This window comes from Chryseobacterium elymi (genome assembly GCF_003385495.1).
Lineage (GTDB): Bacteria > Bacteroidota > Bacteroidia > Flavobacteriales > Weeksellaceae > Chryseobacterium > Chryseobacterium elymi.
The window spans coordinates 1-51,139 of sequence record NZ_QNUH01000024.1; the positions used below are offsets into that span (position 1 = coordinate 1).

A 51,139-nucleotide genomic window follows, 5' to 3' on the forward strand; every position below is an offset into this window, starting at 1 on the left:
TTCCCATTCCGAACACAGAAGTTAAGCCCACCAGCGCCGATGGTACTGCGAAAGCGGGAGAGTAGGCCGCCGCCAGTTTTTATTAAAAAGTCTCATACAACACAGTTTGTATGAGACTTTTTTTGTTTTTATACCTATCCACCAAAAAATATCAATTATCTTTAAATAAGTAATAAATTCTATCTACAACCTCTGTAGAAATTTGTATAATCTGTGGTTTACCTTATTTATCCCCATTTATTCTAAATATTAATCAAGATTATTTTTATTCATAAAGATTAAAATAGATTAAATCTCTTAAAGGCCTTTTATTTATGTTGTAACTTTATTTCATGAAAGAGCATATCGTGAGAGGGTTCAGATTTGAAACTTACAAGGCACCAGAATTATCTGTATTTGATCGGCTGCTGGAAATTTTTACAGATTTGTTAACCCATACCTCGGGAGATTTTGATGAAGCGATTGACTGGCTTCGAATGTTGGATGAAGAATACCAACTTACTACTCCGGAATATACTATTGACGATTTTATTGAAGATCTTAAAAAGAAAGGATATATCCGTGAAGAAGTTGATCCTAATGGTGGAAATGGAATTCGCCTGAGCGCAAAAATGGAACAAAATATTCGTAAACAAGCGCTTAATCAAATATTCGGGAACCTTGGAAAAAGTGGCAATGGAAATCATAAAACCAATAAAAGCGGAACGGGGGAAGATACAACAGGGGAATTTCGTAATTATAACTTTGGAGATCCGGTAGAGAAAATTTCTATTACCGAAAGTCTTAAGAATGCCCAGATCAATAACGGAATCGGAGATTTTCATCTTACTGAAGATGATTTAATTGTTGAAGACAGTATTCACCAATCTCAGATGAGTACGGTTTTGATGATCGATATCAGCCACAGTATGATTTTATATGGGGAAGATCGCATCACTCCAGCCAAAAAGGTAGCCATGGCGCTTGCAGAACTTATTACAACACGTTATCCGAAAGATACTTTGGATATTATCGTTTTTGGAGACGATGCATGGCCTGTTAAAATTCAGGAGTTGCCTTATTTGCAGGTTGGGCCTTACCATACAAATACGGTTGCAGGACTCCAACTGGCGATGGACATTTTACGCAGAAAAAGAAATACCAATAAGCAGATTTTCATGATTACCGACGGGAAACCAAGTTGCGTTCGTCAGCCGGATGGTACATACTACATGAATTCTTATGGTTTAGATGAATATGTTGTTCAGAAATGTTATAATATGGCGTCTCAGGCCAGAAGACTGCATATTCCGATTACTACTTTCATGATTGCGCAGGATCCCTATTTACAGCAATTTGTGAGTGAATTTACAGAAGCCAATCAAGGGAAAGCTTTTTATACAGGACTTAATGGATTAGGTCACATGATTTTTGAAGATTATGAAACGAACCGTAAGAAAAGAATCCGCTAAAATTCATTATTCATAAAAATATATTTCAAGAAGTTAATAAATCAGATTTTAAATAAAATGACTGAAAAGCCAACTATAAAAACATTAGGCTCACTAAGAGCATCAGGATACATATCAAAAAACATTAAAGACGAATTACGAGATAATTTAAAAAATAAAATTCGCAATAAAGAATCTGTATTTGAAGGAATTTTCGGATACGAAAATACGGTTATTCCTCAATTGGAGCATGCTATTCTAAGCCGGCATAATATTAATTTATTAGGATTAAGAGGTCAGGCAAAGACCAGGCTGGCAAGAATGATGACTTCATTGTTGGACGAATGGATTCCTTTTGTTGCAGGAAGCGAAATTAATGATGATCCATTCAACCCAATTTCTCGTTTCGCAAAAGAATTAATTGAAGCAGAAGGCGATAATGCCCCGATAGAATGGCTTCACCGTGATGAAAGATTTTTCGAAAAACTGGCAACTCCGGATGTGACTGTTGCCGACCTGATCGGTGATGTTGATCCTATTAAAGCTGCCAATCTGAAACTTTCTTATGCAGATGACCGTGTGATTCATTTTGGAATGATTCCGCGTGCAAACCGTTGTATTTTTGTCATCAATGAATTACCGGATCTTCAGGCGAGGATACAGGTTTCCTTGTTTAATATTTTGCAGGAAGGGGACGTACAGATTCGTGGATTTAAGGTGAGAATGCCTTTGGATATCCAATTTGTTTTTACGGCGAATCCTGAAGATTATACCAACAGAGGAAGTATTGTGACTCCGCTGAAAGACCGTATCGGATCGCAGATTTTGACACATTATCCTGAAAACATCAATATTGCAAGGGAAATTACCAGGTATGAATCCAGCTTAGACGGACGTCAGAAAAATGGAGTATATGTTCCTTCTTTGGCGAAAGATCTTTTGGAGCAGATTGGTTTTGAAGCTCGTGACAGCGAATATGTAGATTCAAAAAGCGGAGTGAGCGCACGTATGAGCATCACTGCCTTTGAAAATCTATTGAGTACTGCGGAACGCAGATCTTTATTAACGGGTGATGAAACAACGTCTGTAAGATTAAGTGATTTTGTAGGTATAATTCCTGCGATTACAGGGAAAGTGGAGTTGGTATATGAAGGCGAACAGGAAGGTGCGGAAGTGGTTGCCCAGTTATTAATTGATAATGCGATCAGAACTTTATTTGCATTTTATTTTCCGAAAGTGGAAAAGCTGGAGAAAAAGAGTATTGATGGACCGTTTAGTCAGATTACGGATTGGTTTTTGGAAGACGACGGCTCTTTGGAAATTACTGATGAATCTTCGGATGAAGTCTATGCAAAATCTCTTAACAGAATTGCTCCTCTTGACCAGATCATTGAAAAATATCAACCGGATACGTTACCAGAAGATATTTTATTCTTAAAAGAATTTATTCTTTGGGGGCTGGCAGTTAATAAAAAACTGAATAAAGAGAGATTCAGAACGGGAGTGTTCTTTTCTTAGAATTCAAAAATTTCAACAGGATAAAAACAAAAGATGTGGAAAATCAATTCCACATCTTTTTTTATTTTTACGAAAACCAATATGATCAAACCTGAATAACTCCCAGATTGAATTTTTCAGTAATAGGAGAATGATTGGCAGCTTCAATCCCCATAGAAATCCATTTTCTTGTATCTGTAGGATTGATGATTGCATCTGTCCAAAGTCTGGCAGCAGCATAAGTAGCTTCTGTCTGCTTTTGATATCTTTTTGTAATAGTATTTAAAATCTCATTATGCTCTTCTTCGGTAATCTCTTTACCTTGCTTCTTTAAAGTAGATTCCTGGATTTGCACTAAAACTTTTGCGGCCTGAGACCCACCCATTACAGCAAGATCTGCCCAAGGCCAAGCTACTATTAATCTGGGATCATAGGCTTTACCACACATTGCATAGTTTCCTGCACCATAAGAATTTCCTGTAATGATCGTAAATTTCGGCACCACTGAATTCGAAACGGCATTGACCATTTTAGCACCATCTTTAATAATACCTCCATGTTCAGACTTTGAACCCACCATAAATCCTGTTACATCCTGAAGAAAAACTAAAGGAATCTTTCTCTGGTTGCAGTTGGCAATAAACCTTGTTGATTTATCGGCAGAATCCGAATAAATAACACCACCGAACTGCATTTCACCTTTACCGCTTTTTACAAGCTTTCTCTGGTTGGCTACAATTCCTACAGACCAGCCATCAATCCTGGCTGTAGCACAAATGATGCTTTTTCCATAATCAGGTTTATATTCATCATATTCTGAATTGTCAACCAAACATTTAATGATTTCGTATGTATCATACTGCTCCGTTCTTGAAACAGGAACAATTCCAAAAATATTATCAGGATTTTCCTTTGGAGGGAAACTTTCTATTCTATCAAATCCTGCTTTTTCATAAGTTCCAATAGATTTCATGATCGTTTTAATCCTGTCTAAGGCATCTTTATCATCTTTAGCCTTATAATCTGTAACGCCTGAAATTGAACAGTGTGTAGTAGCTCCACCAAGGGTTTCATTATCAATGCTTTCCCCGATAGCAGCTTTTACCAGATAACTTCCGGCAAGGAATATAGAGCCTGTTTTATCAACAATCATCGCTTCATCGCTCATAATAGGAAGATAGGCACCTCCAGCCACACAGCTACCCATAACAGCCGATATCTGGATAATTCCCATAGCGCTCATTTTAGCATTATTTCTGAAAATTCTTCCGAAGTGTTCTTTATCAGGAAAAATCTCATCCTGCATAGGAAGGTACACACCTGCTGAATCTACAAGATAAATGATAGGAAGCTTGTTTTCCATCGCAATTTCCTGGGCTCTTAGATTCTTTTTCCCGGTGATAGGAAACCATGCACCGGCTTTTACAGAAGCATCGTTAGCAACAACAAGACATTGTCTGCCGGAGACATAACCCATTACGACTACAACTCCGCCACCAGGACATCCTCCATGCTCTTCATACATTTCGTAGCCGGCAAATGCACCTATTTCTATGGAATCTGAACCTTTGTCGAGAAGATATTCAATTCTTTCTCTTGCTGTCATTTTTCCCTCATCCCGAAGCTTTTGAAGCCTCTTTTCACCGCCTCCTTTTTTTATTTCAGCGAGCAATTGATTGATATCAGATAATTTTAATCTATTTTGATCTTCCCGTTTATTAAATTCAAGGTCCATAAAATTTTAATTTTTTACGGCTAAAGATACTATTTTTATAATGAATGGCGTTTGAAGTAAAACAGGTGTTTAATATATTGGTTCTCAGAAAATTGTGAAATTTTTAACAAAAAAATATTTTTAAATTACTGATATTTTTTTTAACTTTACTTCAGAGTAAAAGGAATGATATTCCTTGTTAATTACTCTAAGTTCCTAGTTTATTTTTTTAATAGTTTATTATTTGAAGGCCCTGAACGTTGAACAAATTTTCAGGGTTTTTTATGCCATATTATGTGCAGATGAATTCAATTTTACATTTTCTGAATTTTCTTTGACTTAATTTATCTTTTTATCAGTATTTCTAAAAGCTATTTGTAAATTTGCCTGTTAAAAATTTACACAATTTAGAATATGCAAAAATTAGCACTTTTCAGGCTGCATTTAATTGTTTTTTTATGGGGGTTCACCGCAATTTTAGGAAAACTGATTCATGCTAATGCGCAGATCCTTGTATTTTACAGAATGTTGTTTGCAGCTGTGTTTTTATTTGTCTTTATCAGGGTTTATAAAAAGGAAAGTATTAAGGTATCCAGGAAAATATTTTTACAGCTTGCCGGAATAGGTTGTGCCATGGCACTTCACTGGTATTGTTTTTTTTATTCCATTAAAGTATCCAATGTTTCTATAGCATTAAGTTGCCTGTCTCTTTCTACCTTATTTGCTTCCATATTGGAGCCAGTTATTTTTAAAAGAAAGATCGATATATCAGAAGTTGTAATGGGCGTAGTAATAGTTGCCTGTATATTATTAATTTTTAAAACTGAGTTTCATTTTAAAGAAGGCATCATCTATGGGATTCTCTGTGCAGTATTCGGTACCATTTTCTCTGTTTTTAACGGTAAAATGTTTGGAAAAACAAGTTCAGGAAATATTATATTCTACGAGATTTTTTGTGGATGGTTTGTTCTGGCTGTATTTTATATGTTTACAGGACAGATTTTTCAGATGAATGAAATAAACTACAGAGATCTGGCGTTAATATGCTTATTGGCAAGTGTTTTTACAGCTTTTCCAATGCTGGAATCGGTGAAGCTGATGAAGTATATTTCGCCTTTTACTCTAATTTTAACAGTTAATTTAGAACCTGTCTACGGAATTATACTAGCTTTTTTTATCTTTGGAGAATCAGAAGAAATGAGTCCTATTTTTTATGTAGCTTCAGGTGTTATGATATTGGCTATCATTGTAAATGGATTAATAAAAGCCAGAAAACAAAAAAACTTTAACTAAGCATCAAATTTTATATGATGAAAAAATACTTTTTACTTGCATTTTCACTACTGTTTGGGCTGTCCCAGTCTCAGATTATAAGAAAGTACTCCAATGAATTTTTGAATATCGGAGCCGGAGCAAGAGGACTTGCCATGGGTGGAGCTGTAATTTCCAACCAGGATGATGTATATTCACCGATGTGGAACCCGGCTGGTTTAATGGCTATTGAACGGGACTGGCAGGGTGCAGCAATGCACGCAGAATATTTTGAATCTATTGCAAAGTATGACTATCTGGCGTACGCAAAAGTCCTGGAAGAAGGAGTATTTGGAGTATCAATAGTACGATTGGGAGTAGACAATATCCTGAACACAACTCAAATGATCGATGCCGAAGGTAATATCGACTATGATAAAATCACCAAATTTTCACAGTCTGATTATGCGGCTATTCTTTCTTATGCTTTCAATCCAGCAGGCAATCCTAAACTGGATGTGGGGGTAAATGCTAAAATTGTTTACAGGAATGTAGGTAAATTTGCAAGCGGTTATGGTTTTGGCTTTGATATCGGGGCTATTTATAAGGCTGACAACGGATGGAAATTCGGAGGAATGCTGCGTGATGCAACGACTACGGTAAACTTCTGGAGTGTTAATCAGGGAGAACTTTCAACGGTAGTAAACGGGGAAGAGTTCAACCCGGCACCCAAAGATAAAATGGAACTTACGATGCCTAAGTTGAACGTTGGGGCAAGTAAAATATTCAATATCAACAGCAGCGTGTATGTATTGCCGGAAGCTGGAATCAATGTTGATTTTGCTAAAACAGCAGCTTTGATATCAACAGATTTTGCAAGCATAACGCCTTATGCCGGGGCTGAGCTTGGATATCAGAAAATGATCTTTGTAAGGCTTGGAATTAACAGATTTCAGTCTATTACAGATATTGAAGACCTGAAAAGAAAAGTTTCCTTCCAGCCGAGTGCTGGACTTGGAATAAGATACAGAGGACTTACACTGGATTATGCGATCACCAATTCAGGGATTGGAGGATCTAACTTCTATTCTAATTTTTTCTCCCTTAAATTAGATATGGGAGCATTCAGAAATGATTAACTTTGAATTAATTTAAAAGCAATGAAAAAGATTTCGGTATTCACGTTTATGTTAGCAGTAACTGCTGTTTTCGGGCAAAAAGTTTCTGATTATAAATATATTTCTATTCCTCAGACTTTTAAAGATTTCGAGAAAGAATCCTATGGTCTTGATGATTCTTTAGCTAAAGCTTTAAAATCCAAAGGATACGTAGTTGTCCAGGAAGGTAAAGATCAGTGGCCTTCAGAAATAGAGAAAAACTCTTGCAGTTTTGCCGTAGGCAACATACTTAATAAAAGCAGTTTTCTAAGAAATAAAGTAGAGCTTGAGTTTAAAGACTGTAAAGGGAATGTAGTATTTTCATCAAAAGGAAGTTCGAACATTAAAGAATATAAAGAAGGCTATCAGGACGCTCTTAAACAGTCTCTTATTTCACTTCCAGCTTCAAATCCGATGGCAAATCTTCAGGTTATAAAGGAAAGCCCAAAAGAAAATGTTGTTACAAAAAGTGAAGAGAGTTCATCTGCACCTGTTACAGAAAATACATCCGGGAAATATACCAACGGTAAGGTGAACCTTCAGAAAATCCAGGTAGATACCAATCAGTTTATTCTGGCAGACGGAGGAAGTTCTGTACCATTCGCCATTTTTAAAACTTCTTCAAAAAAAGATGTCTTTAGAGTAAAACTTTCAGACGGAAGCTATACTATTGGATATTATGAGAACGGAAATATTGTGATCGATATGCCACAGTCTAATGGTGAGTTTACTAAAGAAGTTTTTTCAGCAAAATAATTACAGATTATAAAATAAAAATATAAGATCTCCTTAATTCAAACAGAATTGAGGATTTTTTATTTCCTAATGGCTGTTGAAAAACTCCCAGATCACCTTCGCTTTACTTTTTCCTAGGATCTCTTCCAAAGTTTCCAAACTCGATTCCTTGATCCTTTTAACAGATTTCAGTTTAGAAAGCAAAAGCTCAATTGTTTTTTTTCCGACACCCGGAATTTCTTCCAGTTCAGACTTAATGGTAGAGTTTTTTCTTCTCGTCCTGTGGTGTTTTACTCCAAAACGGTGGGCTTCATCACGTACTCTCTGCAAAATTTTTAACGTTTCAGATTTCTTATCAAGATATAAGGGAATAGAATCTTCAGGAAAGAAAATCTCTTCGAGTCTTTTCGCGATCCCTACAATCGTGATCTTGCCATAAAGACCTAATAATTTTAAACTTTTTACTGAAGAAGAAAGCTGACCTTTTCCTCCATCTATCAGAATCAGTTGTGGAAGATCTTCCCCTTCATCCAGCATTCTTTTATAACGGCGGTAGATCACTTCTTCCATCGTGGCAAAATCATTGGCACCTTCTACTGTTTTCGGGTGGAAAATTCTGTAATCGGCTTTGCTTGGTTTTCCGTCTTTAAAAACCACACATGCTGAAACAGGGTTTGTTCCCTGGATATTCGAATTGTCAAAACCTTCAATATGTCTCGGTTCCACAGGCATTCTTAACAGTTTCTGCATTTCGGACATGATTCTGTTTGTATGTCTTTCCGGATCTACAATCTGTACCTGCTTTAACTTTTCTAAACGGTATTCCTTCGCGTTTTTCTCGGAAAGCTCCACAATCCTTTTTTTATCACCGACTTTTGGAACAATTAGCTTTACATTCGGGATTTCTACAGAAAGATGGAAGGGTAGCAATACTTCTTTAGAATCAGAACTAAACTTCTGGCGGATCTCGATCAAAGCTTCTTCCAAGATATCTTCGTCTGTTTCCTCAAGGATCTTTTTGATCTCCGTGGTAAAACTCTGAATGATATTTCCGTTTCTGATCTTGAAGAAATTCACATAAGCGGCCGCTTCATCACTGGTCATTCCAAAAACATCTACATCGTCAATATTTGGATTCACGACCGTATTTTTGGCCTGATAATCTTCCAGGATATCCAGTCTTTCCTTAATGATCTGTGCTTCTTCAAACTTAAGATTGGAAGCCATTTTCATCATCTGATTCACCAGATACTCTTTTGCTTTCCGGAAATCCCCTTTGATAATTCCTCGGATGGCATCGATCTTTTCATCATAATCCTCCTTGCTTTCCAGATCTTCACAGGGACCTTCACAGTTTTTAATATGATATTCCAGGCACACCTTGTATTTTCCCTCCGCAATTTTAGCAGGTGAAAGATTAAGGTTACAGGTTCTCAGCTTGTAAATATGTTTAATGGTATCCAGTAAAATCTTTGCAGGACGTACTTTGGCATAAGGCCCATAATATTCAGATCCGTCTTTGATTACATTTCTTGTGAGGAATATTCTTGGGAAACTTTCATTTTTAATACAGATCCACGGATACGTTTTATCATCCTTCAATAATACATTATAAAAAGGACGGTGTTCCTTGATCAGATTGTTCTCAAGTAAAAGGGCATCATATTCACTGTTGACGATGGTTGTTTCAAGACGCACGATCTTTCCTACCATTATTTTGATACGGTAGCCGGGAAGATTTTTATTGAAGTAGGAGAGAACCCTTTTCTTTAAATTTTTGGCCTTTCCTACATACAGTAATTGGTCGTTTTTATCATAATAACGATAAACGCCTGGTTCTGATGGTAAAGTTTTAAGCTGTAATTCTAAAGAAGGATTCATATAACAAAATTACGGAATCCATCCGGGATTTAAAAGAACAAAACTGCAGAGTTTTTCTGCAGTTTTAATGATAATGATTTACTATTTTATCCGTTCTTCATCGAAGTGTATTCACTTACAAGAAAGCTGAAATAGTCCCATTCAACTGAGTTTTTAGGATATTTTTTCATAAATTCTGTATTGTCGCCAAACAGGAATTCATAGTTATCTTCAAAATCATCCTTGTGAAGCCACATTATCTTATCGCCTTTCTTTACATAATAAGATTTAATAACGCCGCCGCCAAGCTGAGGAGAACCCATCATAGAAAAACCATTAGTTTCTTTAGCTCTCGGATCATGATATACAGAAATAATATCACTGAATTCAGGATTGATCAGCTGCATCAGGAATTCCTTATCATCTTTTTTATTTTTCAGGGAAACAGTCTGGTTAACAAAATGGATTCTGCCACCGTCTGTATTCTTGGTAAGCTTTTTAGTACCGAAGTTTCTGATGTTGCCCATATATTTTCCAACTTTTGCAATTTTTTCCGCATTGGTAGGGTATACATACATTTCGTTGATCTGTTCAGCATTGAATATTTCATTTTTTTTAGTGATGCTGTCTTTCAAAGCAACTTCATAGATTTGGCCTTTTTTAGTGTCAATCTTGCCGCAGAAACCTTTATGAGTTGTTCCGTCTTTTAAAATAATAGTTGATGTCTTTTTGGGAGACGGAGAATTAAAGCCCTCATTGAAGAGGTATGTTTCCATTTTTTTAATCTCTTCTTTGGAATATTTTACCTTCTGGGCAAAAGTTACAGTGCCTGCAAGACATAATGTAAGCAGTAAAGTTTTAAGTTTGATAAGTTATTGTTTTTGATTTCGGCAGTAAAAATAGCAAAATAATCTACCTATAATCAGAAAAATATGAGAAGGTAAAATTTAGCTTTTCCAATTATGGTTAAATGCGTAATTTTAAGGAAATTTTTAGAAATGATATACGGTGTAGATGTTTTTACTTTCCATGATGTTCTGGAAATCTGTAAAAAACCAAATAAAGCTAAACTTAATAAAGCAGCCAAAGAACAGATCCTGAAATCCCAGAAAAACGTTCAGAAAATAGTAGAATCCGATAGATGTGTTTATGGGATCAATACAGGTTTTGGACCGCTTTGCGATACTAAGATATCAGCTGACGAAACTGCTCAGTTGCAGTATAACCTTATCATTTCTCACGCGGTAGGGGTAGGAAAGCCTATCGACAAGGAATTTTCCAAAATCATGATCATTGCTAAGGTGCATGCATTGTCCAAAGGATTTTCAGGGGTTTCTATGGAAGTGATTGAAAGACTGATCCTGATGCTTGAAAAAGATATCATTCCTGTGGTGCCGGAACAGGGATCTGTAGGGGCTTCGGGAGATTTGGCTCCTCTTGCGCATCTTGTACTTCCGTTACTTGGATTGGGACAGGTTTGGGAAGGAGATCAGATTTTCGAAACTATGGAAGTTTTGGAAAGACATGGCCTTGAACCATTAGCCTTAGGCCCGAAGGAAGGCTTGGGACTGATCAACGGGACTCAGTTTATTTTGGCCCACGCTATTAAAGGGTTAGAAAAATTTGAATACTTGTTAAACTTAGCTGATATGACTGCCGCAATGAGTATTGAGGCTTACAGAGGTTCTGAAAGTCCGTTCAAAAAAGAACTTCACGACATCAGACCTTTTGAAGGCAGTAAAAAAGTGGCGGCCAGAATGGTTAAATTTTTAAAAGGCTCTGAAAATATGAAAGAGCATGAAGACTGTGAAAGAGTTCAGGATCCTTATTCTATGAGATGTGTACCGCAGGTGCACGGTGCCAGCAGAAATGCTTTTGAACACCTTAAGCTAATGGCTGAAACAGAACTGAATTCTGTGACAGACAACCCAATTGTCTTAAGTGCTGAAGAATCTATTTCCGGTGGAAACTTCCATGGACAGCTGATGGCGCTTCCTCTCGATTATGCTACATTGGCAGCGGCCGAATTAGGGAATATTTCAGATAGAAGAAGTTATTTATTATTAGAGGGAAAATACGGATTACCACGATTACTGACGGAAAGCTCAGGCCTGAATTCAGGATTTATGATTCCTCAATATACTTCAGCGGCTTTGGTTACGGAAAATAAAACGTTATGTTTCCCGGCATCGGCAGACTCTATCCCGACAAGTTTAGGACAGGAAGACCACGTTTCTATGGGAAGTATTTCCGGTAGAAAATTCAATCAGGTTTTGGGAAATCTGGTTAATATTTTATCTGTGGAATTAATGTTTGCTGCGCAAGGATTAGAATTCAGAAGACCTGCCAAATGTTCGAAAATTATTGAAGAAAACTATGCAGTGATCCGTTCTAAAGTTAAAAAACTGGAAGACGACAGATTGATAGGAAAAGACATGCTGGCGATTGCAGAGCTGATCAATAACAGAGAATTTAAAGTAGATTAATTTCAATTAAGAAAATATAAGGCTTCCAGAAATGGGAGCTTTTTTTTGTTCAATAAAGTGCATAAACCGCTTTTTTGCAGATTAGATCAATTAAAATACAGCAGGAAACAGATTTTTTGTATTAAGTCAACGAAATACCTTTGCCTGTAAAAATAAGATTATGCATAAATATGTACACCTTCTATCTTGTACTTTGGTACCCCGGTAATACTTATTTCAACATTAAATGAGAATAGCAGTTTCAATGCTGCTCCTATTTCATCCATCTTTTGGTTAGGCTGGCGTTGTGTAATCGGTATCTCTGCAGTGTCTAAAACCTGTGAAAATTTATTAAGAACCGGTGAGTGTGTAATTAATCTTCCTTCAGCAGATCAGGTGGGAATGGTTAATAAGCTGGCTCTTACAACAGGTTCAAATCCTGTTCCTCAGGGAAAGCAAAGCAAAGGATATCGTCACGAATCCCAAAAATTTGAAATTGCCGGAATGACGCCTGTTGAATCTACATTGATTAATTCCCCCAGAATATCAGAATGTCCGGTACAAATGGAAGCCCGTCTTGTTAAGATAAATCTATTGGCGGAGGATAATGAGATCCAGCGCGGAAATATTATCTATGCTGAACTTAAAATAGTAAGGGTGCATATGGAAGAAGCAATACTGATGGATGGCTTTCCTAACCGGGTTGATCCGGACAAATGGCGCCCGCTTATCATGAGCTTTCAACAATTTTATGGACTTGGTATGAAGCTTCATGAGTCTACATTAGCCCAGGTCCCGGAAGAACTTTATCGTACCGCTGAATTTGATCCTATTCTACAAAGTAAATAAAAGTGGAGATAGTTTTTAATAAGGTAATCGTTTATTAAATTTGCTGTGTCTGTAAAAGTTAAAAAAATAACAGAAACAATAATTTCAAAATATTTATTTAATTCGTAAAACAAAAAGATGATTACCAAAAGAATCGATTCTTCCAATATAGATTTCCAGAATTTAGTCAAACTCCTGGATGCCGATCTTGCTGTACGGGATGGAGATGATCATGAATTTTATCACCAGTTCAATTCAATTGATATGCTGAAAAACTGCGTGATAGCTTACTCTGATGATATGGCGGTGGGCTGCGGTGCTTTCAAGCCTTTTTCTAAAGATACTGTAGAAATAAAAAGAATGTATACCGATCCTGAAAAAAGAGGAAAGGGATTCGCTTCTAAAATATTAAATGAGCTTGAAATCTGGGCCAAAGAAGAAGGATACAACAGATGCGTTCTGGAAACAGGAATCAAACAACCCGAAGCTATTGCATTGTATGAAAAATGTGGTTACATAAGAATTCCCAATTATGGTCAGTATATTGGGATTGACAATAGTGTTTGCTATGAGAAAATATTGTAAACTTTTCAAAAATTAAAGATAACTATTAATATTCAGGTAATACTAAATTCATTTTTTCTAAGCTTTTAAATCACGCCAAAGTGTTATATTGTGGTTTCAAACCATACAAATTAAAACTATGAAAAAAAGAGTATTTTACCTCTTGGCATTGATTTTTGTTTTGAATTCATGTACCAGAGATGAACTGCAGAACGAAAACCCTGTCATTGAAGCTGTTCAGAAAGATCCTTTGACGGGAAAGCAGATCAATGCAGAAATTAATAACACGATCAAGAACACCGGATCTTTTAACTGGAAAAATGCTTCAGATCATCTGCTTTGGAGTGCGATTTTCAGAGGAAACAGAATGGTGTCCATCGGATTTGGTTCTTCAAAGAATGATTTTGACAGAAGTCTTTCTCTTGACAACAAAGCAATGGAAACCGAAATTTTAGGACTAATCCAGCAATATGAAGGCATTGAACAGACGAGATTTCTGGTTTCTTCCGATCAGTATCTTAATCAGATGGATGTCATCATAGACAAAGAAGAAACCATTACAGCGTTAAGAAAGATGAAAAACATCCGGTATGTGGAGCCGGGGGATTATCATTATTTTGAAATAGAGAAAAGTCTTAATCCCAATGAAAAGTCCAGCAGTGGTTCATCAGGATGCGGATTTGGATCTACAGCTTTAAATGCTGCAGATTATACCACCACTACACCCAATGCTAAGGTGCCATGGGCATTTACGAAACATAATATTCCAAATGCATGGAGCTACAGCAGCGGAGCAGGAGTTACCATAGGACTTATTGATACCGGAGTCTCACCCGAGCAGACATTGCTGGGAAGCAGTTTTAATACGGGAGCATCTTCCGGAAGAACAATCAGCAAATTTGGATCATATGTCAACGGATCCACTACAGACGGTCCAGCTGACCAATGCGGACACGGTACAAAAATGGCTTCCGTGATGGCAGCCCCGAAAAATAATGCAGGACTTCCTGTAGGAGTTGCCTACAACGCAAATCTCATCACTTACCGCGCAGCCTCTAATGTAGTGTTGGAAACTTCCAGCGAGCAGAACGGAGTAAAAACAGCATTTACGGATCTGGCTAATAATGCCAGTGTAAAGATCATTTCCATGTCGATGGGGCATATTTTCTCGGTAGGAAAGATTGAAGATGGTGTGAAATATGCTTATTCCAAAGGAAAGCTGATCTTTTGTGCTGGAGGAACTTCTACCAGTTTTACCAATTTTGTAGGCGTTATTTTTCCGGCAAGCATGTCCGAAACCCAGGCTGTGACCGGAGTAAAAGAAGGAACTTCCAACCAGAAATGTGATGTCTGCCATTCCGGAAGTCAGATCGATTTTACCTTCCAGATGGAAAGAGCCAACGGAAATACAGTTCCTGTTTTAAGTTATTACAACAATCAGGCAGATTATGTAGGTGGTTCATCGGTGGCAACGGCTGCTACAGCTGGAATTGCTGCTCTTGTCTGGGCTAAAAATCCTTCATGGACAAGAGATCAGGTACTCAATAAAATGAGACAGTCTGCTACCTATTATCCTACGGTAAATTCAAGCTACGGCTATGGCAATATTAATGTTCTGGCAGCTGTACAATAAATTATTTTAAGTAAAAATACCAGGGAATATCTCAGTCTCCCGGCTGATCATCAAGCGGAATTATATTTTAATTCTTTGAAGATCATCGTTCTTGATCAGCTGGTACAGATTGGTGATATTCCCTTCTTCTGAAACCTTCAATACTTTGGTCAGACGCGAAAAACTTAGTAGAAGGAAGTTCTTAGTGATAAAAATAACCGCGAAATACAGCTTATCCTATCCTTACGCTGGTCATGCTTAATGATCCACCAATCAGTTCATCATTAAATAAAGACAGATTTTCAGCCTGATCTTTTAAGCCTAATGTGTAGATCAATGGAAGATAATGATCTGGCGTAGGAATGGCATATTGCAGAGCTGTTCCCTGGTTATGATAGTCTATGATGTTCTGGAAATTTCCGTTCAGGAGCCAGTTATTCGTCTTTTCTCTGGCTTCCACAGCCCAATCCCATCCGGCGCCTACCGTATCAATATTTTTCCAGTCGATCAGGCGGAGGTTATGCACAATATTCCCGCTTCCGATGATCAGGATTCCCTTTTCACGAAGCTTATTCAGTCTTTTGCCCAGATCAAAATGGTATTGTGGTGGCTTGGTATAGTCTATGCTCAGCTGGATCACGGGAATATCAGCTTCCGGATACATATGTTTGATTACCGACCATGCGCCGTGATCAAGTCCCCAATTATGATCTTCCTTTACCAAAACAGGTGATAAAAGCTCAGCTGTTTCTTTCGCCAGTTCCGGATTCCCCGGAGCGGAATACTCTACATCAAACAAGGCTTTCGGAAAACCTCCGAAATCATGGATCGTTCTCGGCATATCCATCGCAGTGACATAAGTGCCCTGTGTATACCAGTGTGCGGAAATACACAGTATGGCATTAGGCTTAGAAATCTCCTGTGCCGCTTTTCTGAATCCCTCTACAAATTGGTTTTCTTCAATAGCGTTCATCGGTGAGCCATGCCCAAGGAATAAAACGGGCATTCTTTGAGTATTTCCAAAATTGTTGCTGATATTTTGCAGATCGTTAAGATTCATAAATAGGAAGTATTAAAAAAGGTCCAAGGCTTGTAGAAAATCCCTGAACCTTTCATGTTTTGATTGGATAGATATTTTAGGGAGAATATCCCAAAATTCAATTTTGTATTATGCCTGCTTTACAAACTGTAATTCTCCGGCTATTTTTACCTCATCGCTTACCATTACACCTCCAGCTTCAAGAGCTGCATTCCAGTTCAGACCGAAATCTTTTCTGTTGATCTTTCCTTCAAAAGAAAAGCCTGCTTTCGTATTTCCCCACGGATCCACATTGATTCCTCCAAAGTCTACATCTAAAGTAATAGGTTTTGTAATACCGTTTACTGTAAGATTTCCTGTTACTTTATCATTTAAAGCCTGAGATTCAAATGTAATGGAAGGATATTCTTCTGCGTTGAAAAACTCTCCGGATTTTAAATGATTGTCTCTGTCTGTGTTATTAGTAAATACAGAATCAGTCTGGATGGTCGCTGTAGTTTTAGCATTCGCAAAGCTATCGTCTTCCGCTTCAATTTCAGCGTTGAAAATTCTGAAGCTTCCTTTCACATTAGAGATCATCATGTGCTTTACTTTAAAAGTAATTTCACTATGTGTTGGGTCTAGATTCCATTTTGTTGCCATTGTATTGTAATTTTTTTGTTTGTTATTGATACTGCAAATGTAGGGCGGAGGTCACATACAAATCATTGACTTAGGTTAAGAAATGAAATAACTCTAAAAGTCAATTTTGCTTCGCAAGTGAATTGTCAATTGCTTACGCTATACAATTCACAACTGAACACTTCACCATTCACCCTAATTTTAAATGTGAACCGTCAATTTTGCTTCGCGAGTAAATTGTCAATTGTTTACAGTTATAAAATTCACGATTGACCATTCACCATCACCTAATTCCCTCTCATTCTTCCTACCATTAAGTTAAGAATTATTTTTTATCAATGCATTAATCCTATTTTATGAATGTTTTATTTAACATTTATTAACGGATGATTTTTATTTCTTATTTTTGAAGGATTCAATTTTATACAATGAAATTACATAGATTTTCTTTATTGATGCTGGTTTTGGGAGCTTCTGCAATCGCGCAGACCCAAAAATTTACTATGGCGGAGGCTGTAAATGGACTGAGAACGAATCTTGCCGTGAAAAATATATCCCAGTTCTCATGGACTGCAGATGGTAAATCCTATATTCAGGCTGTAAAAGGCGGTTATCTGATCACTGACCTTAAGACCAGTAAACAGGATACCCTGGTGTCTTTAACTCAACTGAACAGATCATTTTCGGATGCTAAACTCAAAGCAGTTCCTCAAATAAGATTTATCGACGGGTCAAGTGGTTATTTCAATGTTAACGACAAAATGTTCTGGATTGAAAAAACAGGAAACAACTGGAAAGTAAAGACGGCTGCAACATTGAATGAGGAAGCTTCCAATGTGAAAATGTTCGGCGATAACCAGACATTTGCCTTTACGGTAAAGAATAATTTATATGTCAGTAAAAATGGGAAAGCAATAGCTGTAACCAATGATTCTGATGAAAATATCATCAACGGAGCAGCAGTTCACAGAAACGAATTCGGAATTGATACAGGGATTTTTCCCGCACCAGATTCAGAAGCTGTAGCGTTTTACAGAATGGACCAGACTATGGTGGCTGATTATCCTGTTATTGACTGGTCTGTAACGCCTGCCGTAAATCATAACATCAAATATCCGATGGCCGGGCAGAAATCCCACGAAGTCACTTTGGGAATTTATAATATTAAAAACCAGTCAACCACTTTCCTTAAAATTGAAGGTGAAAAAGATCAGTATTTAACAGCCATTACCTGGAGCCCGGATTCAAAATATATTTTTGTAGGTGTTCTGAACCGCGGGCAGAATCATTTAAAAATGAATCAGTACGATGCTGTTACAGGAAATCTGGTAAAAACTTTATTTGAAGAAACCAGTGATAAATATGTGGAGCCTCAGCATCCGCTCATCTTCTTCCCGAATTCCGATACAGATTTTATCTGGCAGAGCCAGAGAACCGGATACAACCACCTGTTTCATTACAGTCTTGAAAAAGGATTGATTGCCCAAATCACCAAAGGAGATTGGCTGGTAACGGATATTTTAGGTTTTAATGAAAAGAAAAAGGAGATCTATTTTACTTCTACCAAAGAAACACCTCTTGAAAAGCATTTATATAAGATCAACTGGACAAACTTTAAAATGCAGCGAATGGATGATGCTTCAGGTGTACACACAGGAATCTTGAGCAGTGATGGTAATTATCTTTATGATACTTACAGCAATGCAGACACACCAAGATCTGTGAATATTATCAATACCAACACGGCAAAGTCTACAAATATCCTTACTGCAGAAAATACATTGAAAAATTATCAGAGACCTGAAATTAAAAATGTAGAGTTAAAAGCTGATGATGGAACACCGCTTTACGGAAAGATCATTCTTCCTACAGATTTTGATGCGAACAAAAAATATCCGGTTATCGTTTATCTGTATAACGGGCCACACCTTCAATTGGTGACCAATACTTTCCCTGCATCAGGAAACCTTTGGTACGAATACATGGCTCAAAACGGATACATCATTTTCACCATGGACGGAAGAGGTTCTGCCAACCGTGGAATGAAGTTTGAGCAGGCTGTTTTCAGAAACCTGGGAACCACGGAAATGAATGACCAGATGAAAGGAGTAGATTACTTAAAATCTCTTCCTTATGTGGATGCTGAAAGAATGGGAATCCACGGATGGAGCTTTGGAGGCTTTATGACAACAAGCTTTATGCTTCGTAAGCCAGATGTGTTTAAAGTTGGAGTAGCTGGAGGCCCAGTAATCGACTGGAAAATGTATGAAATCATGTATGGTGAAAGATATATGGATACACCGCAGGAAAATCCTCAGGGATACGCAACAGCCAATCTTCTGGATAAAGTTCAGAACTTAAAAGGAAAATTACTGATGATCCACGGTGCACAGGATGATGTGGTAGTATGGCAGCATTCCATCAAATTCATTAAATCTGCGGTAGATAATGGAGTTCAGATGGATTACTTTGCCTATCCTGGACATCCGCACAATGTGATCGGAAAAGACAGGGTTCACCTGATGCAGAAAGTGACGGATTACTTTGATCAGTATCTGAAGAAATAATAGCAAAAACCAGCAGAAAGGCTGGTTTTTTTATTGGCAACAGTATTCTTTAATAGCAAACACATTCTTACCAAACATCAATGTTTTTGAGCTTTTTCATCCGTAATTTTGTTCATCTAAAATCTAAAAATATGGAATTAGGAATAGGAATGTTTGGTGATCTGGCTTTTGACAAGGTTACCGGAAAATATAGAGATGCAGGAGTGAAGATTCGTGAAATACTGGATCAGGTAAAATTAATGGATGAGGTGGGAATTGATGTTTTTGCGATGGGAGAGCATCACCGTCCGGATTATGCGGTTTCGTCACCTGAAATGGTGCTTGCCGCAGCGGCAAGTATCACTAAAAATATAAAGCTGGCAAGTGGTGTTACTGTTTTAAGTTCTTCAGAACCGGTAAAAGTATACGAAGATTTTTCAACCTTAGATCTTATATCAGACGGAAGGGCTGAAATATTTGTCGGAAGAGGAAGTTTTATTGAATCATTTCCGCTTTACGGTTATTCATTAAACGATTACGAAGAGCTTTTTGACGAAAAACTGGAATTGCTGCTAAAGATTAACTCAGAAGAAAACGTTACCTGGTCAGGAAAGTTGCGTGCACCAATGCAGAATCAGACCGTTTATCCGAGAGCTAAAAACAACGGAAAACTGTCGATCTGGAGAGCGGTAGGCGGAACTCCGCAATCTGTTTTAAGCGCAGCAAAATTAGGAATGCCTTTGGTGGTCGCTATTATTGGGGGGATGCCGGTACAGTTTAAAAATCTGGTTGAATTTTACAAGCAGGAATATCAGAAAGCAGGGCATGACGTATCCAAAATGCAGATCGCGATTCATTCACACACGTTTGTAAGTAATGATCAGGCTGTAGTGGACGGATATTTCAATAATTATAAATCCCAAATGGACAGAATTGGGGCAGCCAGGGGCTGGGCTCCTTATACGAAAATGCAGTATGACGGCGGAAGAGCTAGAGAAGGCGCCCTGTTCATCGGAAGTCCTGCAGAAGTAGCTGATAAAATCACCTACATGAAGGAGATTTTTGGCATCACCAGATTCATCGGACATATGGATATCGGTGATCCTGCTCACGACATCATGATGAAATCCATTGAACTGTTCGGGGATGAAGTAAAACCGGCTATTCAGGATCTATAAAATGAAACCTCTGCTGAAAAATAGCAGAGGTTTTTTTATTGTCGTTTAAATTTATACAATTTCAATCAGGCTTCCTCTTTCCTCATCTTTCACAATGTTGAGAGCTGTCGGAATTTTTTCTTTAAGCTCTTCGACATGGGAGATAATCCCTACGATTCTGTTTTCTTTCATCAGATTCGTCAGAGTTTCAAAAACAATATTGACTGATTCCGTGTCCTGCGTCCCAAAACCTTCATCTATAAAAAAGAAATTTTTATCAGCCTTCGCATTGGACTGAACACTTTCAGCCAAAGCAAGGGCCAGACTCAGTGAAACCTGAAATGCCTGCCCTCCGGAAAGAGTCTTTACACTTCTGCTTCTGCCTTCATTCAGATAATCGATGATCTCAAAATCATTGCTTTCATTCAATTGAAGACTCAGCTGATTTCTTGTCATTCTGTGGAAACGTACATTCGCATGATCACACAACTGTCTTAAATAAATAGAGGAAACATATTGTACAAAGCCGGCTCCTTTAAACAGATTCATCATCAGTTTTAAATTCTCAGACCGCTTTTGAAGGTCGGCAAGATTCTTCAGCAGATCTTCTTTCTTCCGGAATTCCTTTTCCAGTCTTTCAATCTCGGACCTGATTTTTACAACAGCATCATTCATCTGTTTCAAATCAGCCTGTGCTTCAGTGAACTGTTTTTCAGCCAGAGAAAATTGTGCATCATCGAATGAAAGGCCTTTCAGCTTTAATTCCAGACCTTCAATGACTTTCTTTAAAGTTTCATAATCGATTTTAAATTTTTGAATCTCAGCTCTGGCTTCCTGTACATTGATCTCCAGGCTTAAAATATGTTCTGCTTCTTTAAAATCTGCAAAATTCTGTTCAGTGAGCGCTAAAGTGATCACTTCTTTATTTTTCGATGTTTCTTTTTCAATCTCCGCAATCTGTTTTTCAGATTGAGTGACAAGTGTTCTTTGTTCTGCCAGTTTAGGAGCAAGTATTTTTTCCTGTTGTGAGGCTTTTTGGTAATTCTGTTCCGTTTCCGTATTGAACTGTAATAGCTTGTGGTAAGCATCTTCAACCTCTGCTACGGTTTTTTGCTCATAGCTGCTCCATTCCAGCGTCTTCAGATTGGAACGGCTGATATTGATCTGCTCCTGTTTCGCAGCTTCTTCCAGCCTGAAAGTTTCCAGGGCGCTTCTGTATTTATCTAAGGTTTTACTTTCTCTTTCCAGATTTTCCCTTTCCAAAGTAATATGCCGGCTGTTTTCCTCGATCTTCTTTTCGATGGCAAAAGAATCCGAGCGTTTTTTCTCAAATTCATCTTCATGATCCGGGCTGAATGATTTCCAGACAAAATGCTGAATGTGGTGGTCAATATCTTTCTGAATCTCAAGCAATGCTTTCTCCTCGTTGGTCAGCTGCTCTTCGAATATTTTTTTTCGGGCTAAGATTTTTTCAATTTCAGTTTCCTGTATCTGATTTCTTAAGATCTCCTGTTCAGTAGAATGAATATTCTCCTGGATTTCCTGGATTTCCGCATGTACATCCTGAATTTCCACGATATGCGGATGTTCCGAAGAGCCACAAAGCGGGCAGGCTTCACCGTCATGAAGTTCACTGGCAAAACGCGATAATTCCTTTTGGATTTTTAGATGATCCTGTTTTTGTGAAAGCTCCTTTTTCTTTTTTTCCAGCGCTTCCTTTTTACTTCTGAAATCTTCCTTAAAATTTTCATGAAAAGAAAAATGTTTCAGCTCCTCGGAAATTACTCGGATCTGTTTCTGTTGGTTTTCGATCTTATTGATCTGCTCCAGCTGTAATTTTTTGAGGTTTTTCTGCTGAATAAACCAGTTTCCAACAGCTGAAAGTAAGGCTGAATCCAGTTTCTGTTTCTTCAGAATATCAGCATCCTTGGAAAGGGTATCAATCTTTTTCTGAATACTGTTTCTGTTTTCTTCTACTTCTTTTACTTTTTCCGAACCTTTTTGTGTTCTGTCTTTCAGTGCTTTGATTTCATTGGAAAAGGTCAGGATTTTTACGATCAGATTGAGGTCGCTTTCCTGAGCTCTTGACTGTTCCAACGCTTTAAACTGCGGTTCAAGCACACTGAGTTGTTCCGTAATTGCTCTAAAATCTTTTTCAGTTTCCTGTAAAGTTTTAATCTGGTGCTCCTTTTCAATCTGTTTGGCTTCCATTTCCTTGGAAAGCTTATTTTTTTCAGCAATTAAAGGACTGAATACCCGAAATACTCTGTCATAAAGCTCTGTCTGTAGCTCCAAAGCATCAATTCGGGGTTTATGTTCAGCTAGATTATTAAAATTCTCTCTGTTTTGTTTTAAACCTTCAAAATCTGTTTTTAAATTTTTCAACTGTTGATAAGCGGTTGAAATTTTTTCAAACTTTTGATTGGATTCTTCGAACTTTTTCTGTCCCTCCACCAGATAATTTTTCTGAAGCTGAATGTTTTCTTCATTGATTTCTTCAAAACCTTTCAGTTGACCTTCAAGCTGATCCAGTTCAGATCTGTTTTTCCCGTACAGAGCAGAAGCATTATTCTGAAGATCATAGCGCTGAAGATTAAAAATATCCTTCATCATATTTGTTCGTTCTGCAGCGCCCAATTCCAGAAATTCTTTAAACTGGCCCTGCGGAATAATGATGGTCCGTTTGAAATAGGAGTAACTAAGCCCAATAATAGCCTCCGCATTGGAATGATCCAGTGGAATCCATTTGCCACCAATATGCTCATAAAATGTAACCGAATAAGGTTTTACATCTTCAAATTTTTTCGAATTTCGTCTGAAATCTCTGGTTGCCCGGAACAGTTTATTTTCATAATTGATAAAATCAAACTCGATATAAGAACTGCTTGACTTTAAATTCATCATGTTGTAAGCCCTTTTATCACGCATATTCAGACGTTCCGTCTCACCATACAGGGCAAACGAAATAGCTTCAAGTATTGATGACTTTCCGGAACCTACAGCACCGAAAATACCGAATAATCCCGCATCGGTAAGGTGTTTAAAATCTATGGTCTGGCGCTCCTGATAGGAATATAAACCTTCGATCGTTAATTGAACAGGTATCATGGCTTAGGCATTTAAAATTTCGTTAAACAAATTCATCAGTTCTTCATTGGCTTCCTGGCCGCCATTTTTAGATTTAAAATAATCTCTGAACAGAGGCTCTATATCCTGATTCAGATTAATTTCCAGGCTTTCCTGTTCCGTAAGTCCCTTGCTTTTAACTTTAGGAATCAGATGAACAATGCCATTGTGGGATTGGTAGATCATCCTCCGTTCATCAGAGGTTAAAAAGGTTTCACTTTCCAGGGTCAGCTCAATGAATGTATAAGGATTTTCAGTCAGCCACTGAACGCTATCCTCAACGGAAGTAAAGGTCTTCCTTACCAATTTCCTCCCACTTTTAAGAGGTTTCTTGATGAATGATACAGGTTGGCCCGGTTCCGCTTCAACGATTGAAACATATTTGGTCTGTCCGGCTTCACTAAAACTGTAGCATAGTGGCGAAGAGGAATAAACAACAGGTTTTTCCTGTGTTCCGATATTCTGAAAGGCGTGTAAATGTCCCAATGCCGTATACTGAATCTGGTTAGGAATACTATCCGAAAAGATGAGGTCTGCATTTCCAATCTTAATGGGTTTCTCACCTTCCGGTTCTTCTAAAATTTCAGCTCCTCTTTTGTTCATGTACAAATGAGCAGTCAGAAGGTTGACTCCGGAAGTGTCACAAAACTGATCTGCAAGTTCTTTCCAGGTTTTAGAAAGGATTTTATTGATCTCTTCTTCTTTATTCTCACCGAAATATTCTTTCAGACGGACTTCATTGGCATAAGGTGTATGTAAAATCCGAACCGGAAAATCTATGTTTACAAGGGCAACCTCTATAAAACCCTCTTTTGAATTGGTAATTTTAAAATGCTCGGTTTCGAAAGGAAGAATTTCTGCTTTCGGATGACCAATTAAAATAATTCCGCATTCCCGTGCCAGAGGATCCGGCGCATTGATCAGATTCGGAGAATCATGATTCCCGGAAATAGCGATAACAGGACGCTTCCCATTTTGAGATAAGCGTTTCAGGGTTTTATAAAACAGTTCAGCAGCCTCTACACCAGGCGTAAAATTGTCAAAGAGATCACCGGCAACGAGAATCAGATCAACGTTCTCTTCATCAGCAATACTGATGATCTCTTCCATTGCTGAAATCTGTTCTTCCAGACGGGAAAACCGGTCCAGTCGTTTTCCCAGATGCCAATCGGCGGTGTGGAGGATTTTCATGAAAATTTTATTATTGTTTTAAAGTAAATATGAAATGTAATTTTAAAGATAGGGATTACCTGATCTACCAAAACAGGCTTTGTTGGTAACTCACAACCAATTACATTTGGGAAAAATAGCCTTGTCTGTAGCAAAAGACAATTGCAGTTTCTAACCTAATGGGGTTTCAAAATCAACCAGGTTCTAAAATATGAATGATTATTAAAGTTTGCTATCGGCCTCTCTTGCTTTAAAATCTTCTCGAATTTGTTTTAAACGTGCTTTTCTTTCTACTTCTGCATTTTGTATTTTACGTTTTTTCTGATCAATTTTCTTTTTATGTTTTTTCCGGTTTGCCTCGTTATTTTTGCTCATATTTATTTTCGGAATGAATAGTTTTTAGGTAAAATATACTCATCAAAAATACTAAAGATTGCGAGTTTAAACAATTTTAGTCGCTAAGTCTGATAAAATATTTTAATTTTACTGCGTTATGGAAGAAAAATCAAAAGATCCTCTGCACGGAAAAAGACTCGATGCCATTCTTGAAGAACTGGTAGAATACTATGAAGGTTTCGAGAAGCTTGGAGAGCAGATCAATATCAAATGTTTTACAGATAATCCAAGTATTAATTCCTCACTGAAATTTTTAAGAAAAACAGATTGGGCCAGAGCCAAGGTAGAAAGCCTGTATCTCTATGTATTGAGACAGAAGAAACGAAACGAAACAAAGAACGGGAAGTGATAAGCGATCCTATCTTGAGATTTTTGTTTTAACATCTTTTCCACAACCAATCATTTCAAAAATAGTATATTTGTGCTGTTAATCGTGAAAAAACATCACGAAAAAAAGAAAAAATATGACAATTGAAAACAACCATGTTGTAGCAGTAAGTTACATACTTCACACGATCGAAGAAGATGGAAGTAAGATTCTTGTAGAAGAAACAACAGCAGAAAATCCTCTTACATTTTTATATGGTGTAGGAAGAATGATTCCAAAGTTTGAGCAAAATATCCTGGGTCTGAAATCCGGTGATAAAGCTGCTTTTGTTATTCAGCCAGAAGAAGCTTACGGAGAAAAAGATCCGAATTCAATCGTGCAGTTGCCTATCGATATGTTTCAGGAATCAGGAACTCCGCCTTTAGGCGCTATTTTGCCTTTATCAGATGGTCAGGGAAATAATTTCCAGGCCTTTGTATTAGAGGTAACACCTGAAGCGGTAGTGGCAGATCTTAATCATCCAATGGCTGGGAAAGTTTTAGATTTCCAGGTAGAAATTATAAATACACGTCCTGCGACAGAAGAGGAACTGGCACATGGTCACGCTCATGGAGCTGACGGAACAGAGACTCACTAAACTATAATAAATGTCCGGATTTTTTCCGGACATTTTTTTCTTTAATGTAAAAATTCTCCACTCACATAAAACCACCGGTTTTGAATCATTTTGAATTTTGATAATTCATGATGGATTTGCTTGTGACCTTCTTCATCAGTATAAAATGCTTTAAACTCCACTTTGCCAACAGAAGGTTTATCTATAATTTCCAGTTTTGTCCATTCATTAATTTCTCCCCATGCCTGCAGATCTTCTGTATTGTGGTACTTCCTTTTTGCCGGATAGGTAGTTTCCATCAGGTATTTTCCGTTCGGAATCGCAAATGCAGAAAAACGGGAACGCATCAGGGCTTCCGCAGTAGGCGCATGCTTTTCTCCCGTGTGGTACGGCTTGCAGCATTCTTCATAAGATTTTCCTGAACAGCAGGGACAATTCATGTTATACATTTTAAAGCACAAATTTACGTGATTATTTATTTCATTAAAACACTAAAACTATTACTTTTTACTTGTTTCACACAGATTTTGCAGATCACACAGATTTAAAACAACAAAAAAAATTATAACGCAAACATCTGTATGATCTGCAAAATTTGCGTGAGAATAATAGTGTTATTAGTGAAAATATTCGTGTGATTTGTGGTTAAATAAAAAAAGCATCCGAAAACGAATGCTTTTAAGAATTTATTTTATAAAACCTCTGTTTCTCAATAAAGGTTTGATATCCGGATCATGTCCCGTAAAATCTCTGAACGCCTGGTTAAGGTCTACAGAGTTTCCTACAGAGAGAATGTATTTTCTGAAACGGTCACCATTTTCTCTTGTCAGGCCTCCGTTGTTTTTAATCCATTCCCATGCATCATTATCAAGGGTTTCAGACCACAGGTAAGCATAATATCCTGCTGAGTATCCTCCGCCCCAGATATGAGCAAAATAAGGAGTATGATATCTCGGTGGTACTGTAGCTAAAGAGAACCCATGACTGGCTAACGACTGTTTTTCAAAATCAAGAACCGGAATTAACTGGCTTTCATTGGTGACTGTATGCCAGTCCATATCCAGCACTGCTGCAGAAACGAGTTCTGTCGTCATATATCCCTGATTGAAAGTAGCCGCCTTTTTAATTTTTTCAACTAAAGTCTGAGGAATCGGCTGTTTTGTTTCGTAATGAATTGCATAATTTTTAAGAACCACAGGATCTAAAGCCCAGTGCTCATTGATCTGCGATGGGAACTCCACAAAATCTCTCGGAACACTTGTTCCTGAAAGCGATGGATATTTCTGGCTTGCAAACATTCCGTGGATAGAGTGTCCAAATTCATGGAACATCGTAGAAACATCATCATAGCTGATCAGAGAAGGTTTTCCCGGAGCCGGTTTCTGATAATTATAACAGTTGACAATTACAGGTTTTGTTCCTAAAAGATAAGATTGTTCAACGAAATTACTCATCCATGCACCGCCATTCTTAGAATCTCTGGTATAGAAATCAAGGTAATAGATCGCGATAGATTTTCCGTCGTGGTCAAAAACTTCGTACGTTACTACATCAGGGTGGTAAACCGGAAGATCGGTTCTCTTTTTAAAGGTAAGTCCGTAGAACTTTTCAGCGGCATAGAAAACACCTTTCTCCAGAACAGTAGTCACTTCAAAATACGGTTTGATCTGGTTTTCATCAAGATCATATTTTGCTTTTCTTACCTGCTCTGCGTAGAAATTCCAGTCCCATGGTTCTACTTTGAAACCGCCTTTCTGCTGATCAATAAGGTCCTGAATATCTTTTGCTTCACGTTTTGCCGTTTCCACAGCAGGAGTTGCGATCTGGTTCATTAACTTGGTAGCTGCCTCAGGTGTTTTAGCCATCTGGTCCTGAAGTTTCCATTCAGCGAAGCTTTTCTTTCCAAGGATCTGAGCTTTTTTAAGTCTTAACTTGGCCAGCTTTTCAATGGTTTCACGGGTGTCGTTTCCGTCGCCTTTTTCAGCTCTTAACCATGATGCTTTGAATAATTTTTCTCTTGTAGCTCTGTTTTTCAGATTCTGAAGAAGTGGTTGTTGTGTTGTGTTTTGAAGCGTAAGAAGATATTTTCCCGGCTGTCCTGCAGTTTTAGCATCAGTTGCTGCTGCTTCGATTTCGTCTGCTGAAAGTCCGTCAAGTTCTTTTGCATCAGAGAAAAACACACCGCCCTGTCTTCTGGCTTCCAATAATTTATTGGCGTATTGTGTAGAAAGTGAGGCCAGTTCCTGATTGATCTGCTTTAATTTTTCTTTATCAGCAGCAGAAAGATTCGCCCCTGCAATCTCAAAATTTTGTTTGTAAAACCGGACAAGTCTTTTTCCTTCGGCATCTAAACCGTCTTCTTTAATGGACTTGATTCTTTTATATAAATTTTCATTCAGGTACATTTTATCGGAATGCGCTGCAAAAATAGGAGCAAATTCTTCATCTAAAGCCTGAAGGGTAGGGTTCGTATTCGCGCTTGTAAGATTGGAAAATACAATAGTGGCTCTTTTTAAAACTTCGCCACTCTTTTCAAGGGCTACAATAGTGTTTTCAAAAGTAGGGGCTTCCGGATTATTGGCGATTTTCAGAATTTCAGCATCGTGCTGTTTTAGTCCAAAATCGAAAGCAGGTTTGAAATGTTCATTGTTAATTTTATCGAATTCCGGAGCTTCATACTGAAGCTTGCTTTTCTTCATAAAAGGATTTGAAGATAAGGATGGATCGGTAACAGGAATCTCCTGTTGAATATCGGTTTTTTTCATTGTAGTACAAGATTGGTTAAGTGCCAGCGCAGAAATTAACAATACCGATGAAATATTTTTCATAAATTAGTTGTTATTAAAGTATAAAGATATTAAAAACTTAATTTATAAAAGCAGTAAACATGAAATCGACAAGTCTTTTTATATGGTCAGCCTTCGCGCTGATAACCTCATGCAATGAAAAACATGATAGAAGAAACAATAAAAATAATGACCGTAATAATGGTAACGGCTGGGTAGACAAAGTAATTGACAAAGACAGTGGTCCTGTCAAAGAGAAAGTATTTAACGGAGATTTTGACGAAATAGAAGTTTCCCAGGCTATCGATGCTGAGGTAATCAAATCCGAAACCGAAAAAGTTGTTATTTCTGCACCGGAAAATATCCTCAATGAAATTCTTGTGGAGAACAGTGGCGGAAAACTTCATATCCATTATAAGCGTGGTATCAGAGTTATGAACGGCCACAATGTTAAGGCTAAGATCTATACCAAAGATTTTTCTAAGCTCGTTGCCAATTCTGCAGCAAGCGTTACTATAAAAGATAAATTCACACAGGAAAAAATGGATGTTGAAATATCCAGTGCAGCAAGCGTTTCCGGAGACCTGGAAGCTAATGATTTGGATATTTCGGCAGACAGCAGCAGCAGTTTCAGCGGAAAAATATGGGCAGTAGACCTTGATGTTGATGCTTCATCAGCAGCAAGCATTGATATTTCAGGAAAAAGTAAAAATGCAGATATTACGTCCTCATCCGGCAGCAGCATTTCAGGAAAAGGAGTCGTTGCCGATCATGTGAAAGCTGAAGCATCCAGTGGGGCAAGTGTTGAGATCAGCGCTGTTTCATCACTGCATGCAGAAGCTTCTTCAGGCGGAAGTGTAAATGTTTCTAAAAGAGGTGAACTTAAAAAAGTAACTAAGGAGGAAAGTAGTGGCGGAAGCGTCAATATTCAATAAATCAATTAGGAGTTTCCTCGTCATTATCATCATCAACTGACGAGGAATCTTCCCAGTTTCTATCATCAAAATTAAGATTGTCAAAAGCCAATAGTTCCTCTTCACGCTGGAGAAATTCTTTTGTAGTAAACTGCAAAATCTCATCATCATCCTTTGCTTTGGCCAGCCTTCGGATAGAAGCTTTATCTATGGCCATAAATCTCTGTCCGAGACGTCTTGCTGCGTATTTTCTCATTCCGGTTTCATGGAGAACATCTACAGCCATATCTACAGCCGTTCCTAATGTTTCACGGTAAATGTTTTCAATACCGTTGTTGAGGTAGTCATAGGCATCAATTCTATTTTTAGCCCGTACAAAAATTCTCACCTTCGGATAATTTTCTCTTACAAGATCTGTAATGAATTTATTGTCATTCCTGTCATCAAGGCATAAAACCAAAATTTCAGCATCTTCAATTCCGGCAGCCCTTAAAGTGGGAATTCTTGTTGCGTCTCCGTAATAAACTTTAAAACCGTGGCTTCTCAACAGTTTCACACGGTCAGAGTCTCTGTCCAGAATGGTTGCTGATATTTTATTCGCTTTCAAAAGGCGTCCTACCGTACTTCCAAAATGTCCGAAACCAACGATTATGATCTTCTTCTGGGCTATATTATTGTCAAGAATGTTAAAATCATTCTCTTCATCAGGAATTTCTTTAATGAATTTAGGAGTAATGAACCTGTCGTTAATGATAAGGAGTATAGGAGTAATGCACATTGTGATCGCAGTAACCGCCATCATTTGTGCATTGAGTTCCGGACTTAACAGATAAAGATCCGAAGCATAATTGATCAGGACAAAAGCAAATTCTCCTACCTGGGAAAGAGCAAACGCATAAAATAAACTCTGTGGAGTATCGATCTTGAAAAACTTTCCGATAGCATATAGAACCACTAATTTGACGATCAGTACTGCAAAAACAGTAGAAAAAATAAAAAGAGGATCCTGCTGGATGATGTTAAAATTGATGGTGGAGCCTACACTTACAAAGAATACGGCCAAAAGCAGCCCTTTAAAAGGATTAATTTGTGCTTCCAGCTCATTTCTGAATTCACTGTTGGCAAGCATTACTCCGGCAAGGAAAGCTCCTAACGCTGGTGACAATCCTATGGCAGCCATAAGCTCTGAAACCCCGATCACGAGGAATAGAGAGGAAGCGGTGAGTAATTCCGTCATTCCTGACTTTGAAACATATCTTAAAAAGGGAACAAATACATATCTCCCTAACAAAATCAAAATAGCAACCCCTAAAATTACGGTTCCGGCCTGCAGCCATTCCGGAAGCTTCTGGATGATAATTTGGATTTCATTATCATGATGACTTGATTTATAGTTGGCGATGATTGGCAGGATGGCCAGAATAGGAATCACGGCAATATCCTGAAACAGAAGGGTAGAGAAAGAAGCTTCTCCGGCCATAGTTTTAAAATTATTTTTTTCCTGAAGTGTTTGCAGCACAATTGCTGTAGAAGAAAGTGCAAAACACATTGCAATGGCAATGGCCTTGTCTATCCTCCATCCGGCACTGATGAAAACCAGAAAAAGAAGGGAGATGGAAAGCAGCATCTGTGTAAGGCCAAGTCCCATGATTTTTTTTCGCATTTCCCAGAATTTCCGGGGTTCCAATTCCAGTCCCACTAAAAAAAGAAGCATGATCACTCCAAACTCACTGGCGTGCATAATGTCGTTAACATCTTTTCCGGTAAGCCTTAGAACATATGGGCCAATGATGATACCTCCTAAAATATATCCGATTACAGAACTCAGCCCGAATTTTCTCGCCAGTGGAACCATAATAATGGCTACACCTAAGAAAAGTAATGTGTTCATCGCTAAGCTGGTCTCCATGTGCTATTGGTTAAGTAATTCTGTAAACTCTTTTTTATGTAAAATAATGTCTTTTTTGCTCAGTTTATTGGCCTCATAAACAATCTTGATATGTTTGATGTCGGCTTTAAAAACCTTTAAGGATACAATTAGCCCGCTGACCAGTTCTTCCACAGTGTACTGATACGTTCCGTTTTTGCTGAATGATCTTTCCTTTCCTCCTGTCGTTACCAAAATATAAATCTCTTTGTTTTCCAGTGGATTGGTTTCGCCTTTTCTGAGCCAGTCCCTGTCAAACACTTCATCGATCCATAATCTTAATAAAGGGGGCATTCCGAACCATATCAGCGGGAATTGGAAAATAAAGCGGTCATAATTTCTTAGTCTTTTCCTTTCCCTGAATGCTGCAATATGAAAATCCGGATATTCTTCGTAAAGGTCTCTAAGGGTAAAATGCTGGTGGCGGACATAGAAATTAATAAGCTCCACATTTGAATTGGAGTGCTCTAAATAGGGATGTGCAAAAACTACCAGCGTCTTTTTCATAAACCTGTTTTCAGTAAATATAATGAAAAAATATTGAATAAAAAGTGAGTTTTGTGTGGTTTTGTTATTTTTTTAATACGAAAATTTGATTCTGGCATTGTAATAAAACAAAGAAATGACTTGATTTTGAACTATTAAATAAAAAATAGAGTAATCAGCCTGATTATATTGAATTTAGTCTAATTATTTTTAATTACCATCCGCCCGAAGCACCTCCGCCGCCGAAGCTTCCTCCACCGCCAAAGCCGCCAAATCCACCTCCGCCTCCGGAACTTCCACCTCCAAAACTGCCAGGGAATGGAAAGAACCCGCCAGGGTAATTTCTGCGTCCTCTTCTGGTGATGATCACATCGTCGTCGTCATTATTGCCGCCACGTCCGCCGCCTCTGCCTCCGAAGATAAAGGCGAGAATGATAAAGATAACAAATGCGATAATAAGGATCTTGAAAGCACTTCCATTACCTGAAGGTGCTGAGGTTTCCATAGGTTTGAATTTCCCCTGAACAGCCTCCATGATCGCTGAGGTGCCACGGTTGATACCATCATACCATTGCCCCTGCCTGAAATTGGGAGTGACAATATAATCAAGAATCTGTCCTGCGACAGAAGCAGTAAGATACTGTTCTACGGCTCTTCCCTGTTGGATAGACATGGTTCTGTCTTCTGTCGCAATCAGGAAAACAACGCCGTTATCCACGCCTTTTTTTCCGATTCCCCATTTTTCTCCGAACATGGTTGCCAGGAAATTCACATCTTCTCCTTTGGTAGAAGGGATAATAACCACTTCAATTTCCGTGGAAGTAGAATCTGCAAATTTGATCAGCTTATTGTTCAGTTCATCTTTTTGCTGCTGCGTGAGCAGGCCTGCTTCATCAAACACAGGATACAGAACCGCGGGTTTGGGTGGAATCGTGTATTGTGCTGATACAAAATTGTAAAAGCAGAAGAGTATTAATGAAAATACCAATTTAAGAGAACGTAATTTCATTAGACAGCTGATTGGGATTTTTTCCTTCTACAGGAAAATGTTTTTTTAATTCAAGACCAGTTTCAAGGATGCCGCTTTTTAAAGCTTTATAATAATTTCCTTTGGCAAATTCAGCAGTGATATAGTCATGCAGGTGATCCCAATACGACTGGTGTACTTTAGCATGGATTCCGATGTCACCAATGATGGTCAGATATTTCTGTTCGAAATTGACATGAAAAAGCACAGCGTTTCTGTCGGCAGTTTTATTCATACAGAGTTTTTTGAAAACCTCAAATGCGGTCTGTGCATTTTCAGTTTCTGTGTTCGAGTCAATGTGTACCCTGATCTCGCCTGTAGAATGTTCTTCTGCCGACTGTATTGCTTCCACAAGGGAAGTGATTTGCTGATTTGTCAGAAAATGGCTCATTATTTAAATACTTCTGGTGCTTTTTCTGCACCGGCTTCAGCCTTGAAGAAAGGTTTCTCTTTAAAGTTTGTAAAATTCGCCAGGATATTATTAGGGAATGTTTTGATCGTTGTGTTGTAATCTTTGGCCGCATCATTATAATAAACCGTTTCGGTTCTGATGCTGTTTTCTATCGCCGTAAATTCTCTCTGGAAATTGATGTACTGCTGGTCCGCTTTTAAATTCGGATAAGATTCCACTACAGCCATTAATCTGCTTAACGCTCCGGATAGTTCTCCTTGTGCAGCCTGGAATTTCGCCATATCAGCTTCCGTCATATTTGTAGGATCAATATTGATGGAAGTTGCTTTGGAACGTGCTTCAACCACTTTGGTCAATGTTTCCTGCTCAAATTTCGAATACGATTTAACAGTTCTTTCCAGATTGGGAATAAGATTGGCTCTTTTTTGATAGACAGTTTCTATATTTGACCACTTGGAGTTCACGTTCTGTTCTTTCGAAACAAAATTATTATACCCGTTTTTTCCCCAGAAGAATATTACACCTACAATGATAAGCAGTGCAATACCGATAGTTCCTGCGCTAAGGCAGCCTTTATTTTTCATAGTTTATTTTTTTTTAATTTTTTGTGCTAATCAAATATACAAATTATGTGCTAATTTTGTAAAAAATTATTAGAATGACAACAATAGTGGTGGCTATGGGAGAGAAGAACGAGATCGGTTTTGAAAATAAACTGCTGTGGCATCTTCCTAAAGACCTGAAACACTTTAAAGATATAACTTCCGGACATCCTGTTATTATGGGCAGAAAAACCTTTGAAAGTATAGGAAGGCCGCTGCCTAACCGTACGAATATTGTAATCTCGAGAAAGAAAAACTGGTTTGAAGAAGGAATCCTGATCGTAGGGAGTATTAAGGAAGCGGTAAAATTTGCCAAAAAGATTGATGAAGAGATATTCATTATCGGTGGCGGAAATATCTATGAGCAGACTGTTGAAATTGTTGACAGACTGGAGGTTACCTTGGTGAAGGCTGATCTTGAAGCGGATACATTCTTTCCAAAGATCAATCCAAAAATCTGGAAAAAAACTGAAGAGATCTGTCATGAAAAAGATGAAAAGAATCAATATGATTTTTGTTTTCAGACCTTTGAACGGATCAAGAGCGAATAGTTGTGAAAATTCTAAGTTCTTACCTCTAGCTTCTAACCTGTAAATTTTCTATCTTTGCACTTTCTAAAACTGAACAATGAATAAGTACATAAAAATTGTAATTGCAGCAGTTCTTATCCTTTTAGGACTTTATATGATGATTTTCACAAGAAGTCTGGGCTGGGGGATCGTAGTATTCCTTCTTGCAGCACTGCCTATTATACTTTTCATCAAGAACGAATATATTCTCCTTGCTTTCTGGCAGCTGAGAAAACAGAATATGGAAAAAGCTGCCCAATGGTTAAACAAGATCACCAATTACCAGGCGCAGCTTCATAAATCCCAATATGGATATTTTCACTATTTACAGGGTCTTACCCAGGCTCAGGAGCATCCCGCGAAAGTGGAACCGCTGATGAAAAAAGCTTTGGAATATGGCCTGAATATGAAGCACGACAGAGCAATGGCAACATTGAATCTTGCAGCAGCAGCCATTTCTAAAGGAAGAAAACAGGAAGGGCAGAAACTTCTGGATGAGGCTAAAAGATTAGACACAGCAGGAATGATGACGGATCAGATCAAAATGATGAAAGATCAGCTTAAAATGCCTTCTATGCAGAAGCATATGCACAACCCGAATATGAGACAGAGAGGGAAATTCTTCTAAGAACAACATACGAAACTAAAAAAGCACCTGTATTCGGGTGCTTTTTTAATGGTATTTTATTAAAAAAACATCACATCTCAGAATTCTGATCATAGCCATAAAACTTAGGTATTTGCCAATGATATTTTACAGCGAGAGTTCGGATGGCGACAATGAGGATAATAGTGAATATCTGTATAAATGTATAGGAAAGCGGGATAAACTTAGTCATCAGAAGAAATGCAGAGCCTCCGACAATACATGCTGTAGCATAGATCTCTTTCCTGAAGATCAGCGGAATTCTGTTGAGAAGAATATCCCGGATGATCCCTCCGAAACAGCCGGTTATGGTTCCCAGTGCAATGCATATAAGAGGATGAATATTAGCATTGAGCCCTTTTTGAACCCCGATAATGGTAAATAACCCAAGCCCGAAACTGTCAAAAATAAATAAAGTTACCTTGAAGTTTTTTTCAATAGATTTGAAGACCATAGCAAAAATACCTGTACCCAAAATCAGTGCGCACGTTAAAAGATCATGCATCCAGAAAACCGGAATATCCAGCAGGAGATCCCTTACAGTTCCTCCGCCCACAGAAGTGACGAAAGCAATAATCAGTACCCCGAACGGATCAAGGCGTTTCTGCATTGCTGCAAAACTCCCCGACATCGCAAAGGAAATGGTTCCGAGTACCTCTATGGCAAAATTGAACTGTTCGTGCATAATTTATGAGTAATAGGTAATGGGCAATGAGTAATAAAAATTATGCCATTTAAAGCTGGGATAATCTAAATTTATACTTAGTCATAACCTTTACAAAGTTCTTAACATTCTGATTTTAAATGAATCATTTTTTCAGGACTTAGATATTCCAATTCTTCAATGATCTCAAGCCAAAGTTGAATCTCATCAATTTCTTCTACAACAATGCAGAGCTTAGCAAATTTTTCCTTTTCAGATTTTGCTCTTGAAACAGCTCTGTAATTTGCTGCCACTGAAGTAGAAGATCTTATGATTTGCTTTCTTATGACTGAAACATCATCTGAATAAGGTAATAATGAAAGAGATTTGATCACAAGGATAGAAAAATTTTTAGTTCTTTCCCGAAAAACTTGATTGTAATCCATATTTCCTAATTAATTATTATCTGTTACTCATTACTTATCGTTGTACCCTGACGGCTTCCGGAACCAGTAATTCATATTCTCCGTTGTGGTTGATGATCTCCCTTACAATGCTGCTGCTGATGAAAGACTTTCCTGATGAAGTTAATAAAAATACGGTTTCTAGTTTTTTGTGGGCCAAGGTTCTGTTCGTATGAGCAATGGCTTTTTCAAATTCAAAATCGGCAGGATTTCTTAATCCTCTGAGAATGTATTGTGCATCTTTTTCAAAACAGTAATCTACAGTTAGTCCTTCAAAAAAGTCAACTTCCACGTTGGGGAATTCAGCGACGGAATTTTGAATAAATTCCATTCTTTTTTCCAGGGGAAACATATATTTTTTTTGGGAGTTCTGTCCGATCGCAATAATCAGTTTGTCAAAAAGCGGAGCCGCTCTTTCAATAATATCATAATGTCCCAGAGTAATAGGATCAAAGGATCCGGGGAAAACAGCAATTTTCATGTTTTACGTGTTATGATGAGTTATGGGTTACGAGGTCTGTGTTTCGGGTTTCGGTTGCGAGATTTAGGTTGCCGGGGTGAACTATTCACCGGGTTTTCTTCCATCTTCAAACTTCCATTCATTAACAACTAACTTCTAACCTCTAGATTCTAACTTCTATTATTATTTATTCAGTGCTTTTTCTACTTCGTTTCCGCAAAGATCTGTGATAGATATTCCGTAAATTTTTGCCTGTTGCGGAAGAATGCTGGCAGGGGAGAATCCCGGATTGGTATTCATTTCAAGCATATAAGGAATACCGTCCATAAGAATAAACTCACTTCTTGAAAAACCGCTCATACCAAGGGAGTTGTAAGCTCTTTTTGAAATTTCCTCTACTCTGATTCTGGTTGCATCATCAATTCTTGCAGGAGTAATTTCTTCTGAAGCTCCTTCATATTTAGCCTCATAATCGAAGAATTCATTGCTTGGTACAATTTCGGTAATCCCTAAAACGATGGTTTCACCTTTGAAATCTATAACGCCTACAGAAACTTCTATTCCGTCCAGGAAGCTCTCGATTAGGATTTCATCATCTTCTTTGAGCGCAATTTCAATCGCAGCAATTAATTCTGATTTTTCCTTTACTTTTGAAATGCCCAGAGATGAACCGGATTGGTTAGGTTTAACGAAAACCGGAAGGCCAAGACTTTCAACGATTTCATCTGTATTGATCTCTTCTCCTTTTCTTAGATAAATGCTTTTAGCGGAAGGAATTCCGTATTTTGACAAGACCGCTAACGTATCTTTTTTATTGAAGGTCAAAGCGCTTTGATAGAAATCACAACCGGTATATTTCTGCCCGATGGCATCCCAATAAGCCTGAAGAATCCCGTTTTCACCTGGAGTTCCGTGGATAATGTTAAAACAGACATCGAATTTCAGCTTTTCATTATTATTCAATGTTACGGAAAAATCTCCGCGGTTGATTTCATATTTTTGATCGTTTTCTCCTAAAAAATACCATTCATCTTTAAGGATGATCACTTTATATACATCATATAGATTTCTGTCCAGAGAATCGTAGATCAACTGACCGCTTTTTAAGGAAACCACAAATTCATCCGAATAGCCTCCCATGACAACGGCAACACTTTTTTTGCTCATAACCATTATAGTATCAATTAAGGCAAATTTAATCATTTTATGCAATGCAATAAGGGAAATTCATAAATTTTAAAATTGAAATGAATTGTGTTAAATAAAAGCACATTTAAAATTATTAGCTATATTTGCCGTTATAATTAAAGTATTTTTAAGTATGCTTAAATCACTTTTCAATTGGAAAGTTTTACTGAATTTAGCAGTAGCCATCGGTATTTTTGTGGGGTTAGTGTGGCTTACTTTCCGCTGGCTGGAATACCATACCAATCACGGTCAGGAAATTCCTGTGCCCAATGTCATTAATAAATCGGTTTATGATGCCGTAAAAATATTAGAGGATACAGGACTGGAGTATGAAGTAGACAGTGCTGAGTACAATCCTAAATATAAGCCTTTTCAGGTTTTAAAGATGTATCCTATGTCTAGCTCCCGTGTAAAACCGGGATCGCTGGTAAGAATTGTAGTTAATCCCAGATCATGGGCTCCTATTACGGTTCCGGATGTGATTAATAAATATTCAGGGCTGGCTTTCCAGAGATTGGATCAGGTTGGTCTTAAGATCGGCGATACCATCTATGAACCGAGTATTCAGAAAGACGCTCTTTTAAGAATATTATATAAAGGTAATGCAGTCAATCCGGGATCACGTCTTCCAAGATTCTCCGTGATTGATGTTGTCGTAGGTTCGGGTCCTATGAGAAATATCTCAATTCCTAGTGTAGTGGGACTTTCTGTAAAAGAAGCAAGAGCGGTTATTGCAAAAAGTTTATTTGAAGTAGGTCTGATAGAGTATGAGGATGGAAGCAAGGATGAATCTGACATTATCTATTATCAGGACCCGGCTTCAGGAGATATAAGGGATCAGGGAATGCAGATTGACCTTTGGGCAAGTAAGAGAACGCCTGCCGAACTTAGAGCTAAAGTAGAACAGCTAAACTCTATTTACCGAATGAAAGTAGATACTTCACTGCCTCCGGTATATTATGACGAAGTTCCTAGCTATCCGGAGCCAAGTTATGACCCACCTGCAGCAGTGCCTGTACCAAAAAAAGAGATTCCTAAATCTGAACCTGCTAAAACAGAGCCTGCAAAAACGAACAGTGCAGCAACTGGTGCCAAACCTGGGGGAACCGGAGCAGAAAAACCTAAGTCCACTGCACCAGGCAGCCAGGGTTCGGGAAGTAAGCCGGCAACAACGACAGGAAATGCAACACAGCAGCCGGTACAAAAGCCAAAGGCTAAAAAAGTAGTGGTAGAATAATCACGGTTTATTATATAAAATATAGGCTTCAACTGCAAAATGTTGAGGCCTTTTGCGTAAAAAAATAAAATAATGGCAGAAGATAACGAAGACTTTTTAGATGAAGAATTATTGGATTCCGACAATTTGGAGAATATCGATATTGATGAGGAAAATAAAGGACTGTATGAGCATCTTAACATCAAAGTCGATAAAAACCAGGAGCCGTTAAGAATTGATAAGTTCTTATTTATATACAGGCAGAATTCTTCTCGTAATAAAATTTCACAGACCTGCAGAGCAGGAAATGTGGTTGTAAACGGAGCTCCGGTAAAACAAAATTACCGTGTGAAGCCCGGTGACCAGATTTCGGTGCTTCTTGCCCATCCGCCGAGGGAAAATGTGATCATTCCTCAGGATATTCCTGTGAATATCATTTATGAAGATGATGATCTGGTAGTGGTAGATAAGGAACCGGGAATGGTTGTACATCCTGGTCATGGAAATTGGGACAAAACATTGGTCAATGCACTGGCTTTCCATTTTGAAAAAAGTGGGGAGAGGTCTGACCTGGACAGAGTGGGGCTTGTTCACAGGATTGATAAAGATACATCCGGACTTTTGGTGATCGCAAAAAACGAATATGCGCTGAGCTTTTTAGCGAAACAGTTTTTCAATAGAACCACAAAAAGATTATACTGGGCATTTGTCTGGGGAAATCCTCAGGAAGATGAAGGAACCATTAGAGGGCATATCGGGAGGCATCCCAAAAACAGGATGCAGATGTCGGTTTATGAGGACGGAAGCCACGGAAAGCACGCGGTTACGCATTATAAAGTTTTAGAACGCTTTAAGTATATGACCTGGGTAGAATGTAAACTTGAAACTGGAAGAACGCATCAGATCCGGGCTCATTTTAAACATATTGGTCATACATTGTTTAATGATGAAAGATATGAAGGGCATACACCTTTAAGGGGGGTGAATCTGCCTAAGTATAAACAGTTTATAAAAAATGTTTTTGAAATTCTTCCTAGACATGCACTTCATGCGCATACTTTAGGGTTTATACACCCCACCACTAAAAAGGAATTATATTTTGAGAGCCCAATGCCGAAAGATATGGCGGATGCTGTAAAAAAATGGAGAAATTATTTAGAAAACTAAAAATATATTGAGAATTTTTTTATATTTGTTGAATTGAAATCAAGATTTGTTATGAGAAAACTATATGCTATCGTATGTTTAGCTCTTTTGTCAAATGCATACAAAGCACAAGAATCACTACCATACTATCAGCAATATCTTTTGGATGGTGAATTCCTGTTCAACCCAGCTCAGTACGGAAAGACCGATTACGTACAGCTTAATGCTAATTACCACAAACAATTTGACAAGTTTAGCGATTCTCCAAATACGCAGTCTATAGGAATCAACGGGAACATTTTCGACAGAGTGGGAGCAGGGCTCTCTATTTTCAGAGACAGCAATGGCCCTATTTCTGCAGGCGGTATTACAGCGGGAGCTTCATACTTTATTCCACTAAGTAGTGAAGGAGAAAGAAAAGATCAGTTCTCTTTCGGTACCAGTGTTTCATTTTATAATATGAACTTCGACTATACTTCAGTGAATGTTGAAGATGGTTACGATCCATTGTTGATAGGAAAAGAAGGGAATATTTTTATGGCTTATGCCAACTTTGGTGCTGCTGCTACCTATAGAAATATCTTTGCAGGAGTATCTGTAAACGATATTGCACTGAGCAATGACAAGGCTATAGTAAACGGAATTGAGCCTTCACCAATAAAATTTTTCTTAAACTTAGGATATAATTGGCATTTTGCTGACAATATCTTCGTAACGCCATCAGCGTTGATTAACCTGAATACCAATTCAACAAGAATGATCGACTACAACTTAATGGCTACTTTCTTTAATGACATCAACTCATTCTCTGCCGGTGTAAGTTACAGAACGGTACAGAACAGATTTGATAGCCAAGATTTACAGGTTGCACCAATTGTTAAAGTGAGAATTAATAAATTAATGATCGGAGCAACCTATAACATCGGAATGTCTGATATCCAGACATATGGTGGAAACAGCTTTATGCTGAGCTTAGGTTATAACTTTGATAACTTTATTAATCATAGAGGATATAGATATTAATCTGATTAATTTAAATAAATTTGAGCTCTGAAATTTTCAGGGCTTTTTTTATGATATATATTCACATTCCTTTCTGCAAGCAAAAATGCAGCTACTGCAATTTTCACTTTTCTACCTCTTTAAACTTTAAAGATGAAATGATCCGTTCGATGAAGACCGAAATCAGGCTTAGAAAAGATGAGCTGCAGGATAAAAGTTTAAAATCCCTGTATTTTGGAGGTGGAACACCATCTATTCTTTCGGCAGATGAGATCAATTCTCTGATTGATGAGGTTCTGAAATACTTTACTTTCGATAATGACATTGAAGTAACGCTGGAAGCCAATCCCGATGATCTGGACAAAAATTTTTTAAAACAGCTGGCTCAGTCTCCGGTCAACAGGCTTTCTATCGGGACCCAGAGCTTTTTCGAGGAAGATCTGATACTGATGAACCGTGCCCATAATGCTTCTGAAGCAGAAAGTTCTATCAAAAGAGCACAGGATTTCGGGTTTGAAAACTTAAGCATCGATTTGATTTATGGTTCACCGACTTCTAATCTGGAGATATGGAAAGAGAATTTAAACAAAACCATTGCCCTTGAAGTGCCTCATATCTCTTCTTATGCGCTCACTGTTGAGCCCAAAACAGCTTTAGAAAACTGGATTTCAAAAGGAAAAGTTGCCAGTCCTAGAGAAGAAGAACAGAATAAAGAGTTCTATTATCTGTCAGATTTCTTAAAAGACAACGGATTTGAGCATTATGAAGTCTCCAATTTTGCAAAACCTGGCTTTTATTCAAGGCATAATTCTGCGTATTGGAAGTACAAAGAGTATCTTGGGATAGGTCCTTCCGCACATTCATACAACGGATTTGATGTCAGAAGCTGGAACGTTGCCAACAATCAGCAATATATTAAAAAGCTTCATGCAGGAATTCTGGCTAAAGAAGAAGAGATTCTCTCACAATATGATCAATTCAATGAAATGATTATGATTGGCTTGAGGACAATCTGGGGAGTAGATCTTGAAAGCCTGAAAAGTAAATTCAGTGATCAAATTCTTGAACATTTCCAACACGAGATAAAATCTAAAATAGAAGAAGGTGTTTTAATCCAGGAGAACAATCATCTGAAGATCCCGGAAAAGCATTGGTTTATGGCGGATGGGATTGCTTCAGATTTATTTTTGGTGTAACGTTTATTAATGTATATTTGAGATTATACTTTAAATAAAAACCATGAACTATGAGAAAAAACTTACTCCTATTTTTTCTTTTTTTAAGCGCTTTACATTTCTCTCAAAAACCAATCTTTACAAAAGCAAAAGTTAATGCTGTGAATGTTTACAGAACTTCTGCTGAACTCCATAATTCTGTGAGTGTTTCACTTCCTGCAGGAACTTCTGAGGTTGTTGTGACCAATATTTCAGATGAAATTATGGAGAAATCTATACAGATTAATACCAACAATAAAGATGTCTCAATTCTTTCTGCGCAATACAGAGACAGCTACAACTCGAATTATTTTGAGAATAATAATCCTAACGGAAAAAGAATTAAGGACAGCATTGCTATTTTAGAAAATCTCAGTACAAAAATCAATATCGAGCGGCAGACGAATGAAAAAACGCTGGAGCTTTTAGACAAGAATCAGGGACTTTTAGTTGGCAGTAATACTTCCAGTGTGGCCCAGCTGATGCAGCTGACAGAATATTATAAGACGAAAAGAAATGAAATAAGTGTAGCACAACTTGATATTAATAAAAAATATACACAAACTGTTCAGAAACTTGAAGCTTTAAAAAATCGTTTGAAAGCTAATACAGAAGCTGAGGAAACTTTTTCTGATGGCGTTCTTGTTCTGAGAATTGCAAGCAGTGCCGGAGGAAATGCAAAAATGGATCTGGGATATTTGGCCGAAAATGTTTTTTGGGAACCGTTTTATGAAGTGAAGGGTAATAAGCTTACTGAACCTTTGGATGTCACTTTCAAAGCAAAAGTAAGACAGGATACCGGACTTGACTGGAAAGGAGTGAAGCTTTCGCTGATCAATGCAAGATCTTCGAGAAATAATGAAGCTCCGGTTATGCATCCCTGGTTTTTGAATTCTTATAAGAATGAAGAAAGAGCAAGCATAGGATATTCTGGGAAAAGAGATACTTTAAAAACGATGGCAATTGAGGAAGTTGTAGTAATGGGCTATGGAATTAAAATTAATGAAAATCAGTTGAATGTCAGTTTTGATACCGATATTCCTTATGATATTTTGTCAAACAATGAAGATCATTTTATCAACCTGAAACAGATAAAACTCCCGGCTGAATATAAATATTATACAGTTCCGAAATACAGTACTACCGCCTATTTGGTCGCAGATATTAAAGATTTTAACAAATACAACCTTATTTCAGGTGCTGCCAGTGTCATCTTTGAAAATATGTATGTAGGCGAAACAAGGATCAATCCCAATCAGACAAATGATAAAATGAGCATTACCCTTGGAGATGACAAGAAAATCAGTGTACGCAAAGAGATGGTTAATGATAAGGCAAGTGAGAAATTATTTTCTTCCTATCAGGAAAAAGCAATTACTTACGATCTTGTTGTCCGCAATAATAAAAAAGAAGCAATCAATATTGAGATACGAGACCAGATTCCTTTGAGCAAGGATGAAGCTGTAAAGATTGAGCTTCTTCAGAGTGACAATGCACAACTGGATAAAGAGAAAGGATTTTTACTATGGAACGTTAAAATTTCTTCCTCCGAAACGAAAAAATTCAGGGTGAGCTATAAAGTAAGATATCCGAAAGACTTTTCAATCGGGAATCTTAATTAAATATCCGATTATTCACTATTTTTGTATAAAATTTCAGTTCACTTGAAAACTAAAAAGCAAGATTATTCACATCTTTCACCAAGCCAGCCTATCGGTATTTTCGATAGTGGGGTGGGAGGGCTTACCGTAGCCAAAGAGATCAAAAGACTTCTTCCCCACGAAGACCTGATCTATTTCGGAGATACCAAACACCTTCCGTACGGTGAAAAGTCGAAGGATGCGATTATAGAATATTCGACCAAGATCACCAATTTTCTGCTTCAGCAGAACTGTAAAGCTATTGTTATTGCCTGTAATACGGCTACGGCAAATGCTTTAAACGAGGTTATGCAGTCTGTGAATGGGAAAGTTCCTGTCATAGACGTTATTAATCCCGTTGCTGAAAAAGTAGCGTATGAAATCCATAACAATGTTGGGGTCATTGCTACAAAAGCAACTGTCAATTCCGGGCTATATAAGAAAAGCATCAGGAAGCATAATAAATGGATCAAAGTTGATGAGCTGGCTACTCCGTTGCTGGTTCCGGCTATTGAAGAGGGATTCAAGAATCATCCGATTACGCATGCCATCATTTATAATTATTTAAGCAATAACAAGCTCAAGAATATTGAAACCCTTATTCTGGGGTGCACTCATTATCCTTTGCTGATCGATGAGATCAAGCAGTATTACGGAAACAGGGTTCGTGTAATTGATTCTCCGAATATTGTGGCCAATCACCTTAAGATCATCCTGGATAAATACCATCTTCTGAATGACAATAATCCAAAACCGAATTATCATTTTTATCTTTCGGACCTGACGAAGAATTTTGAAAAAATCTCTAAGAAATTCTTTGGAAAGACGATAGATCTGGAATTGAAAGTACTATAATACAAAAAGCTGTTTCATCCGAAACAGCTTTTATTTTATGAAAAGTTCTGAAAAGTTAAGGCTCTAAAATAACCATTTCACTCTTCAGCCTTCTTTTAGGAGTCGTTTCAGGATGATTGCTGTCATTTTCATCTCTTTTCCCGATGACCACTGCAAAAAGCGTTTCATAAGAATCATTTTTAAGGATTTCGTCATATTTTTCAGTTTCAATACCTTCCATCGGAGTAGAATCTATTCCCATAGCAGCACACGCTGAAAGAAGAACTCCCAGCGAAAGATAAACCTGATGCCCCATCCATGCCCGGATAGCAGCTTCACCATGTGGCTTTACCATATTCCTGTAGTAATTGACGGAACCTTCAGGGAGATTTTCTTCGATCTGTTTTTCAAAATCTTTAGGGTTCTTTATCACCTGGAATACAATGATATGGCTGCTGTCCAATACCTTTTCCCTGTTAAAATAAGATGCTTCTGCAAGCTGTTCTCTAAGTTCAGGCTTATTAACAAAAATAAAGTTCCATGGCTGGCTGTTGATCGAAGAGGGACTTAGATTAAGGATTTCCTTCAATTCTGCAATCTGTTCCGCACTTATTTTTTCCTGTGGGTTATACTTTTTTACCGTATACCTCTTTTTCATTTGTTCTAAAAAGTTCATAAATTATTATACTATCAATTTTATAGTTACAAAAGTAATTTAAGTTTATTACCTTTGCAATAACGGTAAAAAAGGATAGTATAAAAATGTACACAATAGATAATAAGGAATATCCGTGCTGCACCAGCGTAACCATGAAATTTATAGGAGGAAAATGGAAAGCTGTCATTTTGTTTCATCTTACAGCCGGTGCAAAAAGATATAATGAACTCAGGAAATTAATTCCTACCATTACAGAAAGAACACTAAGCCTGCAGCTGAAACAGCTTGAGGAAGATCATATTGTCAACAGAAAGGTATATACTGAAAAACCTCCATTAATGGTAGAGTATACCCTGACAGACTTCGGAAAAACACTACTCCCGGTGATAGAAGCTATTACAAACTGGGGAATTGCTGCGCCGGATCTTTCCGTAAAAAAAATAATCAGGAATTAAATTTCCTGATTATCTTCTTTATTCGCTTCGAAAAAACTGAAACTTACATTTCCGTATTTTCGTGTGTCTATTAAGTTGGGATGCTCCAATTTCATTCTGCTCTGATGTTCTACAATCAGCACGCCATTCTGTTTAACAAATTTATTGTTGAGAACCAAAGATAATAGCTCGTAATACTTCTTCTCTTCCATTTCGAAAGGAGCATCGGAAAATATGATCTCGAAGCTTTTCTTGTTTCTGAACTTTTTAAGCCAGTCAAAAACATCACCTCTCTGAACATTGATCTGAAGAGACATATCAAGCTCCGAAGCCGTAGCATTGATAAAGCTGGTATGCTTCGGATTCAGCTCAACTGAAGTGATATCCTGGCATCCTCTGGAAGCAAATTCGAAAGTAATAGAGCCAATACCTGCAAAAAGATCAAGTACAGAAATCGACTGTATATCATATTTGTTTTCCAGGATACTGAAAAGTGCTTCCTTGGCAAAATCTGTAGTAGGTCTTACATCAAAATTTTTAGGAGCGGCTATTTTTTTGGCTTTCCACTTGCCGGATATTATTCTGAACATATTTGTTTAGGGTTTAGGTAATAGGATTTAGGGATTAGGGAAGACATAGTAAGGCTAGGCCCTGTTCCCATATTCCTAATCCCTTTAATTAAGTATAAAATTCTTATTAGGAACATTGTCAAAAACAATTCTCATGTTTTTAACGAATTTCTGAAGCTCGGAGATAAAGGTTTCGTTTTCCGTAGTTTCACCGTAAGCGTAGAAGTTGGTCTCATTAATTCCGAAACCTATTTTACTTAGTGTAAACATCACAAAATAGAGAAAGTCGACCTCAGAATTTACATCCAGGTTGTTGTATAAAATAACCTTCTTGTTGTCTATGGCGAAAAATTCACACTGGTTATGATATAGATTGATATGGATTTCCTTATTATTCTTATTGTTGATTGAATTTAAAAACTTTTCACCGGAGAAATTAAAATGAACCGGAACTGCCAGCTCTTTTATTTTCCTGTAAAAATTTTTAGGAAACGTATAATAAAACTGTACCCCGAACTTTTTATTGACAGAAAGCATGAGCTCTTCCTTTTCCTTATTCGCTGGGGCATTGAATGCAATCAATTCAAATCCTGCCTCATGATCTGAAAATCCTTCAGGCATCAGGGTGAAATGGTTCAGTGCTGAGATCACATGAATTTCGTCAAACCTCTGCTTAAGAAGAATTTCATCCAGTTTATCTTCAATAAGGGTTTCCGGGGTTTCTTCAGTAACGAAATAAGACTTTTCTTCCTGAATGCTTTTATTCTTTGCAATCTGGTAGATTAACCCGTCTTTGGTAAAAAGTAAATTAAGTACGTTCATATTTCAATTGCTGCAAATTTAGTGAAATTCTATCATAACGGCACCCGATTGATGGTGAAGTATTTCCTTATTATAAAAATCGATATCTCTCTGGCTTTCCAAAACATCCATAACCATTTTCTGCAGCGTTCCGTCACCAATCCCGTGAACGATCTCCAGCCGCTTCAGATGATGCTTTCTGCAGAAATCAAGAACTTCCGTTAATTTCGCTTTTTGGATAAAGAGTCTCTCAAAACTGTCATAATCACTGGGGTTTTTAACCAGATTATGAAAGTGCAGATCCAGGACCATATGATTTTTCTGGTGTTTTTTGGATGTCACTTTTTTCGGTTCTGCTTTTCTTACTACCCGGATATTTTCATAAAGCTCTGCGTTTTTCGGAACCAGTTTCTCTTTCGGATATTGGTAAGTAAATCCGTATTCATCCTTAAAAACAACAATATTGCCGTTCACGGAAGTAATTATTCCGTTTAAATCCTCATCTACTACAGAAACTTTGTCCCCGATTTTCATGTATTATACTCCTTCTTTTGTTGTTCTCAAAATTAAATCTTAGGCCCAAGTTCAATGATTTCCAGATCTTTGATCTCTTTACCTTCCACTACAAAACGCATCATAGTTCTCGTCTTATGCCACCCTTGTTTCCCACAGGCACCGGGATTCAGATGCAGTAGGTTGTTCTTTTGGTCAAACATGGCCTTCAGAATATGAGAGTGTCCTGAAATAAACAGCTTTGGAGCCTTTGCGGAAATTTCTCTGTTCGTCAGCGGTGCATATTTTCCCGGGTATCCACCGATATGGATCATCAGAACTTCAAGATCTTCGCAGAAAAAACGGTTTACTTCAGGAAACTCAGCACGGATCTTCGCGTTGTCTATGTTGCCGTAAACACCCTTTAAAGGTTTTATTTTTTCCAGTTCTTCAATTACCTCCATACTTCCGAAATCCCCGCAATGCCATATTTCATCAGCCTGACGGGCATATTCTAAAATCCTGTCGTCTATATAGGAATGGGAATCGGAAAGGAGAAGAATTTTTGTCATTATCTAAAAGTTCTGTCAGTAATGTTTTCGTCGTATTTTTCTTTGAAGATCTCCAGACGGTCAGGGTTTAGTTCACCATCACTGTTAATCACTTTTTCTTTAAGAAGCCATTTGATAAGCTTTTCCATCCCTTTTTTGGAATTCATAAAATTTAAAATCTTCGTGAAGTCGCTGGATTCTACTTTCGTTTTTTGGGTCAGAAAATTCAAAACGTAATAATCGTCATTCGAATATTTTGGGGTTCCACTGTCCATCATTTTATACATCAGAATTTCCTCATCATCTTTAAGAGTGAAAAAGGAATACTCTATCATATTAATTTTTTCTGCTCTCAGGATCTGTTTTCCATCAAGAAGAACTTTATCATCTTTGATTGTTACCTCCTGAGAAAAGTAAAAATTGACACTTGTGATCAGGAAGAAGAACGGTAATAATTTTTTTGCATTCATTTTGATAATTTAAATGCAAATATAAAGAAGCTTTTGTAAAAAATATTTTTATTTCCCATCATAATTCTTACCTAACATATTCCTACCTTAAACTTCTAAACTTTGTTGATAGGTAAAATCATCTTCTAATTATTTATTACATTTGAAAAAATTAAAAAAATGAAGCAGAAATTTTCTCTTTTACTTTTTCTTGTAGCGGTAGGGCTTTTCAATGCCCAGGTTGAAGAAAAGAAATTGGATGAGCTGATCCGGAATACTTTAAAAACCTTCGACGTTCCTGGAATGTCAGTAGGAATCATAAAAGATGGAAAAGTGATTTATTCCAAAGGGTTCGGACAGCGTTCTTTAACTACCAAACAACCGATGGATGACAATACATTGGTAGGAATTGCATCTAATTCAAAAGGGTTTACCTGTACTGCACTGGCTATTTTAGCTGATGAAGGAAAACTGAATTGGGACGATAAAGTTTCAAAATACATCCCTGAATTTCAAATGTATGATCCCTATGTTTCCCAAAATGTAACCATTAAAGATCTTGTAACACACAGAGCCGGATTAGGTTTGGGACAGGGAGATCTGATGTTCTTCCCTGAAGGTGGAAATCTCACGGTGAATGATATTATTCACAATGTAAGATATCTGAAACCTGAAAACCCATTCAGAACGACACTTGATTATAACAATATTATGTTCATTGTAGCGGGAGAAGTGATCCACAGGATTTCCGGTCTGAGCTGGGCCGAATTTATTGAACAGAGAATTATGAAACCTGTCGGAATGACATCCAGTTTTGGAAGCTACAGCAGAGCTAAGGCCGTATCCAATAAAATCGATGCCCATGCTCCTGTAGACGGAAAGGCCATTGCTGTTCCCCACGATTGGAATGAAACGGGAAATGCAGCAGGAGGAATTATGAGTAATATTAAGGATATGACGATCTGGGCAGACTGTCTCTTAAATAATTTTACAACTAAAGACGGTAAAAAATTAGTTTCAGATAAAAACGTACAACAGTTATGGAGTTTACAGATCCCGGATAGGGTTGCTTTAAAAAATCCTTATGACACGAGTTTCTACGGATATGGATTAGGATGGTTCCTGAGTGATGTGAAAGGACACAAACAGATTCAGCATACGGGAGGTTTAATAGGAACTGTTACCCAATTTACACTAATTCCGGATTTAAAACTGGGAATAGTGGTATTAACTAACCAACAATCCGGGGCCGCTTTTAATACGATTACCAATACGGTTAAAGACTCTTACCTGGGAGTAGCAGACAGAAACTGGCTGAAGACCTATGGTGAAAGAATGACAAAAGTAAATGCTGAATATGATAAGCAGAAAAAAGAAGCTTTTGCTAAATCCGAAACCTTTAAAAACGAAAAAAATCTTCAACCGAAAGCCGAACAGTTTGTTGGAAAGTATAATGATCAATGGTTTGGAGATGTAGAAATTTCTCAACAGGGTAGTACGTACAGGATCTCCTGCCAGAACTCTCCAAGACTGAAAGGCGAATTGCTTCCGTATTCCGGTAATTCCTTTATTGTAAAATGGGACGACAGAAGTTATGACGCTGATGCTTATATTATTTTCAGCTATGATGAAAATGGAAAGGCAGAGTCTGCAAAGCTAAAACCAATATCAGATATTACAGATTTCAGCTTTGATTTTGATGATTTGGATCTTAAGAGGAAGTAAACTGATAATGAGGTGAAATTGCCGAAGGCAGCTATAAATTTTAAAAATAGATTATTCAATAGAAGCGGGCTTTAGCCCAATGTCATTAAGTTAGTAAACTATCACAAGCTATTCTTTTGATTTTTAGAGACTATTGGCTTAGCTCTTGCTTTATATTTGCCTATATTTCTTT

The 51,139-nt window shown here is 37.6% G+C and carries 49 protein-coding genes and 1 rRNA gene; 25 read left to right on the forward strand and 25 right to left on the reverse strand.

All coding sequences use genetic code 11. From position 1 onward, the window contains the following. From rrf to DRF60_RS18605, 3 genes are all read left to right on the forward strand, one after another. Positions 1 to 78, forward strand: a 5S ribosomal RNA gene (gene rrf / locus DRF60_RS18595); the annotation flags it as partial. A 254-nt stretch (positions 79 to 332) separates the two neighbouring features. Then, positions 333 to 1,451 (forward strand): vWA domain-containing protein, encoded by a 1,119-nt coding sequence (locus tag DRF60_RS18600; protein WP_116014321.1) that lies wholly within the window; start codon positions 333 to 335, stop codon positions 1,449 to 1,451. Positions 1,452 to 1,508: 57 nt separating this feature from the next. Next, on the forward strand, positions 1,509 to 2,948 hold the full coding sequence (locus DRF60_RS18605; RefSeq protein ID WP_116014324.1) for an AAA family ATPase: 1,440 nt from the start codon (positions 1,509 to 1,511) through the stop codon (positions 2,946 to 2,948). A gap of 85 nt (positions 2,949 to 3,033) precedes the next feature. Here DRF60_RS18605 and DRF60_RS18610 read toward each other — a convergent pair whose 3' ends face one another. Further along, on the reverse strand, positions 3,034 to 4,662 hold the full coding sequence (locus tag DRF60_RS18610) for an acyl-CoA carboxylase subunit beta (RefSeq protein WP_116014327.1): 1,629 nt from the start codon (positions 4,660 to 4,662) through the stop codon (positions 3,034 to 3,036). Positions 4,663 to 5,055: 393 nt separating this feature from the next. Here DRF60_RS18610 and DRF60_RS18615 point away from each other — a divergent pair, with 393 nt between their 5' ends. From DRF60_RS18615 to DRF60_RS18625, 3 genes are read left to right on the forward strand one after another with little or no spacing between them, the layout of a single operon-like run. Then, the gene (locus tag DRF60_RS18615; protein WP_116014330.1) at positions 5,056 to 5,934 is read left to right on the forward strand and encodes a DMT family transporter; all 879 of its coding nucleotides are present in this window, start codon (positions 5,056 to 5,058) and stop codon (positions 5,932 to 5,934) included. A gap of 14 nt (positions 5,935 to 5,948) precedes the next feature. Further along, on the forward strand, positions 5,949 to 7,031 hold the full coding sequence (locus DRF60_RS18620) for a putative type IX sorting system protein PorV2 (protein WP_116014333.1): 1,083 nt from the start codon (positions 5,949 to 5,951) through the stop codon (positions 7,029 to 7,031). A gap of 21 nt (positions 7,032 to 7,052) precedes the next feature. Further along, complete coding sequence (locus DRF60_RS18625; protein WP_116014336.1) at positions 7,053 to 7,805, forward strand: hypothetical protein; 753 nt, start codon at positions 7,053 to 7,055, stop codon at positions 7,803 to 7,805. A 66-nt stretch (positions 7,806 to 7,871) separates the two neighbouring features. Here the strand turns inward: DRF60_RS18625 and uvrC are convergent, their stop codons facing one another. Continuing rightward, entirely contained in the window at positions 7,872 to 9,665 is a 1,794-nt protein-coding gene (uvrC, locus tag DRF60_RS18630) for an excinuclease ABC subunit UvrC (protein ID WP_116014339.1), read from the reverse strand. Positions 9,666 to 9,751: 86 nt separating this feature from the next. Further along, positions 9,752 to 10,420: a hypothetical protein gene (locus tag DRF60_RS18635; RefSeq protein ID WP_238640243.1), complete on the reverse strand. Its 669-nt coding sequence runs from the start codon at positions 10,418 to 10,420 to the stop codon at positions 9,752 to 9,754. A 222-nt stretch (positions 10,421 to 10,642) separates the two neighbouring features. On the opposite strand from DRF60_RS18635, the gene hutH reads away from it, so the two are divergent. The 4 genes from hutH to DRF60_RS18655 all read left to right on the forward strand — a co-directional run bounded on the left by hutH (position 10,643) and on the right by DRF60_RS18655 (position 15,134). After that, entirely contained in the window at positions 10,643 to 12,130 is a 1,488-nt protein-coding gene (gene hutH, locus DRF60_RS18640; RefSeq protein WP_116014427.1) for a histidine ammonia-lyase, read from the forward strand. 186 nt (positions 12,131 to 12,316) lie between these two features. Further along, positions 12,317 to 12,958: a flavin reductase family protein gene (locus tag DRF60_RS18645; protein WP_202974465.1), complete on the forward strand. Its 642-nt coding sequence runs from the start codon at positions 12,317 to 12,319 to the stop codon at positions 12,956 to 12,958. A gap of 117 nt (positions 12,959 to 13,075) precedes the next feature. Beyond that, positions 13,076 to 13,522, forward strand: coding sequence for a GNAT family N-acetyltransferase (locus tag DRF60_RS18650; protein WP_116014346.1), 447 nt, complete (start codon positions 13,076 to 13,078; stop codon positions 13,520 to 13,522). 118 nt (positions 13,523 to 13,640) lie between these two features. Then, positions 13,641 to 15,134: a S8 family peptidase gene (locus DRF60_RS18655; RefSeq protein WP_116014348.1), complete on the forward strand. Its 1,494-nt coding sequence runs from the start codon at positions 13,641 to 13,643 to the stop codon at positions 15,132 to 15,134. A 211-nt stretch (positions 15,135 to 15,345) separates the two neighbouring features. On the opposite strand, the gene ygiD is transcribed toward DRF60_RS18655, so the two are convergent. Both ygiD and DRF60_RS18665 read right to left on the reverse strand, forming a co-directional pair. Then, positions 15,346 to 16,173 (reverse strand): 4,5-DOPA-extradiol-dioxygenase, encoded by an 828-nt coding sequence (gene ygiD, locus DRF60_RS18660; RefSeq protein ID WP_116014351.1) that lies wholly within the window; start codon positions 16,171 to 16,173, stop codon positions 15,346 to 15,348. Positions 16,174 to 16,281: 108 nt separating this feature from the next. Next, on the reverse strand, positions 16,282 to 16,794 hold the full coding sequence (locus DRF60_RS18665) for a YceI family protein (RefSeq protein ID WP_116014353.1): 513 nt from the start codon (positions 16,792 to 16,794) through the stop codon (positions 16,282 to 16,284). A gap of 407 nt (positions 16,795 to 17,201) precedes the next feature. On the opposite strand from DRF60_RS18665, the gene DRF60_RS18670 reads away from it, so the two are divergent. After that, positions 17,202 to 19,340, forward strand: a complete 2,139-nt coding sequence (locus tag DRF60_RS18670) for a S9 family peptidase (RefSeq protein WP_116014356.1) — start codon at positions 17,202 to 17,204, stop codon at positions 19,338 to 19,340. A gap of 131 nt (positions 19,341 to 19,471) precedes the next feature. After that, positions 19,472 to 20,497, forward strand: coding sequence for an LLM class flavin-dependent oxidoreductase (locus DRF60_RS18675; RefSeq protein ID WP_116014358.1), 1,026 nt, complete (start codon positions 19,472 to 19,474; stop codon positions 20,495 to 20,497). Between the two features lie 51 nt (positions 20,498 to 20,548). On the opposite strand, the gene DRF60_RS18680 is transcribed toward DRF60_RS18675, so the two are convergent. The 3 genes from DRF60_RS18680 to DRF60_RS21420 all read right to left on the reverse strand — a co-directional run bounded on the left by DRF60_RS18680 (position 20,549) and on the right by DRF60_RS21420 (position 25,147). Then, positions 20,549 to 23,584 carry an SbcC/MukB-like Walker B domain-containing protein gene (locus DRF60_RS18680; RefSeq protein ID WP_116014361.1) on the reverse strand — a complete coding sequence of 1,012 codons (3,036 nt, stop codon included), beginning with the start codon at positions 23,582 to 23,584 and terminating at the stop codon, positions 20,549 to 20,551. A 3-nt stretch (positions 23,585 to 23,587) separates the two neighbouring features. Next, positions 23,588 to 24,793: a metallophosphoesterase family protein gene (locus DRF60_RS18685; RefSeq protein WP_116014364.1), complete on the reverse strand. Its 1,206-nt coding sequence runs from the start codon at positions 24,791 to 24,793 to the stop codon at positions 23,588 to 23,590. A 201-nt stretch (positions 24,794 to 24,994) separates the two neighbouring features. After that, positions 24,995 to 25,147, reverse strand: a complete 153-nt coding sequence (locus tag DRF60_RS21420) for a hypothetical protein (protein WP_167443747.1) — start codon at positions 25,145 to 25,147, stop codon at positions 24,995 to 24,997. A gap of 118 nt (positions 25,148 to 25,265) precedes the next feature. Here DRF60_RS21420 and DRF60_RS18690 point away from each other — a divergent pair, with 118 nt between their 5' ends. Then, positions 25,266 to 25,517 (forward strand): VF530 family protein, encoded by a 252-nt coding sequence (locus tag DRF60_RS18690; protein WP_116014366.1) that lies wholly within the window; start codon positions 25,266 to 25,268, stop codon positions 25,515 to 25,517. Positions 25,518 to 25,632: 115 nt separating this feature from the next. Beyond that, positions 25,633 to 26,133: an FKBP-type peptidyl-prolyl cis-trans isomerase gene (locus DRF60_RS18695; RefSeq protein ID WP_116014368.1), complete on the forward strand. Its 501-nt coding sequence runs from the start codon at positions 25,633 to 25,635 to the stop codon at positions 26,131 to 26,133. 41 nt (positions 26,134 to 26,174) lie between these two features. Here DRF60_RS18695 and DRF60_RS18700 read toward each other — a convergent pair whose 3' ends face one another. Both DRF60_RS18700 and DRF60_RS18705 read right to left on the reverse strand, forming a co-directional pair. Next, the gene (locus DRF60_RS18700) at positions 26,175 to 26,552 is read right to left on the reverse strand and encodes a YchJ family protein (RefSeq protein WP_116014371.1); all 378 of its coding nucleotides are present in this window, start codon (positions 26,550 to 26,552) and stop codon (positions 26,175 to 26,177) included. A 246-nt stretch (positions 26,553 to 26,798) separates the two neighbouring features. Beyond that, positions 26,799 to 28,940, reverse strand: coding sequence for a M3 family metallopeptidase (locus tag DRF60_RS18705; protein ID WP_116014373.1), 2,142 nt, complete (start codon positions 28,938 to 28,940; stop codon positions 26,799 to 26,801). 59 nt (positions 28,941 to 28,999) lie between these two features. Here DRF60_RS18705 and DRF60_RS18710 point away from each other — a divergent pair, with 59 nt between their 5' ends. Continuing rightward, on the forward strand, positions 29,000 to 29,833 hold the full coding sequence (locus DRF60_RS18710; RefSeq protein WP_116014375.1) for a head GIN domain-containing protein: 834 nt from the start codon (positions 29,000 to 29,002) through the stop codon (positions 29,831 to 29,833). Between the two features lies 1 nt (position 29,834). Here the strand turns inward: DRF60_RS18710 and DRF60_RS18715 are convergent, their stop codons facing one another. The 5 genes from DRF60_RS18715 to DRF60_RS18735 all read right to left on the reverse strand — a co-directional run bounded on the left by DRF60_RS18715 (position 29,835) and on the right by DRF60_RS18735 (position 34,248). After that, entirely contained in the window at positions 29,835 to 31,721 is a 1,887-nt protein-coding gene (locus DRF60_RS18715) for a monovalent cation:proton antiporter-2 (CPA2) family protein (protein ID WP_116014377.1), read from the reverse strand. A 3-nt stretch (positions 31,722 to 31,724) separates the two neighbouring features. Further along, entirely contained in the window at positions 31,725 to 32,246 is a 522-nt protein-coding gene (locus tag DRF60_RS18720; RefSeq protein WP_116014379.1) for an NAD(P)H-dependent oxidoreductase, read from the reverse strand. 193 nt (positions 32,247 to 32,439) lie between these two features. Beyond that, the gene (locus tag DRF60_RS18725) at positions 32,440 to 33,234 is read right to left on the reverse strand and encodes a TPM domain-containing protein (protein WP_116014381.1); all 795 of its coding nucleotides are present in this window, start codon (positions 33,232 to 33,234) and stop codon (positions 32,440 to 32,442) included. Beyond that, positions 33,215 to 33,643, reverse strand: coding sequence for a TPM domain-containing protein (locus DRF60_RS18730; RefSeq protein ID WP_185144603.1), 429 nt, complete (start codon positions 33,641 to 33,643; stop codon positions 33,215 to 33,217). Before DRF60_RS18730 ends, DRF60_RS18725 begins: the two co-directional genes overlap by 20 nt. Continuing rightward, positions 33,643 to 34,248: a LemA family protein gene (locus tag DRF60_RS18735; RefSeq protein ID WP_034703627.1), complete on the reverse strand. Its 606-nt coding sequence runs from the start codon at positions 34,246 to 34,248 to the stop codon at positions 33,643 to 33,645. Before DRF60_RS18735 ends, DRF60_RS18730 begins: the two co-directional genes overlap by 1 nt. A gap of 74 nt (positions 34,249 to 34,322) precedes the next feature. Between DRF60_RS18735 and DRF60_RS18740 the strand changes: the two genes are divergently transcribed. Beyond that, on the forward strand, positions 34,323 to 34,817 hold the full coding sequence (locus DRF60_RS18740) for a dihydrofolate reductase (RefSeq protein ID WP_116014387.1): 495 nt from the start codon (positions 34,323 to 34,325) through the stop codon (positions 34,815 to 34,817). 76 nt (positions 34,818 to 34,893) lie between these two features. Beyond that, positions 34,894 to 35,463, forward strand: coding sequence for a DUF2892 domain-containing protein (locus DRF60_RS18745; RefSeq protein WP_116014389.1), 570 nt, complete (start codon positions 34,894 to 34,896; stop codon positions 35,461 to 35,463). A gap of 70 nt (positions 35,464 to 35,533) precedes the next feature. Here the strand turns inward: DRF60_RS18745 and DRF60_RS18750 are convergent, their stop codons facing one another. From DRF60_RS18750 to DRF60_RS18765, 4 genes are all read right to left on the reverse strand, one after another. Further along, positions 35,534 to 36,166 (reverse strand): trimeric intracellular cation channel family protein, encoded by a 633-nt coding sequence (locus DRF60_RS18750; protein ID WP_116014392.1) that lies wholly within the window; start codon positions 36,164 to 36,166, stop codon positions 35,534 to 35,536. A 101-nt stretch (positions 36,167 to 36,267) separates the two neighbouring features. Next, entirely contained in the window at positions 36,268 to 36,570 is a 303-nt protein-coding gene (locus tag DRF60_RS18755; RefSeq protein WP_116014394.1) for a four helix bundle protein, read from the reverse strand. A 34-nt stretch (positions 36,571 to 36,604) separates the two neighbouring features. After that, positions 36,605 to 37,069 carry a pantetheine-phosphate adenylyltransferase gene (coaD, locus tag DRF60_RS18760; RefSeq protein WP_111959999.1) on the reverse strand — a complete coding sequence of 155 codons (465 nt, stop codon included), beginning with the start codon at positions 37,067 to 37,069 and terminating at the stop codon, positions 36,605 to 36,607. Between the two features lie 162 nt (positions 37,070 to 37,231). Beyond that, positions 37,232 to 38,215: a D-alanine--D-alanine ligase gene (locus DRF60_RS18765; protein ID WP_116014429.1), complete on the reverse strand. Its 984-nt coding sequence runs from the start codon at positions 38,213 to 38,215 to the stop codon at positions 37,232 to 37,234. 154 nt (positions 38,216 to 38,369) lie between these two features. Between DRF60_RS18765 and DRF60_RS18770 the strand changes: the two genes are divergently transcribed. The 6 genes from DRF60_RS18770 (at position 38,370) to murI (ending at position 45,309) form a co-directional block, all read left to right on the forward strand. Further along, positions 38,370 to 39,473, forward strand: a complete 1,104-nt coding sequence (locus DRF60_RS18770; RefSeq protein ID WP_116014397.1) for a PASTA domain-containing protein — start codon at positions 38,370 to 38,372, stop codon at positions 39,471 to 39,473. Between the two features lie 72 nt (positions 39,474 to 39,545). Continuing rightward, entirely contained in the window at positions 39,546 to 40,619 is a 1,074-nt protein-coding gene (locus tag DRF60_RS18775) for an RluA family pseudouridine synthase (protein WP_185144604.1), read from the forward strand. A 51-nt stretch (positions 40,620 to 40,670) separates the two neighbouring features. After that, entirely contained in the window at positions 40,671 to 41,621 is a 951-nt protein-coding gene (locus DRF60_RS18780; protein ID WP_116014399.1) for a PorP/SprF family type IX secretion system membrane protein, read from the forward strand. A gap of 50 nt (positions 41,622 to 41,671) precedes the next feature. Beyond that, positions 41,672 to 42,796: a radical SAM family heme chaperone HemW gene (gene hemW / locus DRF60_RS18785; protein ID WP_116014401.1), complete on the forward strand. Its 1,125-nt coding sequence runs from the start codon at positions 41,672 to 41,674 to the stop codon at positions 42,794 to 42,796. Between the two features lie 50 nt (positions 42,797 to 42,846). Next, positions 42,847 to 44,436 (forward strand): DUF4139 domain-containing protein, encoded by a 1,590-nt coding sequence (locus tag DRF60_RS18790; RefSeq protein ID WP_116014404.1) that lies wholly within the window; start codon positions 42,847 to 42,849, stop codon positions 44,434 to 44,436. A gap of 42 nt (positions 44,437 to 44,478) precedes the next feature. Next, the gene (gene murI, locus DRF60_RS18795) at positions 44,479 to 45,309 is read left to right on the forward strand and encodes a glutamate racemase (RefSeq protein ID WP_116014406.1); all 831 of its coding nucleotides are present in this window, start codon (positions 44,479 to 44,481) and stop codon (positions 45,307 to 45,309) included. 55 nt (positions 45,310 to 45,364) lie between these two features. On the opposite strand, the gene DRF60_RS18800 is transcribed toward murI, so the two are convergent. After that, positions 45,365 to 45,964: a nitroreductase family protein gene (locus DRF60_RS18800; RefSeq protein ID WP_116014408.1), complete on the reverse strand. Its 600-nt coding sequence runs from the start codon at positions 45,962 to 45,964 to the stop codon at positions 45,365 to 45,367. Positions 45,965 to 46,050: 86 nt separating this feature from the next. On the opposite strand from DRF60_RS18800, the gene DRF60_RS18805 reads away from it, so the two are divergent. After that, entirely contained in the window at positions 46,051 to 46,401 is a 351-nt protein-coding gene (locus DRF60_RS18805) for a winged helix-turn-helix transcriptional regulator (RefSeq protein ID WP_116014410.1), read from the forward strand. Here the strand turns inward: DRF60_RS18805 and DRF60_RS18810 are convergent. The 5 genes from DRF60_RS18810 to DRF60_RS18830 form a co-directional block, all read right to left on the reverse strand. Next, positions 46,398 to 46,970 carry an RsmD family RNA methyltransferase gene (locus tag DRF60_RS18810; protein WP_116014413.1) on the reverse strand — a complete coding sequence of 191 codons (573 nt, stop codon included), beginning with the start codon at positions 46,968 to 46,970 and terminating at the stop codon, positions 46,398 to 46,400. The two genes, DRF60_RS18805 and DRF60_RS18810, sit on opposite strands and share 4 nt — an antisense overlap. An 84-nt stretch (positions 46,971 to 47,054) precedes the next feature. After that, entirely contained in the window at positions 47,055 to 47,771 is a 717-nt protein-coding gene (locus DRF60_RS18815; protein ID WP_116014415.1) for a DUF3822 family protein, read from the reverse strand. Positions 47,772 to 47,789: 18 nt separating this feature from the next. After that, complete coding sequence (locus DRF60_RS18820) at positions 47,790 to 48,284, reverse strand: Smr/MutS family protein (protein ID WP_116014417.1); 495 nt, start codon at positions 48,282 to 48,284, stop codon at positions 47,790 to 47,792. A gap of 32 nt (positions 48,285 to 48,316) precedes the next feature. Continuing rightward, complete coding sequence (locus DRF60_RS18825) at positions 48,317 to 48,814, reverse strand: metallophosphoesterase family protein (RefSeq protein WP_116014420.1); 498 nt, start codon at positions 48,812 to 48,814, stop codon at positions 48,317 to 48,319. Further along, positions 48,814 to 49,263 carry a hypothetical protein gene (locus DRF60_RS18830; RefSeq protein ID WP_116014422.1) on the reverse strand — a complete coding sequence of 150 codons (450 nt, stop codon included), beginning with the start codon at positions 49,261 to 49,263 and terminating at the stop codon, positions 48,814 to 48,816. Before DRF60_RS18830 ends, DRF60_RS18825 begins: the two co-directional genes overlap by 1 nt. Before the next feature lie 159 nt (positions 49,264 to 49,422). Here DRF60_RS18830 and DRF60_RS18835 point away from each other — a divergent pair, with 159 nt between their 5' ends. After that, the gene (locus DRF60_RS18835) at positions 49,423 to 50,967 is read left to right on the forward strand and encodes a serine hydrolase (protein ID WP_116014424.1); all 1,545 of its coding nucleotides are present in this window, start codon (positions 49,423 to 49,425) and stop codon (positions 50,965 to 50,967) included. The last annotated feature ends 172 nt before the right edge of the window (positions 50,968 to 51,139 follow it).

Bases quoted from the DNA above. Each gene is read 5' to 3' on its own strand.
- DRF60_RS18600 (WP_116014321.1), top strand. From the start codon at position 333: ATGAAAGAGCATATCGTGAGAGGGTTCAGATTTGAAACTTACAAGGCA.
- DRF60_RS18605 (WP_116014324.1), top strand. From the start codon at position 1,509: ATGACTGAAAAGCCAACTATAAAAACATTAGGCTCACTAAGAGCATCA.
- DRF60_RS18610 (WP_116014327.1), bottom strand. From the start codon at position 4,662: ATGGACCTTGAATTTAATAAACGGGAAGATCAAAATAGATTAAAATTA.
- DRF60_RS18615 (WP_116014330.1), top strand. From the start codon at position 5,056: ATGCAAAAATTAGCACTTTTCAGGCTGCATTTAATTGTTTTTTTATGG.
- DRF60_RS18620 (WP_116014333.1), top strand. From the start codon at position 5,949: ATGATGAAAAAATACTTTTTACTTGCATTTTCACTACTGTTTGGGCTG.
- DRF60_RS18625 (WP_116014336.1), top strand. From the start codon at position 7,053: ATGAAAAAGATTTCGGTATTCACGTTTATGTTAGCAGTAACTGCTGTT.
- uvrC (WP_116014339.1), bottom strand. From the start codon at position 9,665: ATGAATCCTTCTTTAGAATTACAGCTTAAAACTTTACCATCAGAACCA.
- DRF60_RS18635 (WP_238640243.1), bottom strand. From the start codon at position 10,420: ATGGAAACATACCTCTTCAATGAGGGCTTTAATTCTCCGTCTCCCAAA.
- hutH (WP_116014427.1), top strand. From the start codon at position 10,643: ATGATATACGGTGTAGATGTTTTTACTTTCCATGATGTTCTGGAAATC.
- DRF60_RS18650 (WP_116014346.1), top strand. From the start codon at position 13,076: ATGATTACCAAAAGAATCGATTCTTCCAATATAGATTTCCAGAATTTA.
- DRF60_RS18655 (WP_116014348.1), top strand. From the start codon at position 13,641: ATGAAAAAAAGAGTATTTTACCTCTTGGCATTGATTTTTGTTTTGAAT.
- ygiD (WP_116014351.1), bottom strand. From the start codon at position 16,173: ATGAATCTTAACGATCTGCAAAATATCAGCAACAATTTTGGAAATACT.
- DRF60_RS18665 (WP_116014353.1), bottom strand. From the start codon at position 16,794: ATGGCAACAAAATGGAATCTAGACCCAACACATAGTGAAATTACTTTT.
- DRF60_RS18670 (WP_116014356.1), top strand. From the start codon at position 17,202: ATGAAATTACATAGATTTTCTTTATTGATGCTGGTTTTGGGAGCTTCT.
- DRF60_RS18675 (WP_116014358.1), top strand. From the start codon at position 19,472: ATGGAATTAGGAATAGGAATGTTTGGTGATCTGGCTTTTGACAAGGTT.
- DRF60_RS18680 (WP_116014361.1), bottom strand. From the start codon at position 23,584: ATGATACCTGTTCAATTAACGATCGAAGGTTTATATTCCTATCAGGAG.
- DRF60_RS18685 (WP_116014364.1), bottom strand. From the start codon at position 24,793: ATGAAAATCCTCCACACCGCCGATTGGCATCTGGGAAAACGACTGGAC.
- DRF60_RS21420 (WP_167443747.1), bottom strand. From the start codon at position 25,147: ATGAGCAAAAATAACGAGGCAAACCGGAAAAAACATAAAAAGAAAATT.
- DRF60_RS18690 (WP_116014366.1), top strand. From the start codon at position 25,266: ATGGAAGAAAAATCAAAAGATCCTCTGCACGGAAAAAGACTCGATGCC.
- DRF60_RS18695 (WP_116014368.1), top strand. From the start codon at position 25,633: ATGACAATTGAAAACAACCATGTTGTAGCAGTAAGTTACATACTTCAC.
- DRF60_RS18700 (WP_116014371.1), bottom strand. From the start codon at position 26,552: ATGAATTGTCCCTGCTGTTCAGGAAAATCTTATGAAGAATGCTGCAAG.
- DRF60_RS18705 (WP_116014373.1), bottom strand. From the start codon at position 28,940: ATGAAAAATATTTCATCGGTATTGTTAATTTCTGCGCTGGCACTTAAC.
- DRF60_RS18710 (WP_116014375.1), top strand. From the start codon at position 29,000: ATGAAATCGACAAGTCTTTTTATATGGTCAGCCTTCGCGCTGATAACC.
- DRF60_RS18715 (WP_116014377.1), bottom strand. From the start codon at position 31,721: ATGGAGACCAGCTTAGCGATGAACACATTACTTTTCTTAGGTGTAGCC.
- DRF60_RS18720 (WP_116014379.1), bottom strand. From the start codon at position 32,246: ATGAAAAAGACGCTGGTAGTTTTTGCACATCCCTATTTAGAGCACTCC.
- DRF60_RS18725 (WP_116014381.1), bottom strand. From the start codon at position 33,234: ATGAAATTACGTTCTCTTAAATTGGTATTTTCATTAATACTCTTCTGC.
- DRF60_RS18730 (WP_185144603.1), bottom strand. From the start codon at position 33,643: ATGAGCCATTTTCTGACAAATCAGCAAATCACTTCCCTTGTGGAAGCA.
- DRF60_RS18735 (WP_034703627.1), bottom strand. From the start codon at position 34,248: ATGAAAAATAAAGGCTGCCTTAGCGCAGGAACTATCGGTATTGCACTG.
- DRF60_RS18740 (WP_116014387.1), top strand. From the start codon at position 34,323: ATGACAACAATAGTGGTGGCTATGGGAGAGAAGAACGAGATCGGTTTT.
- DRF60_RS18745 (WP_116014389.1), top strand. From the start codon at position 34,894: ATGAATAAGTACATAAAAATTGTAATTGCAGCAGTTCTTATCCTTTTA.
- DRF60_RS18750 (WP_116014392.1), bottom strand. From the start codon at position 36,166: ATGCACGAACAGTTCAATTTTGCCATAGAGGTACTCGGAACCATTTCC.
- DRF60_RS18755 (WP_116014394.1), bottom strand. From the start codon at position 36,570: ATGGATTACAATCAAGTTTTTCGGGAAAGAACTAAAAATTTTTCTATC.
- coaD (WP_111959999.1), bottom strand. From the start codon at position 37,069: ATGAAAATTGCTGTTTTCCCCGGATCCTTTGATCCTATTACTCTGGGA.
- DRF60_RS18765 (WP_116014429.1), bottom strand. From the start codon at position 38,215: ATGAGCAAAAAAAGTGTTGCCGTTGTCATGGGAGGCTATTCGGATGAA.
- DRF60_RS18770 (WP_116014397.1), top strand. From the start codon at position 38,370: ATGCTTAAATCACTTTTCAATTGGAAAGTTTTACTGAATTTAGCAGTA.
- DRF60_RS18775 (WP_185144604.1), top strand. From the start codon at position 39,546: ATGGCAGAAGATAACGAAGACTTTTTAGATGAAGAATTATTGGATTCC.
- DRF60_RS18780 (WP_116014399.1), top strand. From the start codon at position 40,671: ATGAGAAAACTATATGCTATCGTATGTTTAGCTCTTTTGTCAAATGCA.
- hemW (WP_116014401.1), top strand. From the start codon at position 41,672: ATGATATATATTCACATTCCTTTCTGCAAGCAAAAATGCAGCTACTGC.
- DRF60_RS18790 (WP_116014404.1), top strand. From the start codon at position 42,847: ATGAGAAAAAACTTACTCCTATTTTTTCTTTTTTTAAGCGCTTTACAT.
- DRF60_RS18800 (WP_116014408.1), bottom strand. From the start codon at position 45,964: ATGAACTTTTTAGAACAAATGAAAAAGAGGTATACGGTAAAAAAGTAT.
- DRF60_RS18805 (WP_116014410.1), top strand. From the start codon at position 46,051: ATGTACACAATAGATAATAAGGAATATCCGTGCTGCACCAGCGTAACC.
- DRF60_RS18810 (WP_116014413.1), bottom strand. From the start codon at position 46,970: ATGTTCAGAATAATATCCGGCAAGTGGAAAGCCAAAAAAATAGCCGCT.
- DRF60_RS18815 (WP_116014415.1), bottom strand. From the start codon at position 47,771: ATGAACGTACTTAATTTACTTTTTACCAAAGACGGGTTAATCTACCAG.
- DRF60_RS18820 (WP_116014417.1), bottom strand. From the start codon at position 48,284: ATGAAAATCGGGGACAAAGTTTCTGTAGTAGATGAGGATTTAAACGGA.
- DRF60_RS18825 (WP_116014420.1), bottom strand. From the start codon at position 48,814: ATGACAAAAATTCTTCTCCTTTCCGATTCCCATTCCTATATAGACGAC.
- DRF60_RS18830 (WP_116014422.1), bottom strand. From the start codon at position 49,263: ATGAATGCAAAAAAATTATTACCGTTCTTCTTCCTGATCACAAGTGTC.
- DRF60_RS18835 (WP_116014424.1), top strand. From the start codon at position 49,423: ATGAAGCAGAAATTTTCTCTTTTACTTTTTCTTGTAGCGGTAGGGCTT.